This window comes from Bordetella ansorpii, from assembly GCF_900078315.1.
Classification (GTDB): domain Bacteria; phylum Pseudomonadota; class Gammaproteobacteria; order Burkholderiales; family Burkholderiaceae_B; genus Bordetella; species Bordetella ansorpii.
Map to the genome: position 1 here is coordinate 335,540 of NZ_FKBS01000007.1, position 40,922 is coordinate 376,461.

Consider the following 40,922-nt stretch of genomic DNA (forward strand, 5'->3'; position numbering starts at 1 on the left):
TTGGACCCGCACATTCTGTTCGCCTGGACTGGTGGAGGTAAGCGGGATCGAACCGCTGACCTCTTGCATGCCATGCAAGCGCTCTCCCAGCTGAGCTATACCCCCGATGGTCTTCACTGCGCTTGGCGATGGCCTGGGAAGGTATCGCTTTGCCTTTGCCGTAAAGCCGTTTCGGCGAACAGGGCGCGAATTATGCACTATTTTTTTACCGCTGTCAGATGCGCAAGCAAATCCGCCGAAATTTTTTCGGACCGCCGTGCAGCGTCGTCAGCGCCGGGGGGCAACGTGCCGTGTCAGCGGCGCAGGCGCTCGGTCAACGGCACGTCGTCGGCATGCGGCCAGGCCGGCCCCGCGCCCGCGCCGCTGCGTTCGATGGCTCGGGCGATATCGTCCAGATCGTCTCCATCCAGCTCCAGCGTGGCGGCCGCCAGCCAGCCGTCGACCTGCGCGGCGCTGCGCGCGCCGACGATGGCTCCGGTGACGCCCTGCCATGCCAGCGTCCAGGCGATCGCCACCGCGCCCGCTGTCGTGCCGTGGCGGTCGGCGATCGGTTCCAGCGCATCGGCCAGCGCCAGGTTGCGCGCCAGCAGTGGCGCGGTGAACTCCGCGTGCCGCGAACGCCAGTCGTCCTTGGGCAGGGCGGCCGCGCGGGCTTCGGAGAACTTGCCCGACAGCAGGCCCGATTGCATGGGGCTGTAGACGATCACGCCGACGTCGTGTTCTGCGCACCACGGCAGCAGATCCGCCGCGGCTTCGCGCCGCACGGCCGAGAAGGGCGGCTGCAGCGTATCGACGGGGCCCAGCGCCTGGGCGGCCTGCAACTGGGCCAGGTTGTGGTTGGACAGGCCGATGGCGCGCAGCTTGCCGGCCTGCTTCAGTTCCAGCAGCGTGCCCCAGTATTCGGAAAGCGGCGTGCCGTCGCCCGCCGGCCAGTGCATCTGGTAGAGGTCGATGCATTCGACGCCCAGGCGCCGCAACGAAGCGTCGACTTCGCGCCGCAGGCTGTCGGGCGAACCGTTGCGGCGGGGCATGGCGCGCGGATCGTCGTCCTGCGACCAGGTCAGTCCGCCCTTGGTGAATACATAGGGGCGCTGCGAGGACGGCATGCCGGATAGCGCCCGGCGCACGATGTCCTCCGAATGGCCCAGTCCGTAGACGGCCGCCGTGTCGATCCAGTTGATGCCGCGGTCGACCGCATGGCGGATCGCGGCGATGGACTCGCCGTCATCCTGCGACCCCCAGCCCACCGCCCAGTCGCCGCCGCCGGCGGCCCACGCGCCGAAGCCGACGCGGGTGATGTGCATGTCGGTGCGCCCCAGGCGCCGGGTAGGGAAGGAGGTTCGGGTCATGATGTGTCGTCGTGCTGGATGCGGCGTCCGCGATCGTCATTGCATCGACGATGCACCTAAAGCGCTTGACGCGCAAGTTGTTGATTTGATTCGAGCTATGTCCCTGGATCTGCGATTGCCGCAGGCCTGGTGTCGAGTTCGTGGCAGAGAGATGACGAAAAAATTGGATTTTTTCAGCAGCCGACTTGCACAAAGCCAAAAACTTCTGCATAATCTCGTTTCTTCGCCGACACAACGAAGCAAGCAGCAAAAAGCAAGGCGCTGTTTGAATCTCGGGGGGGTATAGCTCAGCTGGGAGAGCGCTTGCATGGCATGCAAGAGGTCAGCGGTTCGATCCCGCTTACCTCCACCAGTCAAAGCGAAGAAATGTGCAGTCCGGGTCCCCTTCGTCTAGAGGCCTAGGACATCACCCTTTCACGGTGAGTACAGGGGTTCGAATCCCCTAGGGGACGCCAGCTTGCTGGCATCTGCACAAGTAGTACGGTGACATAAACCGCTGCGGAGCGGTAGTTCAGTTGGTTAGAATACCGGCCTGTCACGCCGGGGGTCGCGGGTTCGAGCCCCGTCCGCTCCGCCACTAGATTCAAGCTGAAGGGTTAGCGCGCAATGTGCTGACCCTTTTTGCTTTGTGCGATCGGTTGGCGGCCGCGAACGGGCGGCCTCGAAAGCCGCCGCCATTCGCGGCGCTTCATCTCGTCAACGCGTCTTGCGCCCGCGCCGCGCGGCCGCGACGATCAGCAGCGCGCCCGACAGCAGCAGCAATGGCGCATCGCCATAGCGCGTATAAGGTGTCAGGCCGGCCATGCCTTGCACCGTCACGGGCAGGATGCCCGCCGTGTGCGGCGGCAGTATCGCGTCGACGCGGCCATGCGCATCGATCGACGCGGTGATGCCGGTATTGGTCACCGTCACCATGGGCCGGGCGGTTTCCACGCTGCGCAGGCGGCCGATCTGCAGATGCTGGCGCAACGCCCAGCTGTCGCCGAACCATCCCAGATTGCTCAGGTTGACCAGGATGGTCGCGCCCGGCTCGCCATTGGGGCCGGGCAATATCGCCGGCAGCAACTCGGGCCCGAACAGGTCTTCATAGCAGATGTTGAACGCCAGGTGCCGGCCGCGGATGTCGAATGGCTGCTGGCGCACCGGGCCGCGGTCGAATTCGCCCAGCGGAATGTTCAGCATCTGCACGAACCAGCCGAAGCCTGGCGGCACGTATTCGCCCCAGGGCACCAGATGGCGCTTGTCGTAGCGCTGCGGCATGGTGCCGGCGGCGATCTGCTCGAATGGCGTATTGGCGTCGAAGCCGATGGCGCTGTTGGTATAGCGCTGCGAGCCGTCGGCCTCGACGGTGTGCAGCGGCACGCCCATGGCGATGGCGCTGTTCTGGCGTTCGGCCAGCTTGCGCCAGGTTTCCCACACCTGCGGATCGAGCTGGTCCTGGAACAGCGGCAACACTGTCTCGGGCAGGATGATCAGGTCGGGCGCGGGCTCGCCGGCGGCAGGTGCCTGCACGGCCAGCCGCATGTGGCCGATGATGCCCTCTTCCAGCAGGGCCGGATCGAACTTCTGCGACTGGCCGATGTTGCCTTGGACCAGGCGCATGTTCATCGGCTCGCCCTCGGGCGCGGACCATTCGACGCGGGCCAGGGGCCAGCCCGCCGCGACCAGCGCCAGCGCGGTTCCCAGCACGGGCAGGGCGGGCCGCAGGCGGCCGGCCGAGGACCGTGGAATGGATCCCAGCGCGGCGGCCGCCAGCGCGGCCAGCAGGGCCATGCCGTGCACGCCCAGCAGGGGCGCCCAGCCGGCCAGGGGGCTATCCACGTGCGCGTAGCCGATGTTCAGCCACGGGAAGCCCGAGAACAGCACGCTGCGCAGCCATTCCAGGCCGGCCCAGGCGGCGGCCCAGGTCAGGGCATGGGCCAGCGGCGAAGCGGGTTTGCCGATGGGACGTAGCCACACGGACAGCATGCCGGCGAACCCCGCGAACAGGGCCAGGAAGGCGGACAGCGCCACCACGCCGGCCACGGCCAGCGGGGCCGAGAGGCCGCCGAAGTGATTCATGCTGATGAACAGCCAATACAGCCCGATGCTGAAGCTGACCAGGCCGAACCACCAGCCGCGCGCGAAGGCGTGCCAGCCGCGCCGGGCGTCGGCAGTGGCGCGGGCCAGCACGGCCAGCGCCAGCACCTGGACGACTGCCAGGGACCACGTCGGCAGGGGATCGGGGGCGAAGGCCAGGGCATGCACGCCGCCGGCCAGGGCCAGCGTGATGGCGGTGCGCCACCGCGGGGGTATGGTGTTCACGGGCTTACCCTTCTTGTTGCTGCGTGGCCGAGGCCCGGATGTGACGTCCGCCCGGCCAGGCCGGGCGGCAATGCTTACGCTTCGGCGGGCGCGGTGGATTCGGCGGCCGGACGCTGCGGCAGGCGGCGTACCCGCAGCCACAGCGCGCGGCGCGCATCGGCCCGGATGACTTCGATGCGCAGGTCGCCCCGCACGGCGATGTCGCCGCGCTTGGGGATACGGCCGAGTTCACCGCCCATCCAGCCGCCGACGCTGTCGTAGTCGTCGTCGGGCAGGTCGGTCTGGAACGTGTCGTTGAAGTGGCTGATCTCGGTGGCGGCCAAGAGGCGCCACTGGTTGTCGGCCTCGGGGATGATCGAGGCGGTGTCGTCCTCGTCGTACTCGTCCTCGATGTCGCCGACGATTTCCTCCAGCACGTCTTCCATGGTGACCAGGCCCGAGATGCCGCCGTGCTCGTCGATGACGATGGCCTGGTGGTTGCGGCTGACGCGGAAGTCGCGCAGCAGCACGTTCAGGCGCTTGGCTTCGGGAATGAACACGGCGGGACGGACCAGCGCGCGCAGTTCGATGCCGGGCTCCAGCATGCAGCGCAGCAGATCCTTGGCCAGCAGGATGCCGATGATGTTGTCGCGGTCGTCTTCATAGACCGGGAAGCGCGAATGGGCCGTCTCGATGACGATGGCCAGCAACTGCGGCAGCGGCTGGGAGATGTCCAGCAGGTCCATGCGCGCACGCGGCACCATGATGTCCGCCACGGTGAGCTCGGACACGGCCAGCGCGCCCTTGATCATGGAATAGGATTCGGCGTCGATCAGCTCGCGTTCGTGCGCGGCGTCGAGTACGGCCTTGATGCCTTCGCGGTCTTCGGGCTCACGGCGTACGAGGCCCAGGACACGGTCGAGGAGGGATTTGGAGGATTTTGCGTTGCGCGCGGGCGCATCGGTGGCAGGGTAAGGGTCGGACATCGTCCAAGCGGACAAGTTGGGGAAGAGCCAGCATAACCGAATCCTGGCTGCAGGTTTGTTACGCGATTACCCGGCTGGCGCGATATAAGGGTCATCGATACCCATGCGGGCGAGCACGGCGGTCTCCAGGCTTTCCATCCGCTTGGCGTCGCGCGCCCGGATGTGGTCGTAGCCCAGCGCGTGCAGCACGCCATGGATGGTGAGGTGGGCGGCGTGGTGCAGCAGCGTCTTGCGCTGCTCGCGGGCCTCGCGGGCCAGCACCGGCACGCAGACGATGATGTCGCCGCGCGCCACGCCGTCCGGGCCGATGCCGTACTCGAAGGTCAGCACGTTGGTGGCGTAGTCGCGCTCGCGGAAGTCGCGGTTCAGGCGCCGTCCCTCGGCCTGCCCGACCAGGCGCAGGCTGAGTTCGGCGGCGTCGAAGTCGACCAAGCCGTCCTGCGCGGCGCCCGCCAGGGCGTACTGCGCCCAGCGGCGCAGGCGCCAGCGCGGCAGGCGCGGCTCGGCCACGGCGTACTGCACCGCCAGGGACAGATCAGGACTCTTCATTCTGGGCGGCCAGGTCGTAGGCGTCGACGATGCGGGCCACCAGAGGGTGGCGCACCACGTCGCGGCTGGTGAAACGGGTGGTGGCGATACCCTGCACGTCTTCCAGCACCTGCACGGCATGCGCCAGGCCGCTGCGCTGGCCGCGCGGCAGGTCGACCTGCGAGGGATCGCCCGTGATGACCGCCTTGCTGCCGAACCCGATGCGGGTCAGGAACATCTTCATCTGCTCGGGCGTCGTGTTCTGCGCCTCGTCCAGGATGACGAAGGCGTGGTTCAGCGTGCGGCCGCGCATGTAGGCCAGCGGCGCGATCTCGATGGTCTGTTTCTCGAACAGGCGCTGCACGCGGTCGAAGCCCATCAGGTCGTACAGGGCGTCGTACAGCGGGCGCAGATAGGGGTCGACCTTCTGGGCCAGGTCGCCGGGCAGGAAGCCCAGGCGCTCGCCGGCCTCGACGGCCGGGCGCGTCAGCACCAGGCGCTGCACCGTCTCGCGCTCCATCGCGTCGATGGCGCAGGCCACCGCCAGCCAGGTCTTGCCGGTGCCGGCCGGCCCCACGCCGAAGGTGATGTCGTGCTTGAGGATGTTTTCCAGGTAGTCGCGCTGGCGCGGCGTGCGGGGGCGCAGGTCGGAGCGGCGGGTGCGCAGGATCGGCGTGCCGTCCTCGCTTTCCAGGCCGGGCAGGCCGTTGGCGCCCTGTTCGCGCGGATCGACCTCTTGCGCTTCTTCCTCGGTCTGCCGGCCGATGCCGATCTCGACCAGGCCCAGCTGGATGTCGTCGATCGACAGTTCGCGGTGCGTGGCCTGGTCGTGGAAACGGCGCAGGGCGCGGCTGGCCAGTTCGGCCCGCTCGCCTTCGATGGTGACGCGCGAGCCGCGCCGCGACAGGCGCACGCCCATGCCGTCGGCCAGTTGGCGCAGGTTCTCGTCCAGGGGGCCGCACAGGTTGGCCAGGTGGGTGTTGTCGCCGTCCAGCGTGACGATGACGGGCATCTGCCGCTTGCGGCCGCGGGGGGCTGTACTCATTCGGTGTCCTGGCCTGCGGTGATGGGGGCGCCTGCGTGTTGCGCGGTGCCGGACTCGTGGTTCGAGCCGTCGCCGATGACCACCCGGCCGCGCAGGGTGTTGGTATTGGCGTGGGTGATCTCGACGTCGATCATCTGGCCGATCAGGCGGGCCGGCGCGGCGAAGTTGACGATACGGTTGTTCTCGGTGCGGCCCATCAGTTCGCGGGCGTCGCGGCGCGACTCGCCCTCGACCAGCACGCGCTGGCGCGTGCCGACCATGCCGTTGGCGATGGCGGCGGCCTGTTCGTTGATCAGGGCCTGCAGGCGTTGCAGGCGGCGCAGCTTGACGTCCTGCGGCGTGTCGTCGTGCAGGTCGGCGGCGGGCGTGCCGGGACGGCGCGAGTAGACGAAGGAGAACGAGGTGTCGAAGCCGACGTCCGCGATCAGCTTCATCGTTTTCTCGAAGTCTTCCTCGGTTTCTCCGGGGAAGCCCACGATGAAGTCGGACGACAGCGTCAGCCCGGGACGGGCGGCGCGCAGCTTGCGAACCACCGACTTGAACTCGAGCGCCGTGTAGCCGCGCTTCATGGCGGCCAGCACGCGGTCGCTGCCCGCTTGCACCGGCAGGTGCAGGAAGGACACCAGCTTGGGCAGGTGCGCATAGGCGTCGACCATGCGCTGGGTCATTTCCTTGGGATGCGAGGTGGTGTAGCGGATGCGCTCGATGCCGGGGATCTCGTGCACGTACTCCAGCAGCGTGGCGAAGTCGGCGATCTCGCCGGAGTCGCCCATCGCGCCGCGATAGGCGTTGACGTTCTGGCCCAGCAGCGTGACTTCCTTCACGCCCTGGTCGGCCAGGTCGGCCACCTCGACCAGTACGTCGTCGAACGGACGCGAGACTTCGTCGCCGCGCGTGTAGGGCACGACACAGAAGCTGCAGTACTTGCTACAGCCTTCCATGATGGACACGAAGGCGGTGGCGCCGTCCACGCGCGGCGGCGGCATCGAATCGAACTTCTCGATCTCGGGGAAGCTGATGTCGACCTGCGAGCGGCCCTGCGCGCGGCGGCGGGCGATGAGCTCGGGCAGGCGGTGCAGCGTCTGCGGGCCGAACACCACGTCGACATAGGGGGCGCGTTTGACGATGGCCTCGCCTTCCTGGCTGGCCACGCAGCCGCCCACGCCGATCACCAGGCGCGGATTGAGCTTCTTCAGGTGCTGCACGCGGCCCAGGTCGGAGAACACTTTCTCTTGCGCCTTTTCGCGCACCGAACAGGTATTGAAAAGTATGACGTCGGCATCTTCGGGCGTGTCGGTCAGCTCCAGGCCCTGGTCGGCGCGCAGCACGTCGGCCATCTTGTCCGAGTCGTACTCGTTCATCTGGCAGCCGAAGGTGCGGATATAGAGCTTGCGGGGGCCGGCGGCGTCGGAGGGGACGGTGGCGGCAGCGGGCGCGTCGACCGGGGCGGACGCGCGCTTGAGCGTGGTTTCTTGCATCGGAGTTCGCCGTGACGGGTGTAGATCCCGGGGGCGCCTAGGGAAAACGAACATTTTAGCGTGCGCGGGCGGGTGGAGCGCCGGGGCGGTCCGCCACCGGTTCAAGAAAGGCGCGCGGGGCCTATCCAAGGGACGATGTCCGCAAAGATGACCGAAATATTCCCGCCAACATTCAGCAACCCTCGTTGCCATTCGGCCATGAAATTCGGGTCTTGCCCGCCCATAATCGATTCATGTCCATTGCAGAGGAGCAGTCCCGCATGGCGGACAACAACAAGACGGTATTGGTGCTGGGCGCGCAGGGAGGCATCGGCGGTGAAGTGGCCCGCCAGCTGCGCGATATGGGTTGGCAGGTGCGCGCACTGCGGCGCGGCAACGACGACGTGCCGGCTTCCGAGCCGCGCGACGGCATGCTGTGGCTGCGCGGCGATGCGATGGATGCCCAAGGCATCGCCCTGGCGGCCAGAGGCTGTTCCGTGATCGTGCACGCGGTCAATCCGCCGGGCTACCGGCGGTGGGACGAGCTGGTGATGCCCATGCTGGAGAACACGCTGGCGGCCGCGCGCAACGAGGGCGCCACGGTGGTGCTGCCCGGCACGGTGTACAACTACGGGCCCGATGCCTTTCGGGCCGTGTCGGAGGAGGCTCCACAGAATCCTGTCACCCGCAAGGGGGCGATCCGGGCGAGGATGGAAGAGCGCCTGTCCGAAGAGGCCGAGCGCGGAGGGTTGCGGGCGCTGATCGTGCGGGCCGGCGATTTTTTCGGGCCGGGGGCGCGCAACAACTGGTTCTCGCAGGCGCTGGTGAAGCCGGGCCGGCCGGTGTCGCGCATCTCCGTGCCAGGCGAGCCCGGCATCGGCCATCAATGGTCGTACCTGCCCGACGTGGCGCGCACCATCGTCGCCCTGTTGGCCTGCCGCGAGCGGCTGGCGCCGTTCGCGCGTTTCCACATGGCGGGCCATTGGGACGACGATGGCATGACGATGGCCAGGAAGATTCGTGACGCCATGACCCAGCACGGCGCGCGGGAGCCACGGATGGCCCGCTTTCCCTGGTGGCTGACGTCCGTGGCCGCGCCGTTCTCGTCCACGCTGCGCGAAATGCGCGAGATGCACTACCTGTGGCGCACGCCGGTGCGCATGGAGAATGCCAGGCTGATCGCGGCGTTGGGACGCGAGCCGCACACCCCTTGGGACGAGGCGGTGCAGACGACCTTGGCAAGCCTGGGATGTTTTCCCCGCGCCGCCACGCGAACGGTGGCGGGTTGAGCGGGCGGGAGGGACTCGGCGGCCACGGGCGCGGCCGCCGGCGCGACCGACGTCAGGCGATCTCGACGTCGTCGTCTTTCTTGACGGGCTTGACCATGTCTTCGCGCTTGATGCCCAGCCACATGGCCAGCGCGGCCGCCACGAACACCGACGAATAGATGCCGAACCAGATGCCGATGACCAGGGCCAGCGCGAAGTAGTGCAGCGTCGGACCGCCGAAGAACAGCATGGCCAGCACCATCATCGTGGTGGAGCCGTGGGTGATGATGGTGCGCGAGATGGTCTGGGTGATGGCGCTGTTGATGACTTCCTTCGTGTCCGCCTTGCGGTACTTGCGGAAGTTCTCGCGGATCCGGTCCATGATGACCACGGATTCGTTCACCGAGTAGCCCAGCACCGCCAGCACGCCGGCCAGCACCGCCAGCGAGAATTCCCACTGGAAGAACGCGAAGAAGCCCAGGATGATGACCACGTCGTGCAGGTTGGCGATCACGCCGGCCACGGCGAACTTCCACTCGAACCGGAAGCCCAGGTAGACCATGATGCCCAGCACCACGACCAGCAGGGCCATCAGGCCGTTGTGCAGCAGTTCCTCGCCCACCTGAGGGCCGACGAACTCGACGCGGCGCAGCTCGACCGAGGCATCGGCCGCCTTCAGCGCCTGCATGACCGATTCGCTTTGCGTGGCCGAGGTCTGGCCCTGGGCGACCGGCAGGCGGATCATGACGTCGCGCGACGTGCCGAAGTTGGCCACCTGGAAGTCGGTGTAGCCCAGCTTGGACACCGTGCCGCGCACGTTTTCCAGCTGGACGGTCTGCGCGTAGCTGACTTCCATGACCGTGCCACCGGTGAACTCGATCGACAGGTGGAAGCCGCGCGTCAGGATGAAGAACACCGCGGCCAGGAAGGTGATGAGACTGATGGCGTTCAGCACCAGCGCGTGGCGCATGAACGGGATGGTGCGGTGGATCCGGAAGAATTCCATGTTGCTTCGCCCTAGGGGTTACTTGACGGCCGGCGTGTTGCCGCGCGAACCGTTCTTGCCGTTGGCGGCGGGAGCATCGGCGCCCGGACGCCACACGGTGCCGACCGAGATGCTGGTCAGCTTGCGCTTGCGGCCATACCACAGGTTGGCCAGGGCACGCACGCCCACCACCGACGAGAACATCGAGGTGAGAATGCCCAGGCAGTGCACCACCGCGAAGCCGCGGATCGGTCCCGAACCGAAGGCCAGCAGGGCCAGGCCCACGATCAGCGTGGTGAGGTTCGAGTCGAGAATGGTGCCCCAGGCGCGTTCGAAGCCGTGGTGGATGGCCTGCTGCGGCGTGGCGCCATTGCGCAGTTCCTCGCGGATACGCTCGTTGATCAGCACGTTGGCGTCGATGGCCATGCCCAGCGTGAGCGCGATGGCCGCGATGCCGGGCAGGGTCAGCGTGGCCTGCAGCATGGACAGCAGCGCCAGCAGGAACAGCACGTTCATCGTCAGGCCGACGGTGGAGAACACGCCGAACAGGTGGTAGTACAGGATGATGAACACGGCGATGGCCAGGAAGCCATACAGCGTGGAGTCGAAGCCCTTCGCGATGTTGTCGGCGCCCAGGCTGGGGCCGATGGTGCGTTCCTCGATGATGGACATCGGCGCGGCCAGCGAACCGGCGCGCAGCAGCAGCGACGTGTCGGCGGCCTCCTCGGCGGTCATGCTGCCGGTGATCTGCACCTGTCCGCCGCCGATCTCGCCACGGATGACCGGGGCGGTGACGACTTCACCCTTGCCGTTCTCGAACAGCAGGATGGCCATGCGCTTGCCGATGTTGTCGCGGGTGACGTCGCGGAAGATGCGCGCGCCCTTGCTGTCCAGCGTGAGGTGCACGGCAGCCTGCTGGGTCTGCTGGTCGCGGCCCGGTTGGGCGTCCTGCAGGTTTTCGCCGGTCAGGATGACCTGGCGGCGCACCAGCACGGGCGAGCCGTCGCGGTCGGTGTAGCGTTCCAGGCCGAAGGGCACGGTGCCGTTGGCCAGGGCGCTCATCGAGGCCGGCGAATCGTCGACCATGCGGATTTCGAGGGTGGCGGTGCGGCCCAGCAGTTCCTTGGCCTTGGCCACGTCCTGCACGCCGGGCAACTGGACGATGATGCGGTCGGCCCCCTGCTGCTGGATGACGGGTTCGGCCACGCCCAGCTCGTTGATACGGTTGTGCAGGGTGTTGATGTTCTGCTTGAGCGCGTTGTCCTGCACGCGGGTGACCGCGGCGGGGCTCAGTTGGCCGACCAGTTGGGGACGGCCGCCGTCGTTGTTCTCGGTGTAGGCCAATTCGGTCAGGCGGCTGCGCAGCGCGTCATGGGCGCGCGAGCGGTCGTCGTCGTTGGCGAAGGTGGCCACGACCGACATGCCCGAGCGTTCGACGCCGGACACATTGACCTTCTGGTCGCGCAGCACGCTGCGCACGTCGGCCGACAGCGAGTCGTAGCGGGCGGTCAGGGCGCCCTGCATGTCGACCTGCAGCAGGAAGTGCACGCCGCCGCGCAGGTCCAGGCCCAGGTACATGGGGCGCGGCTCGAAGAAGCCGAGCCAGCGCATCCAGGTGGGCGAGGCGGGCAGCAGGTTCAGCGCGACGGTATAGCGGGGGTCGCCGGCATCGGGATTCAGAGCGTGGTCGATCGCGTCGCGGGCCTGCAACTGCACGTCGGTGGACGGGAAGCGGGCGCGCACGGTGCCCAGCGTGCCGTTCAGCTCGTAGTAGACGCTGGTGGGCTCGAGCTTGGCGGTGGCCAGGATCTGCTGGATCTGTTCCAGCATGGCGGGCTCGACCTTGGTGGTGGCCTTGGCGCTGGAGATCTGCACGGCGGGAGATTCGCCGTAGAAGTTGGGCAGCGTGTAGAGCAGGCCGATCACGACCGCGACCAGGACCGTGATGTATTTCCAGAGAGGATAGCGGTTCATTGCCGGCGATTGATGCGTAAAGAAGACGAAAGGCCCCGCATGCGGGGCCTGATCAGAGGCTTACAGGGCCTTGATGGTTCCCTTGGGCAGCACGGTCGTGACCGCGGTCTTCTGCATGATTACTTCGACGGGCTTTTCGGCCAGGTCGGCGATCTCGATCGTGACGTAGCTGTCGGTCACCTTGGAGACCTTGCCCAGTACACCGCTGGCGGTGACGACTTCGTCGCCCTTGGCCAGCGCGGCCACCAGGTTGCGATGCTCTTTCTGGCGCTTCATCTGCGGACGGATCATCAGGAAATAGAGGATCACGAACATCAGCACGATGGGCAGCATGCCCATCAGCGCATTGCCTTCCGGAGCGGCGGCCTGGGCCAGGACGAGGCCGGCGGTGTCGATTGCGGACATGGTTGAACTCCCTGCAAATATCAGTGTTTTGGGTTGGCGGGTGACGGGTCCAGGCCGGCTTCGAGGCCGGCTCTGGCCGGCACGGCGCGTGGCCGTGCCTGGTTCCGGGATTTGTCCCGGTGTACCGTCCCTACATCTAATCGCGCCCCGTCCCCGCGCGAGCCTATTGGACAGGGCAAGCCGACTATTGTAGCGGGGTTGCCATCCGGTCGCGCGGGATGTCGCTCAGCCCGGAAGATCGTGCGGATGCGTATAATTAATGCGCATTCATGTGCGCATTTTTGATGCGCAGGAGACAGCCCATGGTCGAGACCTCCACGAAAACTGCGCCGAAACGCGCCACGAACATCTCGCTTTCCCTTGATGTCTATGAAAGCGCGCGGGAACTCGGCATGAATATTTCTCAGCTATGCGATCAGTTGCTGCGCGAGGCTATCCGCGTGGAGAGGGCCCGGCGCTGGGCCGATGAGCATGCCGATTTCATCGACGCCTATAACCGTCTGACCGAAGCCGAGGGCTTGCCGCTCGATCAGTGGCGAAGCTTCTGACCGCCATGGCCCGCTTCGACGTTTACCCCAACCCGGGCGCGCATGCCGCGACCACGCCTTTCTTGCTCGACGTGCAAAGTGAGCATCTCGCGGGCTTGAACACCCGTGTCGTTGTCCCGCTGCGCCTGTTGTCGAGTTTTCCCGATCTGCGCCTGCCGGCAGATCTGATGCCGGTCTTTCAAGTGGCAAGCCAGCGGTGTTTTCTGGATATGCCCAAGCTTGCCGCCATCCCTTTGCGCGAACTGGCTGCGCCGGTCGACTCGCTGCGCCCCGAGCAAGACAAGATCGTCAGTGCGCTGGATCGCCTGTTCGGCGCATTCTGATTCGTCACTCCACCCCGCGCGCCCGGTCTGCCGCGAATTGCGCGCGCCAGGCGTCGAAGCGGCCCTCTGCGATGGCTTCGCGCATCTGGCGCATCAGGTCCAGGTAGAAATGCAGGTTGTGCAGCGTGTTCAGGCGCGCGCCGGTGATTTCGTTGGCGCGCTGCAGGTGATGCAGGTAGGCGCGCGAGAAGTTCTGGCAGGTGTGGCAGCCGCAGGTCGGGTCCAGAGGGCGGGTGTCGTCGCGGTAGCGCGCGTTGCGGATCTTCAGGTCGCCGAAGCGCGTGAACAGCCAGCCGTTGCGCGCGTTGCGCGTCGGCATCACGCAGTCGAACATGTCCACGCCGTTGGCCACGCCTTCGACCAGGTCTTCCGGCGTGCCCACGCCCATCAGGTAACGCGGGGCGTCGGCCGGCAGGCGCGGCGCCACGTGCGCCAGGATGCGCAGCATATCTTCCTTGGGCTCGCCCACCGACAGGCCGCCGATGGCGTAGCCGTGGAAACCGATGTCGCGCAGGCCGGCCAGGGACTCGTCGCGCAGCGATTCGTACATGCCGCCCTGCACGATGCCGAACAGGGCGTTGGGATTTTCGAGCTTGTCGAACTCGTCGCGCGAGCGGCGCGCCCAGCGCAGCGACATGCGCATCGAGCGGGCGGCTTCCTCGGCGGTGGCGGGGCGACCGTCGATCTCGTAGGGCGTGCACTCGTCGAACACCATGACGATGTCGGAATTCAGCCCGCGCTGGATGCGCATCGATTCCTCGGGCGTCAGGAACAGGCGCGATCCGTCGATGGGCGAGGCGAACTTCACGCCTTCCTCGGTGATCTTGCGCATGCCTTGCAGGCTGAACACCTGGAAGCCGCCCGAGTCGGTCAGGATGGGCTTGTCCCACTGCATGAAGCCGTGCAGGCCGCCATGCTTCTGCATGATCTCGGTGCCGGGGCGCAGCCACAGGTGGAAGGTGTTACCCAGCACGATCTGCGAACCGATTTCCTTGAGTTCGTGCGGCAGCATGGCCTTGACGCTGCCATAGGTGCCCACGGGCATGAAGATCGGGGTCTCGACCGTGCCGTGGTTGAGGGTGATGCGGCCGCGGCGCGCGGCGCCGTCGGTGGCCAGCAGTTCGTAGCGCAGTCCGGTCATGGGCGGGGAGTTTCGATGAACATGGCGTCGCCGTAGCTGAAGAAGCGGTAGCGCTGTGCCACCGCGTGCGCATAGGCTCGGCGGATGGGATCCATGCCGGCCAGCGCCGATATCAGCATCAGCAGGGTCGACTGGGGCAGGTGGAAGTTGGTCAGCAGCGCGTCCACCGCGCGGTAGCGGTAGCCCGGCGTGATGAACAGCCGGGTATCGCCCTGGGCGGCCTCGATGGGCCGATCGCGGCCCGGACGCGCCGCGCTGGCCGCCGTCTCCGTCTTCGCGGCGGCGGATTCTAGGGCGCGCACGCTGGTGGTGCCCACGGCCACGACGCGGCCGCCGCGGGCGCGGGTGGCCGCCACGGCGTCGGCCGTGGCCTGCGGCACGGTGTACCACTCGGCGTGCATGACGTGTTCGGACAGGTTCTCCACGCGCACGGGCTGGAAGGTGCCGGCGCCCACGTGCAGGGTGACGAAGGCGCGTTCGATGCCCAGGCCGGCCAGTTTCTGCAGCATGGGGTCGTCGAAGTGCAGGCCGGCGGTGGGAGCGGCCACCGCGCCCGGCTCGCGGGCGTAGACGGTCTGGTAGCGGCTGTCGTCGGTTTCCTCGGCCGCGTGCGTGATGTAGGGCGGCAGCGGCGTGGCGCCGTGCGCGTCCAGCAGGTCCAGCGCCGGCGCCGGAAAGCGCAGGTCGAACAGTTCGCCTTCGCGGCCCAGCACCTCGACGTCGAACGCATCGGCCAGGCGCAGCACGGTGCCGGGGCCGGGCGACTTGCTGGCGCGCACGTGGGCCAGGGCGCGGGTGGGCTCGACCAGGCGTTCGACCAGCACTTCGACCTTGCCGCCGCTGCCGGCCTTGTGGCCGGCCAGGCGCGCCTTGATGACGCGGGTGTCGTTGAAGACCAGCAGATCGCCCGCGCGCAGCAGGTCGGCCAGGTCGGGAAACTGCCGGTCGTGCAGTTGGCTGGCGGCATCCAGGTGCAGCAGGCGGCTGCCGCCGCGCTGGGCGGCGGGATGCTGCGCGATCAGCTCGGGCGGCAGTTCGTAGTCGAAATCGGAGAGGGTGAGCGGGGCGGACACGCGAGGGGGACAGCCGAAAAGATTGACGCGGCATCGGGCCGCGGGACAACCCACTATTGTATGACGGCGCGAAAACACCGCCCACCGGCTGGATGAAGCTCGTTGCGTGGTGCGTCGGGTCACCGGTAAACCCGGCGCTTTCGATGGCCCGGCGTTGGGCTGCCCGCAAGCTTGATTCGGTATGCTCACGGTTTTCTGGAACACGGCGGCGTGGCGCGTATGGCGGTCAAGCGAGCGGGAATACTGAAGCGGTGGCTGGTGGCGGCCGGGCTGGTGCTGGCGGCGGCACAGGGACACGCGCAGGCGCTGCCTCCCGAGCTGTCGGCCATCTGGAAGAAGAGCGGCCTGCCCGACGATTCGCTGTCGCTGGTGGTGCAGGAGATCGGCGGCCCGCGCCTGGCGGCCATCAACGCCACTACGCCGCGCAACCCGGCTTCGGTGATGAAGCTGGTCACCACCTGGGCGGCGCTGTCCGAGCTGGGGCCCAACTACATCTGGCGTACCGAACTGCTGGCCGATCCGGGCATGCGCCCCGATGCCAAGGGTGTGTTGCCCGGCCCGCTGTACCTGCGCGCCGGCGGCGATCCGCAACTGATGCTGCAAGACGTGTGGAACCTGCTGCGCGACCTGCGGTTGCGCGGGGTGAAGCAGATCGGCGACCTGGTCATCGACCGCAGCATCTTCGGCCAGGTGTCCATCGACCCCGGCGCCTTCGACGGCGCGCCCGACCGCGCCTACAACGCCAGCCCGGACGCCCTGATGGTGGGCTTCGGCGCGATGCGCCTGCTGTTCGTGCCCGATGCGGCCAAGCGCCAGTGGGTGCCCTACATCGATCCGCCGCTGCCCGGCGTGCGCATCGAGGGCAAGGTGCAATGGAGCGACGCGCGCTGCCCCGGTCCCCCGGTGGTGACGACCGATCCGGTGATGACCCAACAGGGCGTCTCGCTGCGCGTGGGTGGCACAGTGGCGGGATCCTGCGGCGAATTCAGCCTGTACCGGCTGGCGCTGTCGCAGCCCGAATACGCCCAGGCGGTGTTTCGCCAGTTGTGGACGGACCTGGGCGGCAAGTTCACGGGCCAGGTGCGCGCCGGCCGCGTGCCCGCCGACGCGGTGCTGTTGACGGCCAACGAATCGAAGCCGCTGGGCGAGATCATCCGCACGATCAACAAGCGCAGCAACAACGTGATGGCGCGCACGCTGCTGCTGACGCTGGGTGCCGAGCGCGGCGCGCGTCCGGCCACGGTGGCCAGCAGCGACATGGTGGCGCGTTCGCTGCTGACGGCGCAGGGCCTGAAGATGCCCGAACTGGTGATCGACAACGGCGCCGGCCTGGCCCGCGAGGCGCGGGTGTCGGCGGAAAGCCTGGCCTCGCTGCTGACGCTGGCGTGGTCCTCGCCGTATATGCCCGAATACATGTCATCGCTGGCGATCTCGGGGGTGGACGGCACGGTGCGCCGTCGTCTGCGCGGCAAGGATGCCGAGGGCATGGCGCATCTGAAGACGGGATCCTTGCGCGATGTGCGCGCCATTGCAGGCTATGTGCTGGGGAGCAACGGCAAGCGGTATGTCATCGTCAGCATCGTCAATCATGAGCAGGCCGGGGCGGTGCGGCAGTTCGACGATGCGTTGATTGCCTGGCTGGTGGATCGTCAATAAGTGCTTTGGCGGTGCGCTGGGTAAGTGTTTTTTCGTTGTCTTGGGTGCTTATGTCGCCTCTGGATGGGAGTCCGGGCCGCGCCGGCCAAGTCGTCGGGCTCGGGCGCGCCAGCAGGCGCCCTCGGTCCCGCTGCGCGGGACTGCCCCGACTCCAATTGGCCGGCGCGGCCCGGACTCCCATCCAGAGGCTGGCGTTCGTGCAATGCGGCGGATGCCGCGCCTTCACTGGCCGTGCCGGGAAGGTTTTCCGAGTCGCGACAGCCCGGAATACAAACCCCCCTCTCTCCACTTATTGCGCTCGATCCGTTGCACGCTGCATGCGGCGCTTGTGGCTATTCGTGTTTGCTCGGCGGTGACGAGCCAGGCGGAGGGAGTGGAGACAGCGTGGATGGGAGGAGGGCTTGCCGCAGGGGGAATCGGAAAACATGCGCAGTGGCGCCGCCATCCGCATGCCGTTGCCGCGAAGACCGTCGCATGACGCGGGTGTGAGTCCTCTGTGCGGGATGGGGGCAGTGCCGGCCAATTGGAGGAGGGGCAGCCGCGTAGCGGCCGAGGGCGCCTCGTGGCGCGCCCGAGCCCGACGACTTGGCCGGCACTGCCCCCATCCCGCACAGAGGACGCCTCAAGAACACAGCAAACGCCGGCACAGAAACAGCGCCCCGATGAGAACCCCGCACCGGGCTCCGGTCCCGGCATGCCCGCAACGGGTTAACATCCCGCCCGCCCCACACCCACCGCCATCCTGCCCGGAACCAAGCTACGATATTCCGACGGCACGCTGGCCGGCGCATGCCGTATTCGTATTCCCTGGAGATCCCTGTCATGCCCGTGCATGAAATTCGTCATCCGCTGATCCGCCACAAGCTGGGCATCATGCGGCGCGCCGACCTGAGCACCAAGAGCTTTCGCGAACTGTCGCAGGAAGTCGGCGCGCTGCTGACCTACGAGGCGTCCAAGGACATGCCGCTGATCGAAGCCGAAGTCGAAGGCTGGTGCGGCACCGTCAAGGTCGAGAAGATCGCCGGCAAGAAGGTCACTGTCGTGCCGATTCTGCGCGCCGGCATCGGCATGCTGGATGGCGTGCTCAGCCTGATTCCCGGCGCCAAGGTCAGCGTCGTGGGCGTGGCTCGCAACGAAGAGACCCTCGAAGCGCACACCTACGTCGAGCGCCTGGTGGGCGAGCTCGACCAGCGCCTGGCGCTGATCGTCGATCCCATGCTCGCCACCGGCGGCTCCATGCTGGCCACCATCGACATGCTCAAGCGCGCCGGCTGCCGCGAGATCCGCGCGCTGGTGCTGGTGGCGGCGCCGGTCGGTATCGACGCCGTGCTGGCCAAGCATCCCGACGTCAACATCTACACGGCGTCCATCGATGAACGCCTGAACGAAGATGGCTACATCATCCCCGGCCTGGGCGACGCGGGCGACCGCATTTTCGGTACCAAGCAGAAGAACCACTGAACCGTGCGGCCCGTGACGGCCGCCCGCACTTTTCCGCTCCGTGGCCATGCTGCGCCGCGATGCGGATGCCAGGCGCGCTGTCTTTCCGCGCACGCACACGAACGGCCCGGGGGCGATCGTCTCGGGCCGTTGACTTTGTCCCCGCCCCCTCCTACAGTCAACGCAGGAATTTTCCGCACAGGAAATTTCTTTCAGGCGGCTGCACGACGCTGCCCGATGCTTCGCATTTGTACCTATCAAAACAAGCGGCCACAGGCCGCGCAGGGAGACAAACAGATGCGCATTTCCGCTGTGGTGGCGGCCGTGGCCGTGGCATTCGCCGTGGGCGCCGCCCAGGCCCAGGACGTCGTCCGCCTGGGGGTATCCAACGATCGATCCGGCATCTATGCCGACCTGGGCGGGCTGGGGTCCGAGATGGCCGTGCGCATGGCCGTCGAGGACTTCGACGGCAAGGTCGCGGGCAAGACGGTCGAGGTCATCGGCGCCGACAACCAGAACAAGGCCGACGTGGCCTCGTCGCTGGTGCGGCGCTGGTTCGACACGCAGGGCGTGGTGGCCGTGGTGGACGGCGGGGCCAGTTCCGCCGGGCTGGCGGCGCAAGGCGTGGCGCGCGAGAAGGGCGGCGCCGCGCTGATCAGCGGCGGCTTCGCCGGCGACTTCAGCGGCAAGCAGTGCAGCGAACTGAGCACGCAGTGGGCGCCCGACACCTACGCGCTGGCCAATGCCGTGGTGCGCAGCGTGGTCGACCAGGGCGGCAAGAGCTGGTACTTCATCACCACCGATTACGTGTTCGGCAAATCGATGGAAGCCAACGCGAGCCGCTTCGTGCAGACGGCCGGCGGCAAGGTGCTGGGCAGTACGCGGCACCCGCTGGGCGCGCTGGACTTCGCGTCGTTCCTGCTGCAGGCGCAGTCCTCCGGCGCGGACGTGGTGGGCCTGGCCAGCGCGGGCGGCGACCTGGTCAACCTGATCAAGCAGGCACAGGAATTCGGACTGACGGGCGGCCAGCAGCGCCTGATGACCTTCCTGACTTTCATCAACGACGTGCAGGCCATGGGCCTGCCGGTGGCGCAGGGTTTGACGTTTCCCACAGGCTTCTACTGGGACGCCGACGAGGACACGCGCGCCTGGACCCGCCGCTGGCAGCAGAAGGTGGGCACGACGCGCCCGCCGTCCATCGTGCAGGCGCTGAGCTACGTGTCCACGGTGCACTATCTGCAGGCGGCGCAGGCCGCGGGCACCTTCGACGGCGCGGCGGTCAACCGCAAGATGCGCGAGCGGCCCATCACGACCCGGCTGATCAAGAACGCCCGCGTGCGTCCCGAGGACGGGCGCGTCATCATGGACATGTACCTGGTGGAAGTGAAGAAGCCGGCCGAATCGAAGTACGCCAACGACTTCTACAGGATCCTGTCCACCGTGCCGGGCGAGAAAGTGTTCGTGTCGCTGGCGGAAAGCGAGTGCCCGTCGGTCAAGAAGTAAGAACCAGGAGGCTTTGATGAAGTGCTATTGCGTTGTCAATTTCCGCGAACCGTTGCAGGCGCTGGACCAACCCACGCCGCAGCCGCAGGGAACCCAGGTCTTGCTGAAGGTGCGCGCCGCGGGCGTGTGCCACAGCGACATCCACCTGTGGGAAGGCGGTTACGACCTGGGCCAGGGACGCACGCTGTCGCTGAAAGAGCGGGGCGTGACGCTACCGCTGACGCTGGGCCACGAGACCGTGGGCGAGGTGGTGTCGGCGGGGCCCGATGCACAGGGCCTGGACGAGGGACGCCAGTATCTGGTGTATCCGTGGATCGGCTGCGGCAGCGCCAAGTGCCCGGCCTGCGCGTCCGGCATGGAGAACCATTGCTCCGCGCCGGCGTGCCTGGGCGTGCACCGGCCGGGCGGCTATGCCGAATACATCGTGGTGCCGCATCCGCGTTACCTGATCGACATCGGCGATCTCGATCCCGCCTTGATCGCGCCGTATGCCTGCTCGGGCCTGACCACCTATTCCGCGCTGAAGAAGATCGGCGCCGAGGTGTATACGCAGCGTCCCATCGTCATCTTCGGCGCGGGTGGACTGGGGCTGATGTGCCTGACGCTGATCGAGGCGTTGGGCGGCGCGGGCGCCATCGTGGTCGACATCGATCCGGCCAAGCGCCAGGCCGCATTGGATGCCGGGGCCCTGGCGGCCGTCGATGGCGCGGCGCCGGATGCGGCCCGGCAGATCATCGAAGCGGCGGGCGGTCAACTGCTGGCGGGCGCCATCGACCTGGTCGGCGCGCCGTCCACCACGGGGCTGGCGTTCGACTTCCTGGCCAAGGGCGGCAAGCTGGTCGTGGTGGGCCTGTTCGGCGGCGGCTCGTCGTGGCCCATCGCGCTGATTCCGATGAAGGCCTTGTCCATCATCGGCAGCTACGTGGGCAACCTGGCCGAACTGCGGGAGTTGATGGACCTGGTGCGCGGCGGCAAGGTGGCGTCCGTGCCCGTCACCCGGCATCCGATGGCCGAGGCCGACAGCGTGTTGGCGTCGCTGCGCCAGGGCAAGGTGGTGGGGCGCGCGGTGTTGACGGCGGCGTAGCCGTCCATCATTCCGCCGCGAAAGCGCGCGGGGCTGCCGTGTCGCGCCTCTATCGGCAGGGTCCAGTCTTCAATAAGGATTCCAGGCGGCAGGCCCGAGCGGGACCCTGCCGCGATCAACGTTTCATTCGCCGTGCGCTTCCAGCGACTGGCCGAACCAGTGCAGCTTCGGTGCCAGCGCGGCCACCTCGCCCACGATCAACAGCGCGGGGGCGTGGATGCCGTGCGCGCGCGCGCGCTCGGCCAGATCGGCCAGCGTGCCCGTCACCACCCGCTGCTCGGGCCGGCTGCCGTTCTCGACCAGTGCGAAGGGCGTGTTGGCCGCGCGCCCGTGCGTGATCAGGCGCTCGGACAGGTATTCCAGCTGGCCCACGCCCATGTAGAACGCCAGCGTCTGGCTGCCGCGCGCCAGGCCGTCCCAGTCCAGCGTGTCTTCGTCCTGGCGGCAGTGCGCCGTGACGAAGCGTACCGACTGCGCGTGATCGCGGTGCGTCAGCGGGACGCCCGCATAGGCCGCACAGGCCAGCGCGGCGGTGATGCCGGGCACTACTTCATAGCGCACGCCGTGTTCGCGCAGATATTCGAGTTCCTCGCCGCCGCGGCCGAAGATGAAGGCGTCGCCGCCCTTCAGGCGCACCACGCGGCGGCCGGCCCGCGCATGTTCCACCATCAGCGCGTGGATGCGGGCCTGCGTGGCATCATGGTTTTCGCCGGGCAGCTTGCCCACGGACACACGGTCGGCATCGCGCCGCGCCAGCGCCAGCACGTCGGGGCTGGCCAGACGGTCGTACAGGATGACGTCGGCTTCGTTCAGGGCGCGCAGCGCCTTCAGCGTCAGCAGGCCCGGATCGCCGGGACCGGCGCCCACCAGCACCACGCTGCCAGCCTCCTGCGGCCAGCCGCGGTTCAGCATCTGGACGAGTTCCGCCTCGGCCTGCGCGGGCTGCTGCTGGCGCAGCCAGCCGGCGACCGGGCCATCCAACAGCCAGTCGTAGAAGCGGCGGCGCCGGCCCAGGTCGGGCAGGGCCTCGCGGATGCGCGGACGATGGCGCGCGGCCAGTTCGGCCAGCGGGCCCAGGGTGTGGTCCAGCAGCGATTCCAGGCGCTCGCGCAGGCGGCGCGCCAGTACGGGCGCCACGCCGGAAGACGAGATGGCCAGCACCAGCGGCGAGCGGTCGACGATGGCGGGAACCTGGAACGATGACAGTTCGGCCACGTCGACGACATTACAGAAGATGCGGCGTGCATTGGCGGCGGCCTCGACCGCGGCGTTGACCTCGCGATCATCGGTGGCGGCCACCACCAGCCAGGCGTCGTCCAGCCAGGAAGGTTCGAAATGACCGGCCACGTGATCGATGCCGCCGTCGGCAGCCTGCTGCGCCAGCGCCGCTTCGAGCTCGGGCGCGCCCACGCGCACGGCCGCGCCGGCCTCTTGCAGCGCCATCACCTTGCGGGCCGCCACGCTGCCACCGCCTACCACCAGCACACGCCGGCCTTTCAAGTCGGCAAATATCGGAAAGAGCTTCATCGGGAATAACCAGGCGCGGACCACAACGATCCGCAGGATACCCGGGATCATAGGAAGCTCGGCTACATCCCTACAACGTCTGATTTATTGGATTGATATTTCCGCAGGTTATTTGTTGGTATGGCCGCGTCATTCGCTGACGCCGGCATTGTTGCGCTGCGGCACGGAAACAGTGCGGTGGCACCGGACCGCGCACCGCTTCTGTGCGTCGAGTCCGAGCCCGGCAGCAGTGGGGAGGTGGGGTTTTCTGGTAAGTCTATGAACAAAAAAGGAAAAAACAAGAAAATAAAAACTGGCACAGCGATTGCTTAAGGAAGGTTGGACGGCCAAGAAAGCCCTCCGCCTCAGCATTGCAGTCAGGAACAACGGCGTTCCGCAACGTCCCGGTCAACAGGCTCCGGTACGTGCGGAGCGTTTTTTTTTGCCACGGCGTTATTTCCGGAGCCTCGACGATGTCTGTTTCTCGCCTTACCGCCAAGCCGCCTTTCCCTGGTACGCCGGCCGCCGACTCGTCGGCCGCCAACCCGCAACGCCGCCGGTGGCTGGCCGGCGCCGCGGGCGCAAGTGTGCTGACCCTGGTCGATCCGCTGGTGCGCGCCGGCGCCTGGGCCGCGGGTAGCGACGCGCCCGAGAAGCCCGAGGTGCGCATCGGCTTCATCCCGCTGACCGATTGCGCCTCGGTGGTGATGGCCTCGGTGATGGGCTTCGACAAGAAGCACGGCGTGAAGATCGTGCCGAGCAAGGAGGCGTCTTGGGCCTCCGTACGCGACAAGCTGGCCAACGGCGAGCTGGACATGGCGCATGTCCTGTACGGCCTGCTCTACGGGCTGCACCTGGGCGTGGGCGGTCCCAAGAAGGACATGGCCGTGCTGATGAGCCTGAACCAGAACGGCCAGGGCATCACGCTGTCCAGCAAGTTGCTTGCGGCCGGCGCGCGCGACGGCGAGTCGCTGGCCAAGGTCATGGCCGGCGACAAGCGCGACTACACCTTCGCGCAGACCTTTCCCACCGGCACGCACGCGATGTGGCTGTACTACTGGCTGGCCGCGTACGGCATCGATCCGTTCCGCGACGCGCGCGCCATCACCGTGCCGCCGCCGCAGATGGTGGCCAACATGCGCGTGGGCAACATGGACGGCTTCTGCGTGGGCGAACCCTGGGGCGCGCGGGCCATCATGGACAAGATCGGCTTCACCGCCTGCACCACGCAGCAGATCTGGACAGACCACCCCGAGAAGGTGCTGGGCACCACGTCCGATTTCGTGCAGCGCAATCCCAACACCGCGCGTGCCGTCACGGCGGCCATCCTCGAGGCGGGAAAATGGATCGACGCCTCGCCCGAGAACCGCCGCAAGACGGCCGAGACCATCGCCGCGCGCGCCTACGTGAACACCGAGGCGGAGGGCATCGTCGACCGCATGCTGGGCCGCTACGAGGACGGCCTGGGCAAGAAGTGGGACGACGCGCACGCCATGCGCTTCTACGGCAACGGCGAGGCCAATTTCCCGTACCTCAGCGATGGCATGTGGTTCCTGACGCAGCACAAGCGCTGGGGCCTGCTGAAAGAGCACCCCGACTACCAGGCCGTGGCGCGCCAGGTGAACCGCATCGACATCTACAAGCAGGCCGCCACGGCGGCGGGCGCGGCGCTGCCCGCGTCCGAGACGCGCAAATCCACCCTGATCGACGGCGTGGTCTGGGACGGCAGCAACCCCGCCGCCTACGCCGACGGTTTCAAGATCAAGGCAGCCTGACATGTCCACTTCCGTCATGACGTCCTCCCCCTCCCAGTCCCTGCCCACGGCGGCGCCATCGGCCGCGGCCGCCGCGCGCACCCCGTTCCTGCGCGAGGCCTACGAACCCGCCGCCCGCCGCGCGATCGGCGCCGTGGCCGGATTCGCGGTGTTCGTGCTGATGTGGCAATGCATCTCGCTGCTGGTGCCCGAGATTCCCACTCCGGGCAAGACGTGGCACGCGGCGGTGCAGCTGTTCGCCGATCCCTTCTATGACAACGGCCCCAACGACAAGGGCGTGGGCTGGAACGTGCTGGCGTCGCTGCGGCGTGTGGGCCTGGGTTTCGGCCTGGCCGCGCTGGTAGGCATTCCCGCGGGCTTCATCATGGGCCGCTATGCGATGGCCGGCGCCATGGCCTCGCCCATCGTCAGCCTGCTGCGCCCGGTCTCGCCGCTGGCCTGGCTGCCGCTGGGGCTGCTGCTGTTCAAGGCGGCCGATCCCGCGGCGATCTGGGCCATCTTCATCTGTTCGATCTGGCCCATGGTGATCAATACCGCGGCCGGCGTGGCGCGCGTGCCGCAGGACTACCTGAACGTGGCGCGGGTGCTGAACCTGTCCGAATGGAAGGTGGTGACGCGCGTGCTGCTGCCCGCGGTGCTGCCCTACATCCTGACCGGCGTGCGCTTGTCCATCGGCACGGCCTGGCTGGTGATCGTGGCCGCCGAGATGCTGACGGGCGGCACGGGCATCGGCTTCTGGCTGTGGGACGAATGGAACAACCTGAAGGTGGAGCACATCGTGGTCGCCATCTTCGTGATCGGCATCGTCGGGCTGCTGCTGGAGCTCGCGCTGCTGCGGATCGCACGCCGGTTCGCCTACGAGGAGTGACACCATGCAGAAATCCCTGCGTATCGAGAACGTCGGCCAGGTCTTCAGCACGCGCGGCAAGCCCTTCGTGGCGTTGCGCGACATCGACCTGACCGTCGACACCGGCGAGTTCGTCACGCTGATCGGCCATTCCGGCTGCGGCAAATCGACGCTGCTGAACCTGATCGCCGGCCTGGCGCGGCCCACCTCGGGCGTGCTGCTGTGCGCCGAGCGCGAGATCACCGGACCCGGACCGGACCGCGCGATGGTGTTCCAGAACCATTCGCTGCTGCCGTGGCTGACCTGCTTCCAGAACATCCACCTGGCCGTGGAAAGCGTGTTCGGCGGCCGCGAAAGCCGGGCGCAGCAGGACGAGCGCGCGCAGGCCGCGCTGGATCTGGTGGGACTGACGGCGGCGCGCGACAAGCTGCCGCGCGAGATCTCCGGCGGCATGAAGCAGCGCGTGGGCATTGCGCGCGCGTTGGCCATCGAGCCGCGTGTGCTGCTGATGGACGAACCGTTCGGCGCCCTGGATGCGCTGACGCGCGCCCACCTGCAGGACGAATTGCTGCGCATCGTGGCCAAGACGCGCAGCACGGTCGTCATGGTGACGCACGACGTGGACGAGGCCGTGCTGTTGTCCGACCGCATCGTCATGCTGACCAACGGGCCCGCGGCCACCATCGGCGAGATCCTGCCGGTGGACCTGCCGCGTCCGCGCGACCGCGTGGCGCTGGCGGGCGATCCGGCCTACCAGGCGTGCCGCGCGGGCGTGGTGGACTTTCTGTACCGGCGTTACGCGCATCCCGCGCACGCCTGAACGCAGCGCCAGGAGAGGATGCGATGAAGCAACGTCTGGTGGTGATCGGCAACGGCATGGCCGGCGTACGCACGCTGGAAGAACTGCTGAAGCAGGCGCCCGATCTGTACGACATCACGGTGTTCGGCGCCGAGCCGCATCCCAACTACAACCGCATCCTGCTGTCGCCGGTGCTGGCCGGCGAGCAGGCCTTCCAGGACATCGTGCTGAACGACCTGGACTGGTACCGCCAGCATGGCATCGACCTGAAACTGGATTGTCCCGCGGTGCGGATCGACCGCGCGCGCCGCGTAGTGCATGGCGCCGATGGCTCGCAGTCGCCGTACGACAAGCTGCTGCTGGCCACGGGCTCGCATCCGTTCGTGCTGCCCGTGCCCGGCCGCGACCTGCACGGCGTGGTCGGCTTTCGCGACATCGGCGATGTGCAGTGCATGATCGCGGCCGCGGCGCGGGGGGGCGATGCCGTGGTGATCGGTGGCGGCCTGCTGGGCCTGGAGGCCGCCAACGGCCTGGCGATGCGCGGCATGCGGGTCTCGGTGGTGCACCTGGGCCACGCATTGCTGGACCGCCAGCTGGATGGCCATGCGGCCGCGTTGCTGCAGCAGAGCCTGCACGCTCGCGGCCTGGCGTTCCTGCTGGCGAAACAGACCGAAGCCTTGCTGGACGATGGCCGCGGCCATGTCCGCGGCGTGCGTTTCGCCGATGGACAGGAAATTCCCGCGGATCTGGTCGTGATGGCGGCGGGGGTGCGTCCCAATACCGAGCTTGCCGAGCAATGCGGCCTGCAGGTTCATCGGGGCGTGGTCGTCAGCGACACCCTGCAGACCTACGATCCGCGCATCTACGCCGTGGGCGAATGCGCCAGCCATCGCGGCGCCTGTTATGGCCTGGTCGCGCCGCTGTTCGAGCAGGCGCGCGTGGCCGCCAATCATCTGGCGCTGCACGGCATCGGCCGTTATGCGGGCAGCGTGACGTCGACCAAGCTCAAGGTCACGGGCATCGATCTGTTCTCTGCAGGGGATTTCTCGGGCCAGGCCGGTGCGGAACTGATCACCCTGTCCGACACCACCACGGGCGTCTACAAGAAACTGGTGGTGAAGGACGACAAACTGGTGGGCGCCTGCCTGTATGGCGATACCGCGGACGGCGCGTGGTACTTCCGGCTGATCCGAGAGGGCCTGCCCATCGGGGGCTTGCGTGATGCGTTGATGTTCGGCGAGGACGAGGCCAGGGAGGCCAGCGCGGCATGAGTGCAGGGATTTCCATCACGCGTGCCGATGTCCAGGCGCATACGGTCTCGTCCGTCTGCTGTTATTGCGGCACCGGCTGCGGCGTGCGCGTGCAGGCAAGCGGCGACCAGGTCCTGTCCGTCACCGGCGACGCGGATCATCCATCGAGCCAGGGCAGGCTGTGCAGCAAGGGCCGCACGCTGGCCGACACCGTGCGGCGCGATGCCGCCCGGGTGCGCGAGGCCGAATGGCGGCCCAGGCGCGACGCGGCGCGCGCGCCCCTGGCGTTGGACGATGCACTGGACCTGGCCGCCGGGCGCCTGGCCGAGACCATCCGCCGGCACGGGCCGGACGCGGTGGGCTTCTACCTGTCCGGCCAGTTGCTGACCGAGGACTACGCCGTCTTCAACAAGCTGGCGCGCGCGCTGGTCGGCACCAACAACATCGACACGAACTCGCGGCTGTGCATGTCCAGCGCGGTGTCGGGCTACAAGAAGACGCTGGGCGCCGATGCGCCGCCGGCCTGTTACGACGATCTGGACCGCGCCGACATGGTGCTGATCGCGGGCTCGAACATGGCGTACGCGCACCCGGTGCTGTTCCGCCGGCTGGAGGCCGCAAAGGCCGCACGGCCGGACATGAAGATCGTGGTGGTCGATCCGCGCCGCACCGATACCGCCGGCATCGCCGATCTGCACCTGGCCATCGCGCCGGGCAGCGACGTGGCCCTGTTCCTCGCCATGATGAATGTGATGGAGCGCGAGGACCTGATCGATCGGGACTACATCGCGCGCCACACGGCGGGTTTCGATGCGCTGCGGGCGCGCATCGACGCCTATGCCCCGCAGGTGGCGCAGGCGCTGTGCGGCGTGCCGGCCGCGGACATCGCGCAGGCCGCCCGCTGGTTCGGCCGGGCTGGCGCCGCGCTGTCGCTGTACACCATGGGACTGAATCAATCCGCGAACGGCACGGCCAAGAACGCGGCGCTGATCCATCTGCACCTGGCCACGGGCCAGATCGGCCGGCCGGGCGCCGGGCCGTTTTCGCTGACCGGCCAGCCCAATGCCATGGGCGGCCGCGAGGCGGGCGGCATGGCGACCCTCCTGCCGGGCCACCGCGATCCGTCCGATGCGGCGCACCGCGCGGAAGTGGCCGCTGCCTGGGGCGTGGAGGCCTTGCCGGATACGCCGGGCCTGCCGGCCGTGCAGATGTTCGACGCCGTGCGGGAAGGGCGTGTGAAGGTGCTGTGGATCGCGGCCACCAACCCGGCGCAGTCGCTGCCCGACCAGGCGCGCGTGCGGCAGGCCCTGCAGGCGGCCGAGTTCGTCATCGTGCAGGAGGCCTTCGCCAACACCGAGACGCTGGCCTATGCCGACCTGGTGCTGCCCGCGGCCACCTGGCCGGAGAAGAACGGCACTGTGACGAATTCCGAGCGCCGCATCAGCCGCGTGCGCGCGGCCATCGCGCCGCCGGGCAGCGCGCAGGCCGACTGGAGGCTGGCGTGCGGCGTGGCGCGCCGCCTGGCCGCACGGATCGCCCCGCACAAGGCGGCGCTGTTCGATTATGCGGACGAAGCCGCCGTGTTCGCCGAGCATGCGGCCCTGACCGAGGGCCGCGACCTGGACTACAGCGCGGTGGATTATGCGGCGCTGGAGCAGGGGCCGCGCCAATGGCCGGTGCGCGGCGGCCACGACACGGCGCGCCTGTATGCCGATGGCCGCTTCCCGACGCCGGACGGACGCGCGCGCTTCATCGACGTGGACCATGTGCCCGTGGCCGACCCCGTCAGCGACGAATTTCCCCTGCGCCTGACCACGGGCCGCCTGCGCGACCACTGGCACACCATGGCCCGCACCGGCCTGTCCGCCACACTGGTGCAGCACGTCGAGGAGCCCTGGATTTCGCTGCATCCCCAGGATATGGCGAGCCTGGATCTGGCCGAGGACGCGCTGGTGCGCGTGCGTTCGCGGCGGGGCGCCGTGGTGCTGCCGGCCCGCGCGGACGAGGGGCTCGCGCCCGGCCACGCATTCCTGCCCATGCATTGGGGCAGCGGCTTCATGGCCGGCGATGGCGTCAACGCCTTGACCCATCCCGCGCGCGATCCCGTGTCGCACCAGCCCGAGTTGAAGCATAGCGCGGTGGATGTGGCGGGGGCGCCGTTGCCCTGGCAGGCGATGGCCTGGGTTCGAGGCGACGCGGCCATGCTGCGGCAGGCGTTCATGCCCTGGCTTGCGCGCTTTCCCTACGCGGTATTGTTGCCGTCCGCGCTGGGCGGAGGCGGCCTGAGGCTGCGCATGGCCGCCGAGGCGGCGCCTGCCGCCGACGTGCTGGAGGAACTGGCGCGGGCGCTGCGCCTGGCCCGGCCCACGGCGGCTTTCGACGATCCCGCGCGTGGCGTGCTGCGCCGCGCCGGCCTGGACGAGGCGCGCCGGCCCGATGCATTCCTGCTGGCGGGCGATGCGCGCGCCCAGCCGGGCATGCTGGCCTGGGCCGACAGCGGCGAGGCGCCCGCCGGCCTGGCGCGCCTGCTGATGGGCCGCGGCGGCGCGGCGAAGCGGGCGCGCACGGTCTGTGCCTGCATGGGCGTGACCGATGCCGCCATCGAGTCCGGCATCGCTGCCGGACTCGACCTGGCCGGGTTGAAGACGCAACTGGGTTGCGGCACGGGTTGCGGCTCCTGCGTGCCCGAGATCCGGGGCATGCTGCAGCGCCGCCCCCCGGTACTCGTTCAGCCGCCAGGCCGCGCTATTTGAAGTCCGCGGCCGGGTTGTCTCCGCCGTAGATGCCGCCGCTTCCGTAGTCGCTGGTGGGCACTTCGATCTTGATCTTGGTGGCGTCGACTTCCGGCGCATCGCCCTTGTAGTGCATCACGAGGCCGGGGAAGGCCATGACCGCGGCCACCATGGCCAACTGGATGACGATGAACGGCACCGAACCCCAATAGATCTGGCCGGTGGTCACGGGCTCGATGGTCTGGCCCGTGACCCGGTCGCGGTAGCGGCTCTTGGGGGCGACCGAGCGCAGGTAGAACAGCGCGAAGCCGAACGGCGGATGCATGAATGACGTCTGCATGTTGACGGCCAGCAGCACGCCGAACCAGATCAGGTCGATGCCCAGCTTGTCCGCCACCGGCCCCAGCAGCGGGACGATGATGAAGGCCAGTTCGAAGAAATCCAGGAAGAAGGCGAGGACGAAGGTGAGTATGCTGACGGCGATCAGGAAACCCATCTCGCCGCCCGGCAGGCCCACCAGCAGGTGCTCCACCCACAGGTCGCCGTTCACGCCGCGGAAGGTCAGGCCGAACACCGTGGAGCCGACCAGGATGAACACCACGAAGGTGGACAGCTTGGTCGTGGTGTCCATGGCCTGCTTCAGCAGGGACAGGCTCAGGCGGCCGCGTATCAGCGCCATGATGATCGCACCCACCGCGCCCATGGCGCCGCCTTCCGTCGGGGTGGCCACGCCGATGAAGATCGTGCCCAGCACCAGAAAGATCAGGAACAGCGGGGGAATCATCACGAAGGTGACGCGCTCGGCCAACTTCGAAAGCAGCCCCAGCTTCAGCAGGCGATTCGAGCCGGCGATGATGAACGCAGTCAGGCCCCAGATCAGCAGGGACAGGACGATCTTCTCGTCAACGGGGGCGGCCTCCGACTCGATGAATTCGGTGAGCAGGTAGGCCGACAGCGCGGAGATTCCCATCAGCACGCCCAGCGAGCGGTCGCCGCGGCGGCCGTTCGGCTCTTTGAAGGCGCGCGCCGACTCGGGCAGCGCCGGGGCCGAACTCGGCTTCAGGTAGGACATCAGCACGACGTACGCCACATAGGTGCCTGCCAGCAGGAAGCCGGGCAGGATGGCGCCGCGGTACATGTCGCCGATGGAGCGGCCCAGCTGGTCGGCCAGGATGATCAGCACCAGCGAGGGCGGGATGATCTGCGACAGCGTGCCCGAGGCCGCGATGATGCCCGTGGCCAGGCGCCTGTCGTAGCCATAGCGCAGCATGATCGGCAGCGAGATCAATCCCATGGAGATGACCGAGGCCGAGACCACGCCCGTGGTGGCCGCGAGCATCGCGCCCACGAACACGACCGCGATGGCCAGCCCGCCGCGGACGGTGCCGAAGAGCTGGCCGATCGTCTCCAGCAGGTCTTCGGCCATGCCGGAGCGTTCGAGGATCAGCCCCATGAAGGTGAAGAACGGGATGGCCAGCAGGGTGTCGTTGGATATGATCCCGAAGACCCGTTGCGGCAGCGCCTGGAACAGTGCGGCGTTCAGCAGCCCGAGTTCCATGCCGATCAGGCCGAACAGGATGCCGTTGGCGGCCAGCGCGAATGCGACCGGGAAGCCCAGCAGCAGGAACACCACCAGGGTGGCGAACATGATGGGCGCCATGTTTGCGATGAAGAATTCCATGATCAGCGTCCTTTCCCTGCGCTTTCTGCGGTGGCGGCCTGGGCTTCGCGCATGCGGGCCTCCTCGGCGATCTCCTGTGCCAGCGCCTCTTCGGCGGAGACGCCTTCGTCGCGTGCGCCCGGATCGGCGCAGCGTCCCATCAGGAAGCCCACGCACTTGATCAGGTGCGACAGGCCGGCAAGCACCAGCAGGGCGAAGCCCACGGGGATCATCAGCTTGACGGGCCAGCGCACCAGCCCGCCGGGATTGGAGGACTGCTCGTTGGTGAGATACGAATCCATGAACATCGGCCACGATAGCCAGAGGATCAGCAGGCAGGCCGGCATCAGGAAGAAGATGACGCCGAAGACTTCGATATAGATCTGGGTGCGGCGCGGCAGGCGCGAGGCCAGCACATCCACGCGCACGTGCTCGTTGCGCAGCAGCGTATAGCCGGCCGCCAGCAGGAACAGGGCACCGAACAGGTACCACTGCAGTTCCAGCCAGGCGTTGGAGCTGGTGTTGAAGAGCTTTCTGACGACGGCATTGCCGGCGCTGACGAGCACGACGATCAAGGTCAGCCACGTCACCGCGCGGCCCACCACCGTGTTGATCGCGTCGATCAAACGGGAGAGAGCGAGCAGGGCATTCATGATGCAATCCAGTCCGCGTAGCGGACGTTCGAGAGGAGGGAGGGGCAAAGGTCGGCGCGCCCCCGCACGGCGGCGCGCCGTGGCAAGGCTTACTTGCCGCGCTTGATGGTGCCCATGTAGCTGTCGTAGCTGCCTTCGGCGACACGGAACCACGGCAGTTCGTTGTCGCGGAAGTCGCGCATGCTTTCGTAGACCTTCTTGAACATCGGGCTCTTGCCGCTCAGTTCGTCATAGAGCTTGACCGACTCGGCGTAGCAGGCGTCCAGCACCGACTTGGGGAAGGGCTTGAGCTGGGCGCCGCCCGCGATCAGCCGGCGCAGCGCCGCGGGGTTTTCGGCGTCGTACTTGGCGATCATGTCGTTGGTGGCGGCGGCGCAGGCCTGCGCCAGCACGGCCTGGTAGTGCTTGGGAAGCTTGTTGTAGGCTTCCTGGTTGACGTAGAGCGACACCTGGAGCGTGCCTTCCCACCAGCCGGGGAAGTAGTAGTGGGGCGCCACTTTGTTGAAGCCCAGCTTCTCGTCGTCGTACGGGCCGATCCATTCGGCCGCATCGATCGTGCCCTTTTCCAGGGCAGGGTAGATGTCGCCGCCGGCAATCTGTTGCGGCACCACGCCCAGGCGCGACAGGACGGCGCCGGCGAAGGCGCTGACGCGGAACTTCAGCCCCTTGAGGTCGTCGACCGACTTGATCTCCTTGCGGAACCAGCCGCCCATCTGGGTACCGGAGTAGCCGCAGGGGAAGTTGACGATGTTGTAGCTCTTGAACACCTCGCGCATCAGCGACAGTCCGTCGCCGTGCCGCATCCAGGCGTTCATCTGGCGCGTGTTCAGGCCGAAGGGCACCGCGGCGTCGAAGCTCAGGACGGGGTCCTTGCCGTAGTAATAGTAGGACGCGCTGTGGCCGGCCTCGACGGTGCCGTTCTGCACGCCATCGAGGACCTGCAGCGCCGGGACGATCTCACCGGCGGGAAAGGTGCGGATGGTGAACTTGCCGTTGGTGGCCTCGGAGACGTACTTGCCCACGCTTTCGCCGCCCGAGTAGATGGCATCGGCGCTGCGCGGGAAGCTGGACGCCAGCCGCCACGCGATGGCAGGCGTATCCTGGGCGATGGCCGGCGCGGCGAGCGTGGCGCCGCCGGCTGCGGCTCCGAGGGTGGCTTTTTTGAGGAACGAACGGCGCTGCATGATGGCAAGTCTCCTGGTTGGCTCGGGTAAGCCCGTTTGAGTATCGACGTGTTTGGTGGACACTGCGCCGGCGTTCAGGGTGGCGAAAGACGGCTATTTTGTTGTGGCCTGGAATATATAGAGAAACGCTCTCGCAGCGAACTAAGTAAATACCCTTGTTTCCGGTCAATACTGAAATGTCCCGCACGATTCTTGCGGTGTAGTATCGGAACAGCCGTCCACCACGTGGGCGCGTCTATATATATATTGCGGGAGCGGTTTTGTGGCGATGAAAAAGGTTTTGCATGCTTTCCTGCCGGTGGCCGCCGCGCTGGCCGCCGTCTGCGGCGCCGCACAGGCTGGCGTGTGCGATGCGCCTTTCATGCACGACGGCGGGCAGGTGCAACTGACCGGCAAGGGCAACATCGCGCTGGGCGCCGACCTGGCCTTTGCAGAGGTCGCCAAGCAAAGCGGCAGCCAGTGCCGCGCGCGCATCACGGGCACGGCCTCGTTCGGCTATGCGGGCCTGCCGCCGGGCAAATCCAGGCTGGATTACCTGATGACGGTCAAGAACGGCCAGGCCACGTTCGTGCGCTACGACAAGGCCGGCGAACAGCCGCAGGAAGCGGGCCAGTTCGATCTGCGCATGCTTGGCCTGTTCGCCTACGGCGGCGTCACGGGCGAGGGCCAGCGCCTGCCAGGCGCCAATTACCGGCTGAACATCGGCCGCGACGCCCCGGTGGGCGGCCGCCCCAGCACCACCGTGCGCATCGGCGAGAAGCGCGTGGGCAAGCGCCAGAACCTGGATACGCCGGTGGGCAGCTATTCGTGCTGGCCCATCACCTACACGCGCGATACCGATCCGACCATGGCCACCTTCAAGGGGCTGACCCTGCCGATTCCGGGCTTGAACACCACCGTCACTGACTGGTTCTGCCCGAAGGTCGACATGGTGATGCGCCAGGATATCGAGCAGCCGGGCAACGTGAAATCCGTGGTCGAGATCACGCAAATGAAGTAGCGGTTGCATGCCGTAGCAAGACTGTCCCTGCTTTTGCGCGGGTCGCTGGTATCATCGACCTGCCCTTTGACTCTTACCGAGGAGCCCAGCATGAATTCGAGAAGATCCGACGAAGTCGCGAAAGAGAAAGAAAAGCTGATCGACAGTGTGAAGACCAGCCTGAACGACGCCGAGAATCTGCTGCGCGAAGCCGCCGGCACCACCGGCGACAAGGCCGCCGAACTGCGCGATCGCGCCATGGTCTCGCTCAAGCGCACCCGTGAGGCGCTGCACGACGCGCAAGACGCCGTACTGGAGCGTGGCCGCCGCGCGGCACGCGCCACCGACGACTACGTGCACGACAATCCCTGGCAAGCCATCTCGATCGCGGGCGTGACCGGCCTGCTGGTCGGCTTGCTGATCAGCCGCCGCTAAGCCGGCCTGGACGCACGGCCGGCGCAAGCTGGCCGCGTGTCCGCCCCTGGCTCCTACATGAGTTTGCGTAGATCCGTCATCGGTGTGGCGTCCAGTCTGGTCGGACTGCTGCGTACGCGCCTCGAATTGTTCGGCCTCGAAGCGGCCGAGGAAAAGTCGCGCCTGGTCAAGCTTCTGGCCATGGCCTTCGGCGCCCTGCTGTTCCTGACGCTGGCGGTGCTGGTGGTCACCATCGCGATCGCCGTGGCCGTGTGGCCCACCGAGCAGCGGTACATGGCGCTGGGTTGCCTGGCCGGCGTCTATGCCCTGATCGGCGTGGGGCTGCTGATGACCGTGCGCCGCCTGCTGGTGCATGACCCGTCGCCGTTCGCGGCCACCCTCGATGCGTTGCAGCAGGACGTGGCCATGCTCGAGCGCGTGCGGGTCGACGACGATGATTACGACGCGCCCGGCCACGACCGCGCGCAGGAGCGCTGAGCCATGGCCCGCATCACTCCCGCCGTCGAACGCCAGGTGCGCATCGAAATGCTGCGCGCCCGTGCGGCCCTCGAACGAGAAACCCTGGCCCAGCGCCTTATCGAAACCGGCCATGACCTGGCGCCGTCCAATCTCATCCGCAGCCTGCTGCCTTCCAGCGTGGCCGGTCTGGTGAGCGGCGGCGGCGCCAAGACCGGCGCGTCCCTGCTCTGGCAGGCGGTGTCGCTGGCCCGGCGTTATCCCATCGTCAGTTCCACGGTGTCGTCGGTCCTGCTGGGGGGCGGCAAGCGCCGTGGCCTGCTGAAGGTGGCCGGCGCCGGCCTGGCCGGCTGGCAACTGTTCAAAGCTTGGCGCGCGTCGAAGAAAGACGACGAGGCCGCCCGCGACCCCGCCGCCGCGCCGCCCGCACGGCACGGCAAATAAGGCGCGGCAAGCAAAGCAGCCCCCGAAAGGGGGCTTCTTCGTTGTGGCCCGATTCCCCGCCTGTGTGCCCCGGGCTCCTTTTGGCGTCAACAGGCCCTACAGCCCCAGGTCGCCCCACATCGCATCGACGCGTTGCTTCACGTCGTCGTCCATGCGGATCGGCGTGCCCCATTCGCGGTCGGTCTCGCCGGGCCACTTGTTGGTGGCGTCCAGCCCCATCTTGCCGCCCAGCCCGGACACCGGCGAGGCGAAGTCGAGGTAGTCGATGGGCGTGCGGTCGACCAGCACCGTGTCGCGCACCGGATCCATGCGGGTCGTCATGGCCCAGACCACTTCCTTCCAGTCGCGCGGATCGATGTCCTCGTCCACCACCACGATGAACTTGGTGTACATGAACTGGCGCAGGATGCTCCACAGCCCGAACATCACACGCTTGGCGTGGCCGGCGTACTGCTTGCGGATGGACACCACCGCCAGGCGGTAGCTGCAGCCCTCGGGCGGCAGGTAGAAGTCGACGATCTCGGGCAACTGGCGGCGCAGCAGCGGCACGAACACTTCGTTCAACGCCACGCCCAGCACGGCGGGTTCGTCCGGCGGCTTGCCCGTGTAGGTGGAGTGGTAGATGGGGTTGCGCCGCATGGTGATGCGGTCCACGGTGAACACCGGGAACCAGTCCTGCTCGTTGTAGTAGCCGGTGTGGTCGCCATAGGGGCCTTCCAGCGCCATCTCGTAGCCGGTGTCGGGCGGCGGATTCACGCCGTCGGGTACGGTGGGCGCCACGGCGCGCGGATCGCTGGCGGGCAGCAGATGGCCTTCCAGCACGATCTCGGCCCAGGCCGGCACGGACAGTTCGCTGCCCAGCGCCTGAGCCACCTCGGTGCGCGAACCGCGCAGCAGGCCGGCGAACTGGTACTCCGACAGCGTGTCGGGCACCGGCGTGACAGCGCCCAGGATGGTGGCCGGATCGGCGCCCAGCGCTACCGCCACGGGAAAGGGCGTGCCGGGATGCGCCTGCGCATGGTCGCGGAAATCGAGCGCGCCGCCGCGATGCGACAGCCAGCGCATGATCAGCTTGTTGCGCGCGATGGGTTGCTGGCGATAGATGCCCAGGTTCTGGCGGCGCGCATTGGGGCCGCGCGTGATCACCAGGCCCCAGGCCAGCAGCGGGGCCACGTCGCCGGGCCAGCAGGTCTGGATGGGCAGGCGCGACAGGTCGACGTCGTTGCCTTCCCAGACGATTTCCTGCGAGGCCGGGCTGCGTACGCGCTTGGGCGCCATGTCCCACAGCGCGGCCTTCAGCATGGACACCTTGGCGAAGGCGTCGCGCAGGCCGCGCGGCGGTTCGGGCTCGCGCAGCGAGGCCAGCAGTTCGCCGGTTTCGCGCAGCGCCCCGACGTCCTCGGCGCCCATGCCCCAGGCCACGCGGCGCGGCGTGCCGAACAGGTTGGCCAGCACCGGCATGCCGGCCGGCGCATCGTCGTGCCGTGCATTCTCGAACAGCAGCGCGGGGCCGCCGGCGCGCAGCACGCGGTCGGCGATCTCGGTCATTTCCAGCTTCGTGGAAACGGGCGTGGCGATGCGCTTGAGCTCGCCACGGCGTTCGAGCTGGTCGATGAAATCTCGGAGGTCTCGGTACTTCACTGCGGGGGTCCCGGGAATTTGGTTACATATGTGTCTGTGATGAGAGGTTAACATCCACCCCTTCACTTCTTTACGCAGGAGGTCGTCATGCCCGATGCGTCAGTGGCCGCCGTCCGCCGGCTGGCCCAAGGAGTGCACCGCCAAATGGCCGAATGGCTGCGCATCTGCTCTGTATACCTGGGCATCGCAGTCATTGTCACGGTCAGCATGGGATTCGCGTTGCCCGGTCTGCGAGACCAGGCATTGCAGGTGCACAAAGCCTTGCTGACCGCCCTGGCTCCTACATCCGCGCTGAACGCTCTGGAGTCTGACCTGAACCCCGAAACGGGGCTCGAAGCCGCAACCGCCGTCGCCATGGCGGTACCCGCCGCGCCCGCCAGCAATGCCACCGGCCTGCTGGGCCCGCTGGGTAGCGACAAACCGGCCGCCGCCAAAGCCGCGGCAGCCAAGCGCAACACCCCGGCCGGCACGTCCGGCGCCCAGGTGGAAGCGCTGCGCAACTATATCTCGCGCAAGTACAAGGTGGCGTATGACGCGACCGGTGTGCTGGTGAATACGGCGTATCGCGTCGGCCGCGAGCAGCGCATCGATCCGCTGCTGCTGCTGGCCGTGATCGCCATCGAGTCGCGCTACAACCCCTTCGCCGAAAGCTCGGTGGGGGCGCAAGGCCTGATGCAGGTCATGACGCGCGTGCACCAGGACAAGTTCGATGCCCTGGCCGATTCCGGCCGCAAGAGCACCGCGCTGGATCCGGTGGCCAACATTCATGTCGGCACCACGATCCTGCGCGACTGTATCGACCGCCGCGGCTCCGTGTCCGCCGGCCTGGCGTGCTATGTCGGCGCGTCCGGCCTGGACGACAACGGCTACGGCGCCAAGGTGCAGGCCGAGCGCCGCCGCCTGGCGCTGGCCTCGGGCATCGCGCTGGCGCGCGATTGACCCTCGGCTGGCTGCCACCCTTCGCCTGAATCGTTGCCCATCGGGCGTGTGCCCTACAGCACGCGCCCGATGCGCGCGACCGCCTCCTGCAGGCGGTCCAGTCCGGTGGCGTACGAGAATCGCATCGTGTGCGCGCCGTGCGCCGGGCCGAAGTCGACCCCGGGCACCGCAGCGACGCCGGCTTCGTGCAGCAGGCGTTTCGAGAACGCCGTGCTGTCCACGCCCAGCGTCGTCAGGTCCGCGTAGATGTAGAACGCGCCGTCCGGGCGCACCGGCACCGGCAGGCCCATCCGCTCGAATTCGGGCAGCAGGTAGTCGCGCCGCTGGCGGAAGGCCTCGCGGCGCTGTTCGTAGATCTTCAGCGTGGCCGGGGCGAAGCAGGCCAGGGCCGCATGCTGCGCCAGCGTGGGCGCGCAGATCGCCAGGCTGGCCGCCATTTTCTCGACGGTGCCGGCAATGGCTTGCGGCACGATCATCCAGCCCAGGCGCCAGCCCGTCATGTGGAAATACTTCGAGAAGCTGTTGATGACGATGACGTCGTCGTCGAGGGTCAGCGCCGAGCGCGGCTGGCCTTCGTAGGACAGGCCCAGGTAGATTTCATCGACGATGGCGTAGCCGTTGCGTTCGCGCACCGCGGCCAGCAGTTCGGCCAGTTCCGCCGGCGCGATGGAGGTGCCGGTGGGGTTGCTGGGCGAGGCCACCAGCACGCCCTGGGTGGCCTCGCCCCAATGCCCGCGCACGTCCGCGGCCGACAGCTGGAAGCGCTTGGCCGCGCTGCTGGGAATCAGCCGCGGGCGGCCGCCCGCCGACAGCACGAAATTGCTGTTGGCGGGATACGAGGGATCGGGCATCAGCACTTCGGCGCCCGGATTGACCAGCGCGGCGCAGGCCAGGGCCAGCGCGCCCGAGGCGCCCGCGGTGACGATGACGCGCGAAGGGTGTACCGCCGCGCCGAACTCGCTTGCGTAGAATGCGGCGATGGCCTCGCGCAGCGCCATCAATCCGGCCGGGGCGGTGTAGCCGCTGTGGCCCGACGCGGCGGCGCGCTGCAGGGCTTCCACGACCTGGGGCGGGGCAGTGAAATCCGGCTCGCCGATGCCCAGGCTGACGATGTCGCGTCCGGCGGCCGTCAGGGCCTGGGCTTCTTTGAACAGCTCGACGACGTGGAATGTCAGGAAGTCTTCGGTGCGTGAGGCGAGGCGTGGCATGGAATGGTTCTCGGCGAAAAAAGGATTGTAGTCATGCAGTCATCGCGGCGCGCTTTCCTGCTTGGACGACGGCCGGCCCGCACGGCCTGGGACGAACTGCGCGCGCGGCTGGCGCGCGTCGCGCAGGGCGCGCTGCGCGACGCCGGCCCGCGCCGGGCGCATCTGGCGGCGAGCGATGCGGCCGACGTGCGCCAGGCCCGCGCGCTGTGCGCCGAGTACGGCGCGGTGCTGGCGCTGGCGGGCACGCCACCGGCCCTGCGGTCCGCCCACGATGCCGAACCGCCCATGCTGGTGGTGGATCCTTCCGCCCTGAATACCCTGGCGCGCGCCGGGCAGGCCTGGCGTGCCGGCCCCGGCTGCCTGGCGGGCGATCTGGCCAACGTGGGCCTGCGCCAATTCGCCGACGCACCGCGGGACCAGACCCTGGCGCTGTGGCTGGCGCGGTCGGGCGCCTGGCCCACCGGCCAGACCGCCGCCAGCGGCGTGCGCGAACTGGACGTGCTGCTGGCCGATGGCAGCGCCGAGACCCTGGGGCCGTTCGGCCAGGACGACCTGCGGCCGCTGCGCACGGCCACGGTGCAACGGCTGATTCCGGCGTTGTTCCAACTGGGGGGCGGCGCCGATGCGGCAAGCTGCCTGGCGGCGCGGCAATGGCCTGGCCGATATCGGCTGGATGCCTTGCGGCCCGTCGCCCCGCATGGCGTCAATCTGGCGCATCTGCTGCTGGGGCATGAAGGGACGCTGGGCTGGGTCGAGGGGGCTACGCTGGTTCCCGCGCCCGAGACGCCGAGGGCATCGGCCACGGTTGCCGCATCGGCGCCGGATTCGGCAATGGCTGGCGACGCGTCCGTCCTCCCCGCATCGGCCGCCCGGCGGCTCGATCTGCGCATCGCGGAATGCTTCGATCCGGCGGGCCTGTACGGCGCGTCTTGATCCACGCGGCCTGCGCGGCGCGCTCATCGCGAGACGCGCCCGGTGAGCCGCAGGCCGTTTGCGCCGCGGTGCATTGCAACATCGCAAGTATCGTGAAAGGCGAGAGTAAGATAGCGCGAGATTCCCGCGCCCACCCAAGGCGCTCCTCTTTCCGTGCCGGCCTGGCGGATCCTGGCGCCGGCATTGCGGACCCCGCGGCTGCAGCCCATCGCCGCACGCGGACACGAGGCCAGAGTCACCGCATTCCTCCCTTCAACCTTGTCGGACATCGCCAGCCCCACATGGATGCCAACTTTCGCAAGGCCGCTCTCGAATACCACGAGCACGGCCGCCCGGGAAAGATCTCGGTCACGCCCACCAAGCAACTCTCCAACCAGCGCGACCTGGCGCTGGCCTACTCGCCCGGCGTGGCCGCGGCCTGTGAGGAAATCGT

The 40,922-nt window shown here is 67.9% G+C and carries 34 protein-coding genes, 4 tRNA genes and 1 pseudogene; 21 read left to right on the forward strand and 18 right to left on the reverse strand.

Annotation, left to right across the window (positions count from 1 at the left end; genetic code table 11):
- Positions 1-29: 29 nt before the first annotated feature.
- Positions 30-105 (reverse strand) — tRNA-Ala (locus A7W11_RS03885).
- A gap of 188 nt (positions 106-293) precedes the next feature.
- Positions 294-1,304, reverse strand: coding sequence for an aldo/keto reductase (locus A7W11_RS03890; protein ID WP_066408402.1), 1,011 nt, complete (start codon positions 1,302-1,304; stop codon positions 294-296).
- A gap of 321 nt (positions 1,305-1,625) precedes the next feature.
- Here A7W11_RS03890 and A7W11_RS03895 point away from each other — a divergent pair.
- The 3 genes from A7W11_RS03895 (at position 1,626) to A7W11_RS03905 (ending at position 1,926) form a co-directional block, all read left to right on the forward strand.
- A tRNA-Ala gene (locus tag A7W11_RS03895) sits at positions 1,626-1,701 on the forward strand.
- 27 nt (positions 1,702-1,728) lie between these two features.
- Positions 1,729-1,804: transfer RNA gene (locus A7W11_RS03900), tRNA-Glu, on the forward strand.
- Positions 1,805-1,849: 45 nt separating this feature from the next.
- A tRNA-Asp gene (locus tag A7W11_RS03905) sits at positions 1,850-1,926 on the forward strand.
- Between the two features lie 119 nt (positions 1,927-2,045).
- Here the strand turns inward: A7W11_RS03905 and lnt are convergent.
- The 5 genes from lnt to miaB form a co-directional block, all read right to left on the reverse strand.
- On the reverse strand, positions 2,046-3,653 hold the full coding sequence (gene lnt, locus A7W11_RS03910) for an apolipoprotein N-acyltransferase (RefSeq protein WP_066408404.1): 1,608 nt from the start codon (positions 3,651-3,653) through the stop codon (positions 2,046-2,048).
- Positions 3,654-3,727: 74 nt separating this feature from the next.
- Positions 3,728-4,618, reverse strand: coding sequence for an HlyC/CorC family transporter (locus A7W11_RS03915; RefSeq protein ID WP_066408407.1), 891 nt, complete (start codon positions 4,616-4,618; stop codon positions 3,728-3,730).
- A 66-nt stretch (positions 4,619-4,684) separates the two neighbouring features.
- The gene (gene ybeY / locus A7W11_RS03920; RefSeq protein ID WP_066408412.1) at positions 4,685-5,167 is read right to left on the reverse strand and encodes an rRNA maturation RNase YbeY; all 483 of its coding nucleotides are present in this window, start codon (positions 5,165-5,167) and stop codon (positions 4,685-4,687) included.
- The gene (locus A7W11_RS03925) at positions 5,154-6,191 is read right to left on the reverse strand and encodes a PhoH family protein (protein WP_066408415.1); all 1,038 of its coding nucleotides are present in this window, start codon (positions 6,189-6,191) and stop codon (positions 5,154-5,156) included. Before A7W11_RS03925 ends, ybeY begins: the two co-directional genes overlap by 14 nt.
- Positions 6,188-7,669, reverse strand: a complete 1,482-nt coding sequence (gene miaB / locus A7W11_RS03930; RefSeq protein ID WP_066408431.1) for a tRNA (N6-isopentenyl adenosine(37)-C2)-methylthiotransferase MiaB — start codon at positions 7,667-7,669, stop codon at positions 6,188-6,190. Before miaB ends, A7W11_RS03925 begins: the two co-directional genes overlap by 4 nt.
- A 233-nt stretch (positions 7,670-7,902) precedes the next feature.
- Between miaB and A7W11_RS03935 the strand changes: the two genes are divergently transcribed.
- Entirely contained in the window at positions 7,903-8,937 is a 1,035-nt protein-coding gene (locus tag A7W11_RS03935) for an NAD-dependent epimerase/dehydratase family protein (RefSeq protein ID WP_412778695.1), read from the forward strand.
- A 52-nt stretch (positions 8,938-8,989) separates the two neighbouring features.
- Here A7W11_RS03935 and secF read toward each other — a convergent pair whose 3' ends face one another.
- From secF to yajC, 3 genes are read right to left on the reverse strand one after another with little or no spacing between them, the layout of a single operon-like run.
- Positions 8,990-9,922 carry a protein translocase subunit SecF gene (secF, locus tag A7W11_RS03940; protein ID WP_066408439.1) on the reverse strand — a complete coding sequence of 311 codons (933 nt, stop codon included), beginning with the start codon at positions 9,920-9,922 and terminating at the stop codon, positions 8,990-8,992.
- 18 nt (positions 9,923-9,940) lie between these two features.
- Positions 9,941-11,875, reverse strand: coding sequence for a protein translocase subunit SecD (secD, locus tag A7W11_RS03945; protein ID WP_066408442.1), 1,935 nt, complete (start codon positions 11,873-11,875; stop codon positions 9,941-9,943).
- A gap of 60 nt (positions 11,876-11,935) precedes the next feature.
- A complete protein-coding gene (gene yajC, locus A7W11_RS03950; RefSeq protein ID WP_066408445.1) occupies positions 11,936-12,280 on the reverse strand; it encodes a preprotein translocase subunit YajC in 345 nt (114 codons plus the stop codon).
- A 302-nt stretch (positions 12,281-12,582) separates the two neighbouring features.
- On the opposite strand from yajC, the gene A7W11_RS03955 reads away from it, so the two are divergent.
- Together A7W11_RS03955 and A7W11_RS03960 are read left to right on the forward strand one after the other, a co-directional pair.
- Positions 12,583-12,828, forward strand: a complete 246-nt coding sequence (locus A7W11_RS03955; RefSeq protein ID WP_156522990.1) for a type II toxin-antitoxin system CcdA family antitoxin — start codon at positions 12,583-12,585, stop codon at positions 12,826-12,828.
- A 5-nt stretch (positions 12,829-12,833) separates the two neighbouring features.
- Positions 12,834-13,151, forward strand: coding sequence for a CcdB family protein (locus A7W11_RS03960; protein WP_066408448.1), 318 nt, complete (start codon positions 12,834-12,836; stop codon positions 13,149-13,151).
- Between the two features lie 4 nt (positions 13,152-13,155).
- Here the strand turns inward: A7W11_RS03960 and tgt are convergent, their stop codons facing one another.
- Positions 13,156-14,292: a tRNA guanosine(34) transglycosylase Tgt gene (tgt, locus tag A7W11_RS03965; protein WP_066408452.1), complete on the reverse strand. Its 1,137-nt coding sequence runs from the start codon at positions 14,290-14,292 to the stop codon at positions 13,156-13,158.
- A complete protein-coding gene (gene queA, locus A7W11_RS03970; protein WP_066408456.1) occupies positions 14,289-15,365 on the reverse strand; it encodes a tRNA preQ1(34) S-adenosylmethionine ribosyltransferase-isomerase QueA in 1,077 nt (358 codons plus the stop codon). The genes tgt and queA overlap by 4 nt, the downstream gene beginning before the upstream one ends.
- 219 nt (positions 15,366-15,584) lie before the next feature.
- Here queA and dacB point away from each other — a divergent pair, with 219 nt between their 5' ends.
- From dacB to A7W11_RS03990, 4 genes are all read left to right on the forward strand, one after another.
- Positions 15,585-17,021 (forward strand): D-alanyl-D-alanine carboxypeptidase/D-alanyl-D-alanine endopeptidase, encoded by a 1,437-nt coding sequence (dacB, locus tag A7W11_RS03975; RefSeq protein WP_066408460.1) that lies wholly within the window; start codon positions 15,585-15,587, stop codon positions 17,019-17,021.
- A gap of 822 nt (positions 17,022-17,843) precedes the next feature.
- Positions 17,844-18,482: a uracil phosphoribosyltransferase gene (gene upp / locus A7W11_RS03980; RefSeq protein WP_066408462.1), complete on the forward strand. Its 639-nt coding sequence runs from the start codon at positions 17,844-17,846 to the stop codon at positions 18,480-18,482.
- 276 nt (positions 18,483-18,758) lie between these two features.
- Positions 18,759-19,964: an ABC transporter substrate-binding protein gene (locus tag A7W11_RS03985; RefSeq protein ID WP_066408639.1), complete on the forward strand. Its 1,206-nt coding sequence runs from the start codon at positions 18,759-18,761 to the stop codon at positions 19,962-19,964.
- Between the two features lie 16 nt (positions 19,965-19,980).
- A complete protein-coding gene (locus A7W11_RS03990; RefSeq protein ID WP_066408464.1) occupies positions 19,981-21,048 on the forward strand; it encodes an alcohol dehydrogenase in 1,068 nt (355 codons plus the stop codon).
- 123 nt (positions 21,049-21,171) lie between these two features.
- Here A7W11_RS03990 and cysG read toward each other — a convergent pair whose 3' ends face one another.
- On the reverse strand, positions 21,172-22,575 hold the full coding sequence (gene cysG, locus A7W11_RS03995; RefSeq protein ID WP_066408467.1) for a siroheme synthase CysG: 1,404 nt from the start codon (positions 22,573-22,575) through the stop codon (positions 21,172-21,174).
- Between the two features lie 452 nt (positions 22,576-23,027).
- Between cysG and A7W11_RS04000 the strand changes: the two genes are divergently transcribed.
- From A7W11_RS04000 to A7W11_RS04020, 5 genes and pseudogenes are all read left to right on the forward strand, one after another.
- Positions 23,028-24,329, forward strand: a complete 1,302-nt coding sequence (locus tag A7W11_RS04000; RefSeq protein ID WP_066408470.1) for a CmpA/NrtA family ABC transporter substrate-binding protein — start codon at positions 23,028-23,030, stop codon at positions 24,327-24,329.
- A gap of 1 nt (position 24,330) precedes the next feature.
- Positions 24,331-25,197 carry a nitrate ABC transporter permease gene (gene ntrB / locus A7W11_RS04005; protein WP_235816794.1) on the forward strand — a complete coding sequence of 289 codons (867 nt, stop codon included), beginning with the start codon at positions 24,331-24,333 and terminating at the stop codon, positions 25,195-25,197.
- 4 nt (positions 25,198-25,201) lie between these two features.
- Positions 25,202-25,996 (forward strand): ABC transporter ATP-binding protein, encoded by a 795-nt coding sequence (locus tag A7W11_RS04010; protein ID WP_066408473.1) that lies wholly within the window; start codon positions 25,202-25,204, stop codon positions 25,994-25,996.
- Positions 25,997-26,019: 23 nt separating this feature from the next.
- Positions 26,020-27,216, forward strand: a pseudogene (locus A7W11_RS04015) (NAD(P)/FAD-dependent oxidoreductase); the annotation flags it as partial.
- Between the two features lie 26 nt (positions 27,217-27,242).
- A complete protein-coding gene (locus A7W11_RS04020) occupies positions 27,243-29,978 on the forward strand; it encodes a nitrate reductase (RefSeq protein WP_066408480.1) in 2,736 nt (911 codons plus the stop codon).
- Here the strand turns inward: A7W11_RS04020 and A7W11_RS04025 are convergent.
- The 3 genes from A7W11_RS04025 to A7W11_RS04035 form a co-directional block, all read right to left on the reverse strand.
- The gene (locus A7W11_RS04025) at positions 29,971-31,638 is read right to left on the reverse strand and encodes a TRAP transporter large permease (RefSeq protein ID WP_066408485.1); all 1,668 of its coding nucleotides are present in this window, start codon (positions 31,636-31,638) and stop codon (positions 29,971-29,973) included. The two genes, A7W11_RS04020 and A7W11_RS04025, sit on opposite strands and share 8 nt — an antisense overlap.
- A gap of 2 nt (positions 31,639-31,640) precedes the next feature.
- On the reverse strand, positions 31,641-32,270 hold the full coding sequence (locus A7W11_RS04030; RefSeq protein ID WP_066408487.1) for a TRAP transporter small permease subunit: 630 nt from the start codon (positions 32,268-32,270) through the stop codon (positions 31,641-31,643).
- 89 nt (positions 32,271-32,359) lie between these two features.
- Positions 32,360-33,454 (reverse strand): TRAP transporter substrate-binding protein, encoded by a 1,095-nt coding sequence (locus tag A7W11_RS04035; RefSeq protein WP_066408490.1) that lies wholly within the window; start codon positions 33,452-33,454, stop codon positions 32,360-32,362.
- 268 nt (positions 33,455-33,722) lie between these two features.
- On the opposite strand from A7W11_RS04035, the gene A7W11_RS04040 reads away from it, so the two are divergent.
- The 4 genes from A7W11_RS04040 (at position 33,723) to A7W11_RS04055 (ending at position 35,768) form a co-directional block, all read left to right on the forward strand.
- A complete protein-coding gene (locus A7W11_RS04040; RefSeq protein WP_066408492.1) occupies positions 33,723-34,454 on the forward strand; it encodes a hypothetical protein in 732 nt (243 codons plus the stop codon).
- Between the two features lie 90 nt (positions 34,455-34,544).
- On the forward strand, positions 34,545-34,868 hold the full coding sequence (locus A7W11_RS04045; RefSeq protein ID WP_066408500.1) for an ElaB/YgaM/YqjD family protein: 324 nt from the start codon (positions 34,545-34,547) through the stop codon (positions 34,866-34,868).
- Positions 34,869-34,925: 57 nt separating this feature from the next.
- On the forward strand, positions 34,926-35,345 hold the full coding sequence (locus A7W11_RS04050) for a phage holin family protein (RefSeq protein WP_066408503.1): 420 nt from the start codon (positions 34,926-34,928) through the stop codon (positions 35,343-35,345).
- Positions 35,346-35,348: 3 nt separating this feature from the next.
- Positions 35,349-35,768: a hypothetical protein gene (locus A7W11_RS04055; RefSeq protein ID WP_066408507.1), complete on the forward strand. Its 420-nt coding sequence runs from the start codon at positions 35,349-35,351 to the stop codon at positions 35,766-35,768.
- A gap of 96 nt (positions 35,769-35,864) precedes the next feature.
- Here the strand turns inward: A7W11_RS04055 and ubiD are convergent, their stop codons facing one another.
- Positions 35,865-37,409 (reverse strand): 4-hydroxy-3-polyprenylbenzoate decarboxylase, encoded by a 1,545-nt coding sequence (ubiD, locus tag A7W11_RS04060; RefSeq protein WP_066408510.1) that lies wholly within the window; start codon positions 37,407-37,409, stop codon positions 35,865-35,867.
- Positions 37,410-37,496: 87 nt separating this feature from the next.
- Between ubiD and A7W11_RS04065 the strand changes: the two genes are divergently transcribed.
- Entirely contained in the window at positions 37,497-38,348 is an 852-nt protein-coding gene (locus A7W11_RS04065) for a lytic transglycosylase domain-containing protein (protein WP_066408515.1), read from the forward strand.
- A gap of 53 nt (positions 38,349-38,401) precedes the next feature.
- On the opposite strand, the gene A7W11_RS04070 is transcribed toward A7W11_RS04065, so the two are convergent.
- On the reverse strand, positions 38,402-39,556 hold the full coding sequence (locus tag A7W11_RS04070) for a pyridoxal phosphate-dependent aminotransferase (protein WP_066408519.1): 1,155 nt from the start codon (positions 39,554-39,556) through the stop codon (positions 38,402-38,404).
- 33 nt (positions 39,557-39,589) lie between these two features.
- Between A7W11_RS04070 and A7W11_RS04075 the strand changes: the two genes are divergently transcribed.
- On the forward strand, positions 39,590-40,489 hold the full coding sequence (locus A7W11_RS04075; protein WP_066408521.1) for a hypothetical protein: 900 nt from the start codon (positions 39,590-39,592) through the stop codon (positions 40,487-40,489).
- Positions 40,490-40,922: the final 433 nt, after the last annotated feature.

Coding starts and splice junctions, on each gene's coding strand:
- A7W11_RS04025 (WP_066408485.1), bottom strand. CDS start 31,638: ATGGAATTCTTCATCGCAAACATGGCGCCCATCATGTTCGCCACCCTG.
- ntrB (WP_235816794.1), top strand. CDS start 24,331: ATGTCCACTTCCGTCATGACGTCCTCCCCCTCCCAGTCCCTGCCCACG.
- A7W11_RS04050 (WP_066408503.1), top strand. CDS start 34,926: ATGAGTTTGCGTAGATCCGTCATCGGTGTGGCGTCCAGTCTGGTCGGA.
- upp (WP_066408462.1), top strand. CDS start 17,844: ATGCCCGTGCATGAAATTCGTCATCCGCTGATCCGCCACAAGCTGGGC.
- A7W11_RS03960 (WP_066408448.1), top strand. CDS start 12,834: ATGGCCCGCTTCGACGTTTACCCCAACCCGGGCGCGCATGCCGCGACC.
- dacB (WP_066408460.1), top strand. CDS start 15,585: ATGGCGGTCAAGCGAGCGGGAATACTGAAGCGGTGGCTGGTGGCGGCC.
- A7W11_RS03925 (WP_066408415.1), bottom strand. CDS start 6,191: ATGAGTACAGCCCCCCGCGGCCGCAAGCGGCAGATGCCCGTCATCGTC.
- A7W11_RS04020 (WP_066408480.1), top strand. CDS start 27,243: ATGAGTGCAGGGATTTCCATCACGCGTGCCGATGTCCAGGCGCATACG.
- A7W11_RS03985 (WP_066408639.1), top strand. CDS start 18,759: ATGCGCATTTCCGCTGTGGTGGCGGCCGTGGCCGTGGCATTCGCCGTG.
- cysG (WP_066408467.1), bottom strand. CDS start 22,575: ATGAAGCTCTTTCCGATATTTGCCGACTTGAAAGGCCGGCGTGTGCTG.
- A7W11_RS04035 (WP_066408490.1), bottom strand. CDS start 33,454: ATGCAGCGCCGTTCGTTCCTCAAAAAAGCCACCCTCGGAGCCGCAGCC.
- A7W11_RS03915 (WP_066408407.1), bottom strand. CDS start 4,618: ATGTCCGACCCTTACCCTGCCACCGATGCGCCCGCGCGCAACGCAAAA.
- miaB (WP_066408431.1), bottom strand. CDS start 7,669: ATGCAAGAAACCACGCTCAAGCGCGCGTCCGCCCCGGTCGACGCGCCC.
- A7W11_RS04045 (WP_066408500.1), top strand. CDS start 34,545: ATGAATTCGAGAAGATCCGACGAAGTCGCGAAAGAGAAAGAAAAGCTG.
- A7W11_RS04010 (WP_066408473.1), top strand. CDS start 25,202: ATGCAGAAATCCCTGCGTATCGAGAACGTCGGCCAGGTCTTCAGCACG.
- tgt (WP_066408452.1), bottom strand. CDS start 14,292: ATGACCGGACTGCGCTACGAACTGCTGGCCACCGACGGCGCCGCGCGC.
- A7W11_RS03890 (WP_066408402.1), bottom strand. CDS start 1,304: ATGCACATCACCCGCGTCGGCTTCGGCGCGTGGGCCGCCGGCGGCGGC.
- secF (WP_066408439.1), bottom strand. CDS start 9,922: ATGGAATTCTTCCGGATCCACCGCACCATCCCGTTCATGCGCCACGCG.
- yajC (WP_066408445.1), bottom strand. CDS start 12,280: ATGTCCGCAATCGACACCGCCGGCCTCGTCCTGGCCCAGGCCGCCGCT.
- A7W11_RS04065 (WP_066408515.1), top strand. CDS start 37,497: ATGCCCGATGCGTCAGTGGCCGCCGTCCGCCGGCTGGCCCAAGGAGTG.
- A7W11_RS03955 (WP_156522990.1), top strand. CDS start 12,583: ATGGTCGAGACCTCCACGAAAACTGCGCCGAAACGCGCCACGAACATC.
- A7W11_RS04040 (WP_066408492.1), top strand. CDS start 33,723: ATGAAAAAGGTTTTGCATGCTTTCCTGCCGGTGGCCGCCGCGCTGGCC.
- A7W11_RS04055 (WP_066408507.1), top strand. CDS start 35,349: ATGGCCCGCATCACTCCCGCCGTCGAACGCCAGGTGCGCATCGAAATG.
- secD (WP_066408442.1), bottom strand. CDS start 11,875: ATGAACCGCTATCCTCTCTGGAAATACATCACGGTCCTGGTCGCGGTC.
- ybeY (WP_066408412.1), bottom strand. CDS start 5,167: ATGAAGAGTCCTGATCTGTCCCTGGCGGTGCAGTACGCCGTGGCCGAG.
- A7W11_RS04030 (WP_066408487.1), bottom strand. CDS start 32,270: ATGAATGCCCTGCTCGCTCTCTCCCGTTTGATCGACGCGATCAACACG.
- A7W11_RS03935 (WP_412778695.1), top strand. CDS start 7,903: ATGTCCATTGCAGAGGAGCAGTCCCGCATGGCGGACAACAACAAGACG.
- A7W11_RS04000 (WP_066408470.1), top strand. CDS start 23,028: ATGTCTGTTTCTCGCCTTACCGCCAAGCCGCCTTTCCCTGGTACGCCG.
- A7W11_RS04075 (WP_066408521.1), top strand. CDS start 39,590: ATGCAGTCATCGCGGCGCGCTTTCCTGCTTGGACGACGGCCGGCCCGC.
- A7W11_RS03990 (WP_066408464.1), top strand. CDS start 19,981: ATGAAGTGCTATTGCGTTGTCAATTTCCGCGAACCGTTGCAGGCGCTG.
- A7W11_RS04070 (WP_066408519.1), bottom strand. CDS start 39,556: ATGCCACGCCTCGCCTCACGCACCGAAGACTTCCTGACATTCCACGTC.